Consider the following 57015-nt stretch of genomic DNA (forward strand, 5'->3'; position numbering starts at 1 on the left):
GTCCGCTACGCTCTGGACCGTTCACGCTATGACGCCAAACCCGAACAGCTCAAGCCATTGCCGGTCACTGGCCAGTGGAGCGCCTTGCCAGAGCTCAAGACCCGCAGCTACACCTTGCGCCAGCTCTACGACGGTTATGTCTACGTGTTCGACGAAACGGCGGGCACCCTGCATGAGTACAGCGTCTCGGCATCCGATGCCTGCCTGACGCGCATCGTCTGGACGGAGGCTCATCTGGGCCAGGATGTTCGCAGCGGCGAAGGCGAGGGCAGACCTTACCTGCTTTACCCGCGCAAGAACCGCCTGCACCTGGCCTTTTCCCCTGTGCAATGGACCTGGCGAATCTGCGAACACATGCGCGCTCATGCTGATAACCGGGCCTTGTGGATGAAGCCCCTGGACCTGGCAAACTTCAGATCCAACCTGAACGGCCCCGGCACTTTACCGCTGTTTCAGCTCGCCACGGCTGTGGCCGACATCGACGAGGATTACGTGGTCGAGGACCAGCGCTTCGCCGACTCGTCCATACCGACTTCCGAGCCAGTGCCTCAGCCCGAACAGCCCGCAGAGCCGAGCTTTAGCCCGCTTGGTGCCGATGTGTATTGGCGGGGCAGCGTCCCGGACCAATACAGCTCGCTGCTGATTGCGCTGGACGATCCTTTGGCCGTGCTCAACGACCTGGGCCTGCAACTGGCGGGTGATCAGGCCGCGCTTCGGGTCTGGCAACAGGAACATGAGCACAAACTGCAAATTGCCCAGACCGTCACCCAACTGTGCGGCGCCAGGGCTGAAACACAACAATTGCCCGTGGCTGTACGCGACGATAGCGCCGGCACTCAGAAGTACCTGAGCGATCTCGAAGCCTATTTCGAGCAGCTTGACCAGGAAGAAATGCTGCTCATGCACGGCAATGCGCAGGGCAACTCCCCGGCCACGCTGCACATCCTCCAGAGCGCAGAAATGCGTCGGAGCCTGCAGGCCCGCTACGGTCAGACTCCCTCTGCTGAGGACATAAAAGACTGGCAAGCCCGCGAGAAATGGCGTCGTGAAGTCGACCTCAAGGGCGCCCGCGACCATCTGCGCCAACACCTGCCCACCAGCGAAACCCTGCTGCAACAGGTACGCGACACCCAGGCCGACCTGCAGACCTGGGCCGAATATCTGGGCAACGATCCATTCAGGTTGTTTGTCGATACCTGCAACCCGAGCAATCTGCTGTACCTGCAAACGGTCATGACCCATCTGCTGATCATCTATGGGCAGGATCAACAGGCCAGCGTCTGGCTGGCCGAGCAGGAAGCCAGGGCCAGCAGCCTGTTCGGCACCCTGCGCTACGGCTTTTCCCCGGCCCTCAAGGATGCTCTGGAACAGCAAGCCAACGCCCTGTTCAGTGGCATTGGCGACTTCACCAACCTCGCCACCCGTGCCGGTGAACTCAACGCCGCGCTCAACCATCAGGGTTTTGCCGACAGCGCCTGGATGAAAAACCTCAAACAGCCGGTGCGCGACACCTTCAAGGCCCTGCGTGAACTGGCCGCAGGCGCTGGCAAGGCCGTGGCGGAAAACATGCTGCTGGCCTGGGTGCCGGTCGACAGCCGTCTGGCGTTGGGCAAGCAACAGAATATTCCGGCCTTGATCCGCAGCCTGTTGATCGGCCAGATCCTGACCAATATGCCGGAACAGGTGCGCATCGACCAACAACTCGCCTCCCGACTCAAACAGTGGAAACGCGAATGGCGCCTGCTCTCCAGTCAGATCGCCGACACTCGCCACAGTTGGTTGTACCCGCTCGATCCCCGCAGCCGCCGCAGCACCGCACGCCACCTGCAGAAGCAAATGGACGCGCTACGCCTGCACGAACTGAAAATCCCCGGCCTACTGGACTTCCAGAACAACCAGTACGCCCAGTTGCTGCAGGATGAAATTCGCGCCTTTTTCAACTCGGGCCTGGATGTCGCGAAGGACTGGCACACCCGCGCCAAGGCCTGGAGCGAACGCCTCGGCGGCTTGGGCGCTGGCAATCACCTGGGGCGTGATCCTGATCAACTTCCTCAACACCGCCATGCTCTATCAGGACCTGACCCGCGATGGCGAATTCAGCGGCAAGGATATCGTCAAGGTCGGTTACAGCCTGGGTTATAGCGCCAACTTGCTGATGGCGGTGTTTGTCGAAGCGCCTTGGGCGGTGATTCGGGAGGCGAAGCCGGTGCTGATAGGTGGATATGAAGTCGGAATTCTGGATCGGTCTGCCGCTTATTGGAAAGCTCAGGGGAATACGGTCTGGGGAGAGGCGCTTCGCGGTTTCAGGGTCACGATGGTGGCCTTGGGGGCCTTTGCGGTGGTGGCTGCGGTATTGGAGATAATAGATATCGCAGGCGATATAAAAAATGCGAAGACCTTGGAAGAAAAAATTGCGCTATATGTCAAGGGCGCTGCAGTTATTGCAATGCTTGGTGGAGGATCGGTTCAATTGGCTGCGGGCTTGAGGCTGACCAAGAAACTTGTATTTTTTGCAAGTAGTCCATGGTTTGCCGTCGCTCTTCTAATCGCTGGCGTTGTTTATTTAATCGCCAGCCTTGTCTTGAATTACTTCAAACAGGACAGCGTGGGGTGGTGGTTGAGAAAGTGCTGCTGGTCGCGCTCATTTGAGCATCGCCATGCTGACAACCCGGAGGGCGAAGCCGAGGAAAAACGTTCTCTACTGGCTATTCAACTAAGTCCACAAATTTTTATCAAAAGTACGATGGATTACAGGCAGCAATATACAGTGAAGGGTGGCCATGCAAAGGTTGCTGTACGAAACGGTGCCTGGATACAGCTTCGCTTGCCTGAAGCCGTGCGCGGGAAATTGGTTGCGCTTAATGTTATCAGCAGTAAACGACCGTTAGGTGTTCTGCCAACAGTGCAGGCAGAAGCCCCTCTAGTGGACATCTTTGAATGCCGCGGTCAGTTCACCCCTCTCAAGGAATTAGGCAGACTCGGCAGTGAACGACCGCCCTATACGCGATCAAATCTGCATTTCCCGATTTTTCCTCCCGGCGAAGATGTCGTTTGGCAAACCTGGGTTCCGCTCGAAGACGATGTCGACTATATCGAATTGCAAATCTGGTATCCGGCGGGAATGAACGCAGCCGAGCAAGACGATCAGCATTATCTTTATCAGATAGAGCCTGACAAACAAGGGAACATTACAGTTGATGGCACCTTGTTCACTTATCTTGAAGTCTCGAAAAAAAGCCGCGCCAATGCACTGATTCTTGTCGTTCCGGAGTAAGAAATTCCATGACTCTTATCAATACCTGTGTGGCCAGCCAGGACGCACTTTCCAGCAGTGACTCATCCGTAATGCTGTGGAGTATCAAAACATTCGATTGTTCTCCCAAAGAGTTGCTAATACTTCACATTCTATCGATATCTGTAAACCTTCTACCTTTCCTTTTCTGCACATGGTTGCTATGGGATGATTTGCCTGAGTTGATGGGTTTACTTATAAGTTTTGGTTGCGCTGCTGTGATTTATTCAACTTATTTGATCGTGTTTCTCGCCAGGCAGAAGACGGTATTCAATTATCATATCAAACGACTGTCAGGCTATCTGGAGTATTATGATTACTACCCGAACTTTGCAGGCCCGCTCTTCAAGGGTATTGCCATTTTCGCCATGCTGCTATTTCTCGGCGTTGCCTTGTTTTCCGGCTCCTTGCTATTTCTGATCGGTCCAGCGGCCATTGCTCTTGGGGCAGCACGCTTTTTGCTGAATTGGGAAAATAAAATTCACAATGAACAAAGCTTGCCTTGGAGCGAGCACAATTTTGTAACGATTGATCGCAAGCGCTCAATCATCGTTATCCATTGCACTGACATAACAACAGGATTTGTCGCCCACCTTCCCAGCAAGGAGCTATTCGAGCAGTACCTGCAATTCCTGCATTCCGTCCTGCCGTCCACTGCCGAGTTCATGGAGAAATCCTGGGAGTGGTAAAAGCTCGGTGCGGGAAGCAGCGAGCTTTTTAAGTCTTGCCGGACAAGCCTTACATGGCGCGTTCGTTCGCTTCGCGCTGTTCACAGGTCATGAAGCCTTTGTGGTTGACGCGGCCGTCGCCATTGAAGCTGACGTGATAGACCTGCTTGTGGCCATCCTTGCTCATCACGTAGTTATTGCAGGTTCCGGGATTGACCTTGCGGTCGATCGTCGAGGACGGTTCGCCGCCGATGGTCAGTACTTGCTGCCGGGTCATGCCGTCTTCGACTTGCTTGACCAGCGGCTCATTGCGATAGGTCACGTAGTCCATCGGATTCTGCACAGTAGTCGTGCCACAACCCGCCAATGTTCCCAATACACAAGCTGCCGCGAGAATTTTCTTGTACATCGCTGTATCTCCGCATGACAAGGCCGTTCATGGCCCGATATCGCTTGGAGCAGAGAAGGTGCGCGAGAGTTCGATAATAGATGGCGATGAGGCATCTGCTGTGTTTGTCATATTTTCCTGTCTTGCTGCCAAACACCGCTAAGGTTAGCTATTGGCTCAAGTCCGCCTCAGGAGAATGCATATGGCGCAAGAACAAGCTACGCGGTATCCGCTGCTGCTGGTCCCGGGCCTGTTGGGATTTGTGCGTCTGCTGGTCTATCCCTACTGGTTCGGCATCATCAAGGCGCTGGAGCGGGGAGGGGCGACGGTGATTCCGGTGATGGTTTCCGGGGTCAATTCCACCGAGATACGTGGCGAGCAATTGCTCAAGGTCATCGAGAAAACCATTCGCGAAACCGGGGTGAGCAAGGTCAACCTGATCGGCCATAGCCAGGGCGCGCTGACCGTGCGTTATGTTGCCGCCAAGCGGCCGGATCTGGTGGCTTCGGTGACCTCGGTAGCCGGTCCCAATCAGGGTTCCGAACTGGCGGATTACCTGGAGCGTACTTTTCCGGTGGGCACTCCTGGCGGGCGTGTCGTCAATGCGGTGATCGGTTTGCTGTCGTGGACGATCACCGTGTTCGAGACCGGCTACCGCGGGCCGAAGCTGCCGATGAATATCTCGGCCTCTCACCAGTCGCTGACCACCACCGGGGTTGCGCTGTTCAACAGACAGTATCCGCAGGGATTGCCGCAAATCTGGGGCGGCCAGGGCGAAGAACTGGTCGATGGCGTGCGCTATTACTCATGGTCCGGGATCCTGAAACCGGGCATCACCAATCGAGGCCGCAACCTGATCGACGGCACCAACGTGACCTGCCGTATCTTTGCCCGCACCTTCGTCAAGGAAAAAGGCCAGTGCGACGGTATGGTCGGACGTTTCAGTTCGCACCTGGGGACGGTGATCGGCGATGACTTCCCGCTCGATCACTTCGATATCGTCAACCAGACCTTTGGCCTGGTAGGCAAGGGTGCCAATCCCGTCAGATTGTTTCTGGAGCACGCTGCACGCCTTAAAGCCGCCGGCCTTTAGGCGCTCTTCCGCAGCGGGGTTTTCCAGCGCTCTGCGAGGATGACTCCGCCCAGGGTCAATGCGCCGCCCAGCAGGTGATAGAGCGCCAGGCGCTCGTTGAGGAAAGCGGCGGCGATCAGCGCAGTAGCAATCGGCATCAGGTTGAAGAACAGCGTCGTGCGGCTGGGCCCCAGGCGCATGATGGAGGTCATCCACAGCCATGGGGCCAGCATCGAGGTCGGAATCGCCGCATACAGGACCAGAGGAATGTTGCTCATGTTCAGGCCGGTCCCAGGCGAAACAATAAACAGCGGAAACAGCACAATGATCGCCACCAGAATCTGCATATACAGCAACTGCAAGGGCGGCAGGCGCAACTGCCATTTCTTCAGCAAGGTGCTGTAGACGGCGTAGGCCGCAGCGGCGACCAGAATCATTGCATCCCCGCGATTGACGCCCTGCTCCACAAGCCCGCCCAGATTACCGGCCGACACCACCACGACCACGCCGGAAAAAGACAGCAAGGCCCCAAGCAATGCGCCAAAGGTCAGACGGTTACCCAGGCAGGCAATCGACAGCCCCAGCGCCATCATCGGCACAAGGGACTGAATGATCCCCATGTTGGTGGCGGTGGTCATGCCGGCTGCGAAATACGCCAGGCTCTGGTACACCGCCATGCCCAGCACACCCAGGATGACGATCTTGCCCAGTACCGGCCTTATAAGTGCACGGTTCTTCCATACCGGGCCGAGCATGAACGGCGTGAACAGCAGGCCGGCCAGCAACCAGCGATAAAAGCCGATCTCGGCAGGGAAGATCACTTCCGAGGCGGCCTTGGTAATGACGGTATTGGCTGCCCAGATCAGGATGGTCAGCAGGGGAAATGCGTATTGCATGGGGTAACCGATAGAAAACCTGAGTGGATTATCCGCCCGAACAGCTCCCATGGCTCGACATATATCGCAACATTCTTGACTACACTGCTTTCAGGCTGGGCTGTTCGGCACGGTCGTTCTGGAGAGTTGATTGATGAAGATGCTCGGTATTTCTTTGTTGCTCGCTGGTCTTATGGTCTGCGCTCAGGGTTTTGCCGCCACCGCGCAGCAGAACAAGATGACCTCCTGCAATGCTGACGCCAGTGCCAAATCCCTCAAGGGCGATGAACGCAAGGCATTCATGAGTACTTGTCTCAAGGCTGCACCTGCTCCGGCGCAAACCCAGCAGGAAAAAATGAAAACCTGCAACGCGACAGCCACCACCCAGGCCCTAAAGGGCGATGCTCGCAAGAGCTTCATGAGCGATTGTCTCAAGAAGAAATAATTTTTCGCTGATGCCTGCCCCAGGCTGAGTTCCGGTCCGAGTGCGGGAAACAAAGCCTTCGGGCCCATTTTTCGACGCGGTTGCGGGGGCGACGGGCGCGCTATTGCTGTTGCGACCTTCGGATCACTGGTTCTCGGCACTGAACGCTGGCAGACTGCCGTCTTCCTTGGGCCGCCCGTTGAGGCTTTATGTCAACGTTTTCTGTGCGTCAGGTGCTATTGGCCAGCTGGATTCTGGTCTTTGGCGGCTTGCTGCTGATCTTGCCTTTCAAGCTTCTGCCAAGCCTTTTGGCTGGTCTGCTGGTCTACGAACTGGTCAACATGCTGACTCCCAGGCTGCAACGCCTGATTTCCGGGGAGCGTGCCCGCTGGCTTGCCGTCGCCTTGCTGGGGACCATCATTGTCAGCCTGCTGACGCTGGTTTTTGCCGGCGCCATCAGCTTTGTCCTGCACGAGGCGGAAAATCCCGGCGCGTCGCTGGACAAGTTCATGATCCTGGTGGACCGCGCCCGCGGCCAGTTGCCGCCGTTCATCGATGCCTACCTGCCCGCCAGTGCGGCCGAGTTCCAGGTATCGCTCGGGCAATGGCTGCAAAAGCATATCGGTGAATTGCAGATGATCGGCAAGGGCGCGGCGCACATGTTCGTGACCATGCTGATCGGCATGGTGCTCGGCGCGATCATCGCCTTGCAGCGCATCTCCGACGTGCATACCCGCAAGCCGCTGGCCGCGGCGCTGTTCAATCGCTTGAGCCTGCTGAGCCGTGCGTTTCGCAATATCGTCTTTGCCCAGATCAAGATATCCCTGCTCAACACCGCCTTTACCTCGGTGTTCCTGGCGATTGTCCTGCCGCTGTGGGGCATTCACCTGCCGCTGACCAAGACCCTGATCATCATGACCTTCCTGCTCGGCCTGCTGCCGGTGGTCGGTAACCTGATGTCCAACACGCTGATTTTCATCGTCGGCATGTCGGTGTCTATCTGGGTGGCCTTTGCGGCGCTGACCTACCTGATCGTGATCCACAAGGTCGAATACTTCCTCAACGCGCGGATCGTCGGCGGGCAGATCAATGCCAAGTCCTGGGAACTGCTGCTGGCCATGCTGCTCTTTGAGGCAGCCTTCGGCCTGCCGGGAGTGGTGGCAGGGCCGATCTACTATGCGTATCTCAAGAGCGAGTTGCAGAAGGAAGGATTGGTGTAGGGGGCGCTGCAAGCTACAAGCTTCAAGTTAAAGCGCTGTCTGCTTTTTCTTGCCGCTTGTAGCTTATTGGCCTGCCGCTGCTATCCATATCTCTTTTTGGCTTCGATCGCCAGGCCGCTGCCGATGCTGCCGAAGATATTGCCTTCCACATGGCGGGCATTGGGCAGCATGGCCGAGACACTGTTGCGCAACGCCGGAATGCCGCTTGAACCACCGGTGAAGAACACCGTATTCACCTGCTCGACACCCACGTCTGCATCGCTCAGCAACTTGCTCACGCTGTCACGAACCCGCTCAAGTTGGGCGTCGATGGCTGCCTCGAACATGGCCCGGCTCAGGTCCACGCTCAGGCCGCTTTCGATGCGGTCCATCGGTACGTGGCGGTTTTGCGCGTGGGTCAGCTGAATCTTGGTTTCTTCCACTTCCATGGCCAGCCAGTGCCCGGCGCGCTGCTCGATCAGCTTGAACAGGCGGTCGATACCACCGGTGTCCTCGATGTCGTAGCGCATGCTGCCCAGCGCCAGCTGGGATTTCTGCGAGTACACGGCGTTGATGGTGTGCCAGGTCGCGAGGTTCATGTGGTGGCTGGTCGGCATGTAGGCACCGCTTTTCATGCGGCTGCCATAACCGAACAGCGGCATCACGCCCTGCAGGCTCAACTGCTTGTCGAAGTCGGTACCGCCGATATGTACGCCGCCGGTGGCCAGGATGTCGTCGTGACGGTCGTCATGGCTGCGACGCTCCGGTGACAGGCGCACCAGCGAGAAGTCCGACGTACCACCGCCGATATCGACGATCAGCACCAACTCTTCATTGCTGATGCCGGACTCATAGTCGAAGGCGGCGGCAATCGGCTCGTACTGGAACGAAACGTCCTTGAAGCCGATCTTGCGGGCGACATCGGCCAGGGTGTCTTCGGCTTCCTGGTCGGCTTGCGCATCGTCATCGACAAAATGCACCGGACGCCCCAGTACCACTTGCTCGAACTCACGGCCAGCGGTGCGTTCTGCGCGCTTTTTCAGCTCGCCGATGAACAGCCCCAGCAAATCCTTGAAAGGCATGGCGGTGCCGAGCACGCTGGTATCGTGCTTGATCAGCTTGGAACCCAGCAGGCTCTTGAGCGAGCGCATCAGGCGACCTTCGTAGCCTTCCAGGTATTCGTGCAGCGCCAGGCGGCCATACACCGGGCGGCGTTCTTCCATGTTGAAGAACACCACTGACGGCAGAGTGATCTTGTCGTCCTCCAGCGCAATCAACGATTCCACGCCAGGTCTTTGCCAGCCGACAGTGGAATTGGACGTGCCGAAATCGATGCCGCAGGCACGGGCCGGGGATTGGTCATTCATGTCTTTTACGTTCCAGTCAAAAAACGGCCGCGCAGTGTATGTCAGTGCATCGTGATTGCGTAGTGCCGTCAGGCGAATGGAGTCACGGCGTCTTCCATGACATGATCCGCCGCCTTGTGGCTGGGGCACGCAATTCAGTCAGCCTGCATTCTCGTTTGTAATAAGGAAGTTCAATGTCAGTGTTCAAGGGATCCTTGCCGTTCTACCTTGCCGTCGGCTTGCTACAGGCCATGGCGATGGTGCTCGCCCTGGAGTTTGAAAAGATTTCTGTGGCGGTGGGGGTTCTGGTGTTCGGGGGCCATCTGCAACTTCTGGGGAGCCATTTCAGGCAGCGTGGAGCCTGGATTCTGGCTGGATTGCTGGCTCTGGTCCTGACGCTGGTCACTGAGTGGGTGTTGCACGAGCCGTCCAGGTGGTGGCGGGAAGACTGGACGCTTGGCGCGCTCATCGTGGGTTATACCTGCTCGGCTTTCATCCTGAGCTGGCCATCCGGCAGCAGATTGCATCTGCCCTACCGGGAGCTGTTCCGGCACGCCTGGAACAACGCCCTCATTCTATTGCTGGCCCTGTTACTGACCGGGCTGTTCTGGTCACTGTTGCAGCTATGCGTCAGCCTGTTTGAGATGATTGGCATCACCGCGTTCAAGGAAGTCATCAAGACTCGTAACTTCAATATCATCAGCCTGTCCCTGGTTTGTTCGCTGGGCATCCGCATGGGCTGCGAGAACGACAAGGTCATCGGCATGCTGCGTGGCATTCTGCTGAACCTGTGTCGCTTTCTGGCGCCATTGTCGGCGTTGATCGTGGTGCTGTTCACCCTGGCCTTGCCGTTTACCGGGCTGGAGTCGATCTGGAAGACGGGCCATGCCACGACGATCCTGCTCGGGCTTGTGGCCGCGAATATCTTTTTGATCAATGGCGTTTTCCAGGACGGTAACCAGCCGCGCCCCTATCCGCAGTGGCTGATGTGGGGGATCAATGCCAGTCTGCTGGCGTTACCGGTATTGGTGGTCCTTGCAGGTTATTCGACCTGGCTGCGTATCGAGCAGTACGGGTTGTCTCCGTCGCGCATTGTCGGCCTGCTGTCGGTGGTCGCGGCTGCTCTGTACAGTCTGGCCGCGGTGTGGGCGGTCTTGAGGTCCGGGTCTGTCTGGCTTGGCAACTGGCGGGTAACCAATCCATGGCTGGCCCTGTTGGTGTGTCTGGTGGTGGTGTTGATTTACACCCCATGGCTGAATCCGCAAAAGTTCAGTGCCCGTGATCAGGTACAACGCCTGAAGGACGGTCGTACTTCACCGGACAGTTTCGACACCTATAACCTGCGCAATCGGCTAGGTAAGCCGGGGCGCCAGGAGTTCGAGCGTCTCCTGGCTGATATGGATAGCCTTCAGCAATTTGAACCGGAGGTTCGTGCAAGGCTCAAGACCCGGATGTACGACACTTATAATGGGGCTTTTCGCTATATCCCCAAGCAGCCTGTGCCTGAGCACAACTTCATCTGGATCGGGTTACCGGTAGATGGCCATGAACAGTTTTCCAACCCCGAGCTTGGGAGCCTCAATTGCAATCGGTACCGGTGCGGCATGTGGGCTGTGGATCTGGATGGCGATGGACAGAACGAGGTGATTCAGTTTTCTTCCGAGCCTAGCCAGATGTATTTCTTCAGGTTTGATTCCGACGGCGTCTGGAAAGAGGCCGGAAGAATGGATGGCCCGTCCCATAGTGCCAAAAAATGGGCTGATCTGGTGCGAGAAGGCAAAACCAGGGTCGTCGAGCCGACTTATCGAAGCCTGGAAATTGGTGGGCAGTTGTATACCCCAACAGAAACCGATCGCAAATCAAGGCATCAATAGACGGTGCACTGTCATCTATTACGAGCGTTTGCGGATACACTCTGCGACTTGAGCTCTCCAGGCGTCATCCCGTGACAGGAACGGCAGGTACGTCAGGTGTAGCTGGACATATTGGGGATGGGTGATCGTTAGATGGATTTCAAAGATTATTACAAGATTCTCGGCGTTGAGCCGACGGTCGATGACAAGGCGCTCAAGGCGGCCTATCGCAAGCTTGCGCGCAAGTATCATCCGGACGTCAGCAAGGAGTCGGGGGCGGAAGACAAGTTCAAGGAAGCGTCCGAGGCTTATGACGTCCTGAGCAGCCCGGAAAAGCGCGCCGAGTATGACGAGTTGCGCAAGTACGGACGCCAGGGTCGACCTTTCCAGCCGCCACCCGGCTGGCAGAGCCGTGCCGGTGCTGGCGGTGGCGGTGGCGGCTTTGGTGGCGATACCACGGACTTCTCCGAATTCTTCAGTTCGATCTTCGGTGGTCGGGCTCAGCAACAGGGTGGCCGTTCTCGTACCCAGGGCCGCAAAGGGCAGGACGTGGAAATGGAGCTGGCGATCTTTCTTGAAGAAACCCTGTCTGGTGAATCCAAGCAGGTCAGCTTCAAGGTGCCGCAGCACAGCCCCAATGGCCAGCGCATGGGCGACATTACCAAGACCCTGAACGTGAAGATTCCTGCCGGGGTCGTGGATGGCGAGCGTATCCGTCTCAAGGGCCAGGGCGCTCCGGGAATTGCCGGTGGCGAGAATGGCGATCTGTACCTGATCATCCGCCTGGCACCGCATCCACTGTACGAAGTGGAAAACCATGACCTGATCATTACCGTGCCGCTGGCCCCGTGGGAAGCTGCGCTGGGTGCCAAGGTCGCGGTGCCGACCCTGACCGGCAGGATCAACCTGACCATTCGTCCGGAAAGCCAGACCGGTCAGCGTCTGCGTATCAAGGGTAATGGCCTGCTGGACAAGAAAGGCGAGCGTGGCGACCTGTACGCCCAGCTCAAGATCGTCATGCCCAGAACGATCGATGATGCCACCCGTGCACTCTGGCAAAAGCTGGCCGACAAGGCTGCCTTTGATCCCCGGAGTCAGTGGAACAACTGATCAGTCCGCCCGGACACCCCGCGGCAACACCACGGTAAACGTCGTTCCATCGCCGATGTTCGATGTCACCGTGATGCTGCCGCCGTGGGCATTGACCACTTCCTTGACGATGAACAGCCCCAGTCCGAGGCTGGTCGACGGGCTTTGTGTTCCGGCTTCGGGATTCACGCTACGCACCAACGGATCGAAAATCGTGCCGATCGCCTCTTCGGCGATCGGTTCGCCGTCGTTGTGGACGATCAGTTCCACATTGTCGGAATTGCCAATGACCCTGACGATGACCTCGTTGCTGGAGGTGCCATGCTGCAAGGCATTGCCGATCAGGTTCTGCAGCAGTTGACCGATCCTGGCGCTGTCCCACTCGCCCTGGGTATGGCCTGTCACTTCCAGTATCGGCGTGCTGGCCGGTTGTCCGGCGCAGGCTTCTTCGATGGCCTCGCGGCAGGCGGCGGCCAGGTCCATGGGCTTGCGCTCCACCGGCAGGCTGGCGCCCAGGCGGCTGCGCACGAACTCCAGCAGATCGCCAACCATGGCGCCCATGTGCCGGGTGCTGCTCTTGATCTGCGCAATATAGGCGAGGGTCTTTTCGTTCAGCTCGGTTTTGCGCATCAGCATGTCCGTAGACATGCTGACGGCCTGCAGCGGTGCGCGCAGGTCGTGGCCGAGAATGGCCAGAAACATGTCTCGCGAGCGGGTGACCTGCTCGACATAGGCCGCCGTGGATTCGGCCAGCGCTTCATCGATGACTTCGTTGAAGCGAATCATGTCCTCGAAAGAAACCTGTGCGGGCGTTGTCAGGCTTTCGCTCCACAGCCGGGTGACGCTGGCGCGCAAATGACGAAACTCTGAGGTCATCTGCACCAGGTCGAAGCCCACGGTATGTCGAAGCTCGCCATGGCAGGCGGCCGCTTCATCCAGATTCAATGCTGTGCCCGGTGCTCTGGCGGCCTGTTCGCGCTTGGCCTGGGCCGCATCCATGTCCCGGGCTGCGGCCAGCAGAATCGACTTGGCATGATCGCGCAGCTCGACCCGGCTCATGCTGTCTGCCGCTGGAGTCAGAGTCTTGGCGAACTCCTCCCATTCATCGACGATGCGATCCACATGAGCCACGATGAATTCGGATAGGCGCATTGCCGGTTACCTTGCTTCGGAGGTTGTAATAGAGGACGCCGGGCATCTTACCGCCTTTGTCTTGCCCGACAAAATGTCGTTTGACGAAGTGCTGGCACTGTCATTTCTGTCAGTAGATGCAGGTCGGTGCCGGGAGTATGTTTGAGAAGGAACTCAAGACAGGAGAACCATCATGCTGAAATCAGAACTTTTGGCGTTCGCCGAAGAGAGTATCAATGCTGCGGCTCAGGCCATCATCGATAAAAAGAGTCTCGGGCTGGATGATATAGCGCAAGGGAAGTTGAGTGCTTTTCTCGCGTTGCGTCGCGTATTGCAGACAAAGGGCACATTGCAGGATCAGGGGATGTTTGATGCCATCAATGACGTATTGCAATTCCTTGAGATACTGAAGTCGAACGATACGTTTCTGGGCCGTGCCGAGTAGTTTTGCCTGGCCGATAAATGCTGTATTGCGACATCCCACTCCCGACGAGCAAATACGAGGAGTTGAACCATGAGTGTCATGAATGTAAATGATGACAGTTTTCAGGATCAGGTGTTTACCACGGACATGCTGGTATTGGCCGAGTTCAGTGGCGCAGGCAGTGACAGCGCACAGACCGGCCGGATGATTGACGATCTGGCCGAGGAGTTCGAGGATCAGGTCCTGATGCTTCGAGTGGATACAGACAGCAGTGAGGCAACTGCCGAGAACTTTGCAGTAGACAGCGTACCCACGGTGATCTTTTTCAGGAGCGGTTCCGAAGTGTCGAGAATGACCGGCTTGTGTGACGTGGACGACTACAGACAGGAAGTCGAAAAGCTTCTGCGCGACTGAAGCCTGAAGGGCCTTCCGCGAGGAAGGCCCTTGCCGGTCAGAACAGGAAGTAGCGCTGCGCCATCGGCAATACATCTGCCGGCTCACACCACAGCAACACCCCGTCGGCCTTGACCTGATAGGTCTGCGGATCGACATCGATGTCGGGCAGGTAGTCGTTGTGAATCAGGTCTTTCTTCTGCACGCTGCGACAGCCCTTGACCACGCCTATCTGTTTTTTCAGCCCCAGTTCCTGCGGAACGCCGGCCTCGAATGCTGCCTGGCTGATAAAGGTCAGGCTGGTGGCATGTAATGAGCTGCCGTAACTGGCGAACATCGGACGATAGTGCACCGGCTGCGGGGTTGGAATCGAGGCGTTGGCGTCGCCCATCAGGCTGGCGGCAATGGCACCGCCCTTGAGGATCAGCGTAGGTTTCACGCCAAAGAACGCCGGGCGCCACAGCACCAGATCCGCCCATTTACCGACTTCGATGGAGCCCACTTCATGGCTGATGCCATGGGTGATTGCCGGGTTGATGGTGTACTTGGCGATATAGCGCTTGGCGCGGAAATTGTCGTTGCCGGGGCCGTCTCCAGGCAGCGGGCCACGCTGCTTCTTCATCTTGTCGGCGGTCTGCCAGGTGCGCATGATCACTTCACCGACCCGGCCCATGGCCTGGCTGTCGGAGCTGAGCATCGAGAACGCGCCCAGGTCGTGCAGGATATCTTCCGCAGCAATGGTTTCCCGGCGAATGCGGCTTTCGGCGAAGGCCACGTCTTCGGCGATGCTGGGGTCCAGGTGATGGCAGACCATCAACATGTCCAGGTGCTCGTCGATTGTATTGCGGGTAAACGGCCGGGTCGGGTTGGTGGAGCTGGGCAGGACGTTGGGCGAGCCGCAGGCCTTGATGATGTCCGGCGCATGACCGCCACCGGCACCTTCGGTGTGATAGGTGTGAATGGTGCGGTTCTTGAACGCGGCCAGTGTGGTTTCGACGAAACCCGACTCGTTGAGGGTGTCGGTGTGAATCGCGACCTGCACGTCGTATTCATCGGCGACGCTCAGGCAGTTGTCGATGGCGGCGGGTGTGGTGCCCCAGTCTTCATGCAGCTTGAGGCCGATGGCACCGGCCTTGACCTGTTCGATCAGCGGGCCGGGCAGGCTGACATTGCCCTTGCCGGTCAGGCCGATGTTCATCGGGAACGAGTCGGCAGCCTGAAGCATGCGCGCCATGTGCCACGGGCCCGGCGTGACAGTGGTTGCGTTGGTGCCGGTGGCCGGGCCGGTGCCGCCGCCGATCATGGTGGTCACGCCACTCATCAGCGCCTCTTCGATCTGCTGCGGGCAGATGAAGTGAATGTGCGTGTCGACACCGCCTGCGGTGAGGATCATGCCTTCGCCGGCAATGACTTCGGTGGCCGCACCGACGGCGATGGTCACGTCCGGCTGGATGTCCGGATTGCCGGCCTTGCCGATGGCCGCAATGCGCCCGTTCTTGAGGCCGACGTCAGCCTTGACGATGCCCCAGTGATCAATGATCAGGGCGTTGGTGATCAGCGTGTCGACCACCTCGGCGGCCAGCAACTGGCCCTGGCCCATGCCGTCACGGATGACCTTGCCACCGCCGAACTTCACTTCTTCGCCGTAAGTGGTGAAGTCCTTCTCGACTTCGACCCACAGCTCGGTATCGGCCAGGCGCACCTTGTCACCCACCGTGGGGCCGAACATGTCGGCATAGGCTTGTCGGCTTATTTTCATCTGTCGGATCTCGGGTTGTGAGCTGCAAGTTTCAGGTTGCAAGCTGCAAGTAAAAGCGGTTCATAAGCGCTGCGGCAGCGCCGGCCTTTTCGCCAACTTGTTGGCGAAGGCGTCATTTCAATCCAGTTCACCCATGATGCGCCCCGCAAACCCATAAACCCGCCTCAACCCGGCCAGGTCCACCAACTCTACTTCCCGTGCCTGCCCGGGCTCGAAGCGTACGGCGGTGCCGGCCGGGATGTTCAGGCGCATGCCGCGGCTGGCGGCGCGGTCGAAGGTCAGGGCGTCGTTGGTCTCGAAGAAGTGAAAGTGCGAGCCGACCTGAATCGGCCGGTCGCCGCTGTTGGCGACGGTCAGGCTGAGAGTCCGGCGCCCGGCATTGAGTTCGATCTCGCCGGGCTGAATCTGGTATTGGCCAGGGATCATGTTGGTTGCCCCAAGGTTTTGAAGTAAATGGCGGTCGGCCTGTAGCGACCGTCCGGGGTGGCGCAGTAGTTCGGCAGTTCGCCGACGCGGGTGTAGTCGAGCGCGCGGTAGAAGGCTTCCGCCGACGAGCCGGCTTCGGTGTCCAGATGCAGCAGGCCGCGCTTGTGCTGGATGGCGGCGTGCTCGACGGCTTCCATCAACTGAGTGCCCAGGCCACGACCGCGAGCCTGGGTCAGCACCATGAGCTTTTGCACTTCGGCGCGATTGAGGCCGTTGGGCTTCTGACACAGCGTCAGTTGTACGCTGGCCAGAACCTGTTCGTCTTCGACCACCACCCAGAGCAACAGGCTGCCATTGGCAATATCCACCCTCAGGCTGTCGCTCCAGGCGAAGGCCTGCGCGGTATCCAGGTCAGCCATGAATCCTACCGAAGCACCGTTGTGTACGGTGTCGAGCAACAGCTCGGCCAGGCCTTGACGGTAATGCGCAAAGCTTTCAGCGGTTACACGACGCAACTGTGCAGGATTCATGAGCATGCCCTAGTGAGAGTGTGGCGCTTGAGAAACCGGAGCGAGGGCGCCCGGCGACAGGTCCAGTTGCATGAACGTCAGGTCCAGCCAGTGGCCGAACTTGGTGCCGACCTGCGGCATCTGCCCGGTGGTCTTGAAGCCCAGGCGTTCATGCAGTGCGATGGAGGCCGCGTTACGACTCTCGATGGCCGCGACCATGATGTGCTTGTCGCAGAGGCGGGCGCGCTCGATCAGCGCGGCCATCAGTCTTGGCCCCAGCCCCTTGCCGCGCTGATCGGCACGCACATACACCGAATGCTCGACCGTATGGCGAAAGCCCTCGAACGGGCGCCAGTCGCCGAATGACGAGTAGCCCAGTACCTCTTCGTTACTGTCGACGGCGACCAGGATCGGATAAGCCTGTGTCTGGCGCGCCTCGAACCAGGCCTGACGATTGGCCAGGTCCACGGGCTGCTCGTTCCAGATCGCCGTGGTGTTGAGCACCGCGTCGTTATAGATGGCAAGAATGCCGGGCAGATCGGCGGGTAGCGCATCGCGAATCAGGTCGTTCATAAGTCTTTGGCTCAGGCAATCGGTTGATGCACGGTGACCAGTTTGGTGCCGTCCGGGAAGGTGGCTTCCACCTGAATCTCCGGAATCATTTCCGGAATGCCTTCCATGACCTGATCGCGGCTCAGCAGGGTGGTGCCGTAATGCATCAGTTCGGCAACGGTCTGCCCGTCACGTGCGCCTTCCAGCAGTGCGGCGGAGATATAGGCCATGGCTTCCGGATAGTTGAGCTTCACTCCGCGAGCCAGTCGGCGCTCGGCAACCAGGCCGGCAGTGAAAATCAGCAGTTTGTCTTTTTCGCGTGGAGTCAGATCCATTGTTTGTTCCGTTTTTTAATGTATGGGTCGCAGCTATTCGCGAATGAATTCGCACCTCCGGGCAGGAGCGAATTCATTCGCGAACAACGCCCCTCAAAAATCATGTATTCCAGATCCTGGGTGTCACCGCCTCGCGGCCCAGCAACGCCGGGCGCAGCCGTTTCCATAATTCAATCAGCCAGGCCCGTGCATGCAGGGCTTCATCCGCCAGGCAGCGTGCAACCAGCAGGCCCGGTAACTGGCTCAGGTCGCCGCGGACCGGGTTGGGCAGTGCAATCGAGCGACACGCTTCAAGCAGTTCGCTGTCGATTTCGCCGGTGATCAGCAGGGTGGCGAACACCGTCTTGCCGTCCAGGCCGATGGACGAATCCAGCAGGCCGTCGCCGCCGACAATGCGCTGCCGCTCATGCCAGAGCAACCGGCCGTCGCGGCGGATATCCAGATGCGACTGAAAATGCCCCTGGTCGAAACGCTCGCCACTGGCCGGCCGCCCCAGCGCCACCACATCCCAATAGCAAAGCCGGGCATCGCCCTGCAGCTCGATACGGGTCACCAGCTCGGCCTGCGCCTGACTGAACACGATGGTTTCCTGAGGCAGCCATTCCAGTGTCGCACCGGGCTCGACGCGCAGTTCCAGTTGCTGAAAGGCCGGGCTCGCGGCGCGATACCATTTGGCTGCGCCGGGGCTGGTCAACTGCGCCCAGGCCTGGGCGCCGACCGTGGCCGAGATATCCAGCCGGTCGCCACCGGCGATGCCGCCGGGCGGGTGAACAATGATGTGCTGGCAGACTTGCGGGCCTTCGGCATACAGGTGTTTCTGTACCCGCAATGGACCTTTATGCCGCCGCTGGACCGGCCGCGTAGTGTCCTCGAAACGGCCATAGCCCAGCTCCAGCTCGGCGTGCCAGTTGGGCGTGAACAGGGCGGGGTGGGCAGGCAGATTCATGATGTCTTCATTGGCTTGTCGAGTACTGCACCTTAACGGATTGAGGCATCAAATGGTGACCAGACCGCGAACGCCTTCGGCTTCCATATTCTCGCCCCGGCCTTGCTGGACGATTTCACCGCGCGACATCACCAGATACTGGTCGGCCAGCTCTGCGGCGAAATCGTAGAACTGCTCCACCAGCAGAATAGCCATGTCGCCACGCTCGGCCAGCTTCTTGATGACCGCGCCGATTTCCTTGATGACCGAGGGCTGGATGCCTTCGGTGGGCTCGTCGAGAATCAGCAGACGCGGGCGACTGGCCAGTGCCCGACCGATTGCCAGCTGTTGCTGCTGGCCGCCAGACAGATCGCCGCCGCGTCGATGCTTCATCTGCAGCAGCACCGGGAACAGTTCGTAGATAAAGGCCGGCACTTCCTTGGCTTCCGAGCCGGGAAAGCGCGAAAGTCCCATCAACAGGTTTTCCTCGACCGTCAGCCGCCCGAAGATTTCCCGGCCCTGAGGTACATAGGCAATCCCGGCATGCACACGCTGGTGCGGCTTGAAGCCGGTGATGGCTTTGCCTTCCCATTGCACCTGGCCTTCCCTGGACGGCAGCAGTCCCATCAGCACCTTGAGCAGCGTGGTCTTGCCCACGCCGTTACGCCCCAGCAGACAGGTGACTTCACCGACTTTCACATCGAAGGACAGACCGCGCAGGATGTGACTGCCGCCGTAGTATTGATGGAGTTTTTCGACTTGGAGCATGGCTATGATTTCTCATCTATTGCGGCTGCCCACCCCGTAGGAGCGGATTCATCCGCGAATACTGTGTGACGTGAGACGACGTTTTCGCGGATGAATCCGCTCCTACGGGCTCAACGGCCTAGGTAAACCTCGATCACGCGCTCGTCAGCCTGTACATCCGCCAGTGAGCCTTCCGCCAGAACGCTGCCCTGGTGCAGAACGGTCACGTGGTCGGCAATCGAGCCGACGAAGCCCATGTCGTGTTCCACCACCATCAGCGAATGCTTGCCCGCCAGGCTCTTGAACAGTTCGGCGGTGAATTCGGTTTCGGCGTCGGTCATGCCCGCAACCGGCTCGTCGAGCAGCAGCAATTGCGGGTCCTGGACCAGCAGCATGCCGATCTCCAGAAACTGTTTCTGGCCGTGTGACAGCAAACCTGCGGGGCGCTGCATCGAGCCGGTCAGGCGAATGGTTTCCAGCACTTCGTTGATCCGGTCCTGCTGCTCGCCGCTGAGACGGGCGCGCAGGCTGGCCCACACCGACTTGTCGGTTTTCTGCGCCAGTTCCAGGTTCTCGAACACGCTCAGGGCTTCAAACACCGTCGGCTTCTGGAACTTGCGACCGATCCCGGCCTGGGCGATCTGCACTTCGCTCATCTGCGTCAGGTCCAGGGTTTCACCGAACCAGGCCTTGCCGTGGCTGGGCCTTGTCTTGCCGGTGATCACGTCCATCAGGGTGGTCTTGCCCGCACCGTTGGGGCCGATAATGCAGCGCAGTTCGCCCACGCCGATGTACAGGTTCAAGTCGTTGAGAGCCTTGAAGCCGTCGAAGCTGACGCTGATGTCTTCCAGGGTCAGGATCGTGCCGTGTCGGGTATTGAGCCCGCTGCCTGCCCGCTGGCCAAGGCCGATGGCGTCACGGCTGGTGCCGGCATCGGAGTTGGGGTCGAGGATCGGTTCGAGCATGAACGCGGGTGTCGGTGTGGTGTTCATGACTCGTTCCTTTTCTTCAGCAGGCCGATCACGCCCTTGGGCAGATACAGCGTCACGATGATGAACAGGGCGCCAAGAAAGAACAGCCAGTATTCAGGGAACGCCACGGTGAACCAGCTCTTCATGCCGTTGACCAGACCTGCGCCGAGCAGCGGGCCGATCAGCGTACCGCGTCCACCCAGCGCTACCCAGACGGCAGCCTCGATGGAGTTGGTCGGGGACATTTCACTGGGGTTGATGATGCCGACCTGCGGCACATACAGCGCACCGGCCAGACCGCAGAGCACGGCACTCAGGACCCAGACGAACAGCTTGAAGCCGCGTGGGTCGTAGCCACAGAACATCAGGCGGTTTTCGGCATCGCGCAGTGCGGTCAGCACCCGTCCGAACTTGCTCTGTGCCAGACGCCAGCCGATGTACAGGCTGGCGACCAGCAGCAGCACGGTCAGCAGGAACAGCGTGGCCCGGGTGCCTTGCGAACTGATGCTGAAGCCCAGAATGCTGCGGAAGTTGGTAAAGCCGTTGTTGCCGCCAAAACCGGTTTCGTTGCGGAAGAACAGCAGCATCCCGGCGAAGGTCAGGGCCTGGGTCATGATCGAGAAATACACGCCCTTGATCCGCGAGCGGAAGGCGAAGAACCCGAACACCAGAGCCAGCAAGCCCGGCGCCAGAACCACCAGGCACATGGCCCAGAGGAAGTTGTCGGTGCCTGCCCAGTACCAGGGCAGTTCGGTCCACGACAGGAACGTCATGAACGCCGGCAAACCATCGCCCGCCGCTTCACGCATCAGGTACATGCCCATGGCGTAGCCGCCGAGGGCGAAGAACAGTCCATGGCCCAACGACAACAGGCCGGCGTAGCCCCAGACCAGATCCAGCGCCAGTGCGACGATGGCGTAGCAAAGGATCTTGCCCACCAGCGTCAGGGTATAGGCCGAAACCTGCAGGCTGTTATCGGCGGGCAGCAACGACAACAGTGGCATGGCGAGCAGTATCGCCAATACCAGAATGCCCACGGTCAGCGTGCCTTTTGGCCCGACTTTCTGTGCGGCGGTCACTATCAATGGCTGACTCATCAGTCGATCACCCGTCCTTTCAGTGCGAAGAGGCCTTGCGGACGTTTCTGGATAAACAGAATGATCAGCGCCAGGATCAGGATCTTGCCCAATACGGCACCGATTTGCGGTTCAAGGATCTTGTTGGCGATGCCCAGCCCGAAGGCCGCCATCACGCTGCCTGCCAGTTGCCCGACACCGCCGAGCACCACCACCAGGAACGAATCGATGATGTAGCTCTGGCCCAGGTCCGGGCCGACGTTGCCGATCTGACTCAAGGCCACGCCACCCAGCCCGGCAATGCCCGAGCCGAGCCCGAAGGCCATCATGTCGATACGCCCGGTGGGCACGCCGCAGCAGGCGGCCATGTTGCGGTTCTGGGTCACGGCACGCACGTTCAGGCCCAGGCGGGTCTTGTTCAGCAGCAGCCAGGTCAGCACCACCACGAACAGCGCGAAGGCGATGATCACGATGCGGTTATACGGCAGCACCAGGTTGGGCAGCACCTGAAAGCCGCCCGACAGCCATTCGGGGTTGGCGACTTCGACGTTCTGCGCGCCGAAGAGCAGGCGCACGGCCTGGATCAGCATCAGGCTGATGCCCCAGGTGGCGAGCAGGGTTTCCAGCGGCCGGCCATACAAATGGCGAATCACGGTGCGTTCCAGGGCCATGCCGATCAGTGCCGTGACGAAAAACGCCACCGGCAAGGCAATCAGCGGGTAGTACTCGATGGCGCCCGGCGCATAGCGCTGGAACATCAGTTGCACCACATAGGTGGAATAGGCACCCAGCATCAGCATTTCGCCGTGGGCCATATTGATCACGCCCAGCAGGCCGAAGGTGATCGCCAGGCCAAGCGCGGCCAACAGCAGGATTGAGCCCAGCGACATGCCGCTGAAGGCCTGACCCAGCACTTCGCCGATCATCAGCTTGCGTTTGACCTGCGCCAGACTGGTTTCGGCGGCAATGCGCACCGTGGCATCGGTTTCGACGCCGGGCGCCAGCAGAGACTCAAGTCGGGTGCGGGCCAGCGGGTCGCCGGTTTCACCCAGCAGGCGCACGGCAGCCAGACGCACAGAAGGGCTGGTGTCGACCAGTTGCAGATTGGCCAGCGCCAGACTCAGTGCGTCATGCACGCTGGAGTCGGTTTCGGCAGCGACCCGCTGGGTCAACAGTTCAAGTTGCTCGGGACGGGCACTTTTTTGCAGTTGCCGGGCGGCGGCCAGACGCAATCCTGCATCGGCTGCCAGTAATTGGTGACTGGCCAGTGCAGTCTCGACCAGGCCACGCAGTCGGTTGTTCAGGCGCAGTTTGCGCGGTTCATCCGGGGTTGGTGCATCGGCAGCGGCAGGTGCCTGGGCATCCATCGCCACATACTTTTCATTGTTTTCGAGGTAGGCGCGTTTGCTGCTGTCGGCTGCAACACGTCCATCGCGCAACGCTTCGAGCAGTTCGACCCGCTCCGGCACAGGCCTGGCCGCCCAGTTTTCAAGCAGGTCGGCCTGTTGCGAGGAACTGGCAGAAACGAAATCGCCGGCATCACTGGCGTGCGCTGCCCATGGCAGCAGCAACGCAAAGGTGAGGATGAGGCGGTACAAGGTATTGGGCATATCGGTAGCCTGAGGTCGGCGGTGAGGCAGTTTTCGCGAATAAATTCGCTCCTACACCGTTCGTAGGAGCGAATTCATTCGCGAAAGGTATTGGCTCGGTCTTAGTTGCTCTTCACGGCATGGTCCGGCTTCTTGTCGTTACCCGGAATGTAGGGGCTCCACGGTTGGGCACGGATCGGCTCCTTGGTCTGCCAGACCACGTTGAACTGACCGTTATCCTCGACTTCGCCGATCATCACCGGCTTGTGCAGGTGGTGGTTGGTCTTGTCCATGGTCAGGGTAAAGCCCGAAGGTGCGGCGAAGGTCTGGCCTGCCATGGCTTCACGAACCTTGTCGACATCGGTGGACTTGGCTTTTTCGACGGCCTGCGCCCACATGTGGATGCCGACGTAGGTGGCTTCCATCGGGTCATTGGTCACGGCCTTGTCGGCGCCCGGCAGGTTCTTCCTGGTGGCGTAGGCTTTCCAGTCAGCCACGAACTTCTTGTTGACCGGGTTTTCCACGGACTGGAAGTAGTTCCAGGCAGCCAGGTGACCGACCAGTGGCTTGGTGTCGATGCCGCGCAGTTCTTCTTCGCCGACCGAGAAGGCAACTACCGGCACGTCGGTGGCCTTGAGGCCCTGGTTGGACAGTTCCTTGTAGAACGGCACGTTGGAGTCGCCGTTCACGGTGGAAATCACTGCAGTCTTGCCGCCCGCCGAGAACTTCTTGATGTTGGCGACGATGGTCTGGTAATCGGCGTGACCGAACGGGGTGTAGACCTCTTCGATATCGCTGTCCTTCACGCCTTTGGAGTGCAGGAACGCGCGCAGAATCTTGTTGGTGGTACGTGGGTAAACGTAATCGGTGCCCAGCAGGAAGAAACGTTTGGCTGCGCCACCATCTTCGCTCATCAGGTACTCGACCGCAGGAATCGCCTGCTGGTTAGGCGCTGCGCCGGTGTAGAACACGTTGGGCGACATTTCTTCGCCTTCGTACTGCACGGGATAGAACAGCAGGCCATTGAGTTCTTCAAAGACCGGCAATACCGATTTGCGCGATACCGACGTCCAGCAGCCGAACACCACGGCGACCTTGTCCTGAGTCAGCAACTGGCGACCCTTTTCCGCGAACAGCGGCCAGTTGGAGGCCGGATCCACCACCACCGGCTCCAGCATCTTACCGTTCACGCCGCCCTTGGCATTGATTTCGTCGATGGTCATCAACGCCATGTCTTTCAGCGAGGTTTCGGAAATGGCCATGGTGCCGGAAAGCGAGTGCAGAATACCGACCTTGATCGTTTCGGCTGCCTGAACGGTCCAGGTCATACCCATTGCGGCGATTGATGCGGTCAGGGTGAAAGCTTTGATCAGGCTGCGACGCTTCATTGGACGGCTCCGTTCGGTTGGCTTTGTTTTGGGGGCGAAAAGAATTGCCTGGGTGCTGCTAAGCAAAGGCTGTGCCCAGCCGGACAAAAGAGGCGCAGACGGGCTCTGCAAGAAGGGCGTCCCGGGTTCGCGCACTGAAGTGGCGCTGATCGTGGTGCGTCGCTGAATTTTTGTTCGTTGTTGGTGCGTGGCAAGTATTGCGGCAATAAAAAAGCCGCTATCAGCGGCTTTTTTGGGGGATTTGACGAGGCCTGAACCGGTCGGGTGAGGAATTCATCACAAAACCGCCCGCCGGTTTCAGGCTTCGTAGCTGCAATTTAAGCTGCCGCCGAAGATTTAGCAAAGCGTGAAAAAACTATTCGATCGAATGCCCATACCACCAGCAGCGAAACGCCCACCAGCGGAAACGCTACAGCAAGCCCGAACATGATCACGATCGCGGTTTTCCAGCGGGGTAAATCATGACGCAGCGGCGGCGTGCCCAGGCCGCCCCTGGGACGACGCTTCCACCAGATCACCAGCCCGCTTACCGAGCCGAGCAGGATCATCAGGCAGGCGACGAAGATCAGCAACTGGTTGATCCAGCCGAAAAACTTGCCTTCATGCAGCATCACGCTCATTTCGGTGGCCCGGGAAACCAGGCTGTAATCCTTCCAGCCCACATCGGCCAGCACCTTGCCGCTGTATTGATCGATGTGCAGGGTGGCGTCATTGCGTGGATCGTCGGCGAACACCGCGACCGTGAACACGCCTTCGGCGGTTTTCGGTGCAGTGATGCTGTAGCCGGGCTCGACGCCCCGTTCGCTGGCGATATCGACCACTTGCTGCAGGGTGACCTTGGGCGCTGCCGGACCTGAAGACATGCCGTGATGCTGCATGTGCTCGGCGTGTTCGCCGGTGGATTGCGGCATTGGCGTGTTTTCCAGCGCCCAGGGCACCGTCTGCACGCTGGCGGTGTTGAGTTCGCCAGCCAGTTGCGTGGACTTGGGCACATTGGTCCACATCTCGGCCGGGAAAGTGTTCCACAGGGCGGCGTATTGCTTGCCCCACATGCCTGTCCAGGTCATGCCGCTGAGAAGCATGAACAGCAGAATCAACGAGCCCCAGAAACCGGTGACCGCATGCAGGTCGCGCCACAAGACCCGTCCGCGGCTGCTCAGGCGTGGCCAGAGCACACCGCTGGCGCTGGTCCCGCGTGGCCACCACAGATACAGGCCGGACACCACAAGCATGATGCCCCAGCCTGCCGCCAGCTCGATCAGCCGGTCGCCGACGGTGCCTATCATCAGTTCGCCATGCAGGGCGCGGGCGATGGCTTGCAGGTTGTCCTTGGCATCCTGGGTGCCGAGAATCTCGCCGCGATAAGGGTCGATGAAGACGTTCAACTCGCGGCCCTGCTCGCGCACCACAAACTGGGCGCTGCCCTCGGCATTGACCGGCGGGAAGTATTTACTGATCGCGGCCTGTGGATAACTGCTCAGCACCCGCTGTTGCAGTTCGTCGGCGCTGATCCGGTGATGGGTCGGGGTAACGCTCAGCAGGTCGCTGTACATCAGGTTGTCCAGCTGTGGCTTGAACAGGTAAATGATCCCGGTCAGCGACAGCAGAATCATGAACGGTGCCACGAACAGCCCGGCATAGAAGTGCCAGCGCCAGGCCAGGTTATAGAAGGATACTTTACGCTGTGACATGGAAAGCGCTCACGGTGAAAGTGTTAACTGAATCACGGGACATCATCCGAAACGCATCTGGACCTTGGCCCACAAGGTGCGGCCCGGTCTTTCAATGCGCTCGGATCGTTGCGCAGCCTTAGTGGCTGCGATCGTTATGGCGTCAGGACAGGACTGAAGATGGCGGTGCCCGACTTCGGGCATGCAGAAAGGCGCTCTGCCGGGCATGACTCTGCCGGGTGATGGCGGTAAAGAAATCGGAGGGCTTTGGAGGCGTTGCCGCTACCAGATTCAACACTTGGGACAAGGCGGGGCAACTGAACAGCAGCGTGCAATAGCCGCATTTGGCCCACAGCGCATGATCGTCCATCTCCGTATCGACTGGCTGGACATGTTCGCTGCCGTGATGGGCATGGGACATCGCCATGTCCATCGGGGCCGACGCCGACATGGACATACCGGCGTGATGCTCCATCGGCATCGACTGGGAAATCAGTGGACCGATAAAGATCATCAACATGGCGAACAGACTCAGCCACGTGCCCCGGACTTTGCGAGGTGTGGATGAGCCGTTGCGATCAGGGCGCATGGCGCTCACGTCAGGCAGTCACTCAATGTTTGTGTTCAGGCTCCTGCTTCTGGATCACGACCTGGACCTCGATATCGCCCGCCTTCTCGAAGTGCAGCGTCATCGGGAAGCGCTGACCTGAGGCGAGCATAGACCGGTCTTTGATATCCAGCAGCATGACGTGATAGGCCATGGGTGCAAAACTGACCCTGGCACCGGCCGGAACATCGACCGACGGCACCTGGCGCATCTTCATCAGGCCATCTGCCTGCACATGTTCATGCAATTGCGCCTGCCCTGCGATGGGCGTTTTGACGCTGAGCAGGCGGTCGGCGTTGCTGCCCTTGTTCTCGATGGTGAAATACGCCGCCACGGTGGGCGCATTCGGCGGCAACTCCATGGACCAGGGGTGACCGATCAGTAACTGACCGCCGGTGTATTCATGGGCATTGGCAAAGCATGCAGGCAGCAACAAGGCTGCCAGCATGAAGAATTTCTTGAACATGGGTGTTTCTCCGGTCAATTCATTCAAGTGCGACAAGACACGTGCGAAGTGAATATCAGGCTAGCGGAGAAGCTCGCGGATTGGCGCTTGGCCATTGCTGGCGGGGCGAGGGGCGAATCAGAAAGATCGCGGCCGGAAAGTAATCCGTTCCCGCCTGGAGCAGCGGACCATGGCTGAAGCCTGAGGAGATGACGACCACTACAGAGCCTGAGCAGAATGGGCAATGTTGCATGCTGGCGTGATCGTTATTGCCGGGCATGCTGTTGCTGCCATCACTCAGGGAAATCGCCACCAGGCGTGTTCCGCTGCTGCTACAGAAACTGCCCCACAGCAACTGCTCACCCGGAGCACGTGGAGCGCTCGGCGACAGAGGCATGGCCAGCAGACTGAACAGCACTGCAAAGCAGGCTATCCAGACCGATGTTGTCCGGTGTCGGGACATTACGGTTTCCGTGTTATTGAACAATCCACTCGATCCCGCCATTTAGCCTGAATGGGGGCGATAAGTAAAAAGGCAGAAGCGTGGCCAGGTGTCGCGGCCAAGGCCAACCAATAAACAAGCCATCGCCAGGAGCGAATTCATTCACGAACAGATTTTCGCGAATGAATTGGCTCCAACCTGGTTTGTGGGTGTCTATCAGGGGTTCATCAGGTCGGTCAGTTTCCGGGTGGCGTAGTAGTCTGCGGCGATGATTTCATCGGTGCGTCTCGGGATGTCCCTGTCGATGGCATAACTGAACAGGCCGCCTTTACGCCCGCCGTCACTTGGCTGCCAATTGGCATAGTCATAAGCCCGGCCGCTGTTCCGGTCTTCGCTGATGTCGTTCCATTGCGGGCCGCGTTCTTCATAAAAGGAAAAGCCCGGAACAAATTTTCTCGCCGGCAGGAAATCCTTGAAGCTGTTGTAGACAGGGTCCATCTGGCCAAGACTTCTGCCATAGGCCTGCAAGAACAGGTAGTTGATCATCGGGCCTGTTTCTCTGAACAGAGGATCGGCACCGGTTCGGTTAGTGTCGATGATCAGCAGTTTTTCCGTGCCGGACAACGGGCCAAGATGTTTGGAGAACAATGCGCAGACATTTACCGTCTTGCGGTGTTCGGCCTCAGTGAGTGTGCGTTCAAAGTCTATATCGAACCCGTCAAGCTGGAAGGGGTTTATATAAGTATCCATTATCATGTCGACATACTTCTGATGACCGGCCGGGGTATCCGGATAGTTGATGTTGTCGAGCAGACCCTGGATTCCCTGAGTGATGACCACCTTAGTGCCGTTGCGATGAAGGTGCGGTACGTAGATGTCCTTCAGGGCTTGCCAGTAGGGGTTGTCAGGGGGCGTTTCAACAGGAAAGACCAGGGCAATATCGAGATTTTCAGGAAGTTCGTTCATCGCGGTCTTGTTAATGACAGGATCCGTCGCTTTATCGCGCCAGGTTCTAAAATACCCGGCCATGATGTTTTCGTTGTTCATGTGTAATTCCTTTTACGTTATGGAACTCCTGAAAACTTTAGTGCTGCTGCCTGGGTGCTGTGAGTTGCGATGGAGGTTTTCTGATGTAAGGCCGATCAAGCGATGAGCGGAAATCTCCGAATATATATCGGTAAGCGAATTCATTCGCGAACCGAACTCGCAAATGAATTCGCTTCGTGAACATTCAAGCTATGGCTTGCAGCACATCCTCGACGCTGCCCAGCACCCGATCTACCTCCGGCAACAGCGGGCGTTTCAGCACCAATACCGGCAACCCGAGTTCGCGGGCCACTTGCAGTTTGGGTTCGGTGGAGCTGCTGCCGCTGTTCTTGCTGATCAGGACGTCGATCCGGCGCCGCGCGAACAGGGCGCGTTCGTCTTCGAGGTGGAAAGGGCCGCGGGCGCCAATCACTTCGCATTGTTCGTTGCCGGGATAAGGATCCAGGGCGCGCAGGGTCCAGAACTGGTGTCCGGGGATTTCGTGCAGGTGCTGCAACGGCTCGCGGCCCAGAGTGAATAGCGGGCGCTTGAACGGCGCGAGGGCGATGCTCAATTCGGCCCAGTCCGCTACTTCACGCCAGTCATCTTCCGGCCCGGCCTGCCACGCCGGACGGCGCAGGGCCCAGCAGGGAATGCCGGCCATTTGTGCCGCGCGGGCGGCGTTATGGCTGATTTGCGCGGCATAGGGATGAGTGGCATCCAGCAGCAGGTCGACACCCTGTTCGCGGATGAACTGCGCCATGCCCTCGGCGCCACCGTAGCCCCCCACCTTGAGCTGACAGTTCAGGTCGGTCGGCACGCGGCCCACACCGGCCAGACTGTAGATATGTTGCGGCCCCAGCGTCCGGGCAATCGCCAGCGCTTCGGTTACACCGCCCAGCAGCAATATGCGTTTCATGCGCTTACTCCAGCCTGTCCGACAATTGCGCCCTGACGATCGATGGCGAACACTTCTACTTCTACCTGAGCAGGCACCACGCTTCGGGCAAAATCCAGTGCATGCTGGCAGACGGAATCGCCCAGCGGTACGCCCGCCGCTGCGCTCATGGCCAACGCCTGCTGGCTGGTATTGGCCCCGCGAATCGCGTCCTGCAACTCCAGGTCGGCTCCCGCCGCGGCAGCCCATTGCGCCAGTTGCGGCAGGTTGATGCTGGAATGGCGACTGTGCAGGTCCATGTGGCCGGCAGCCAGTTTGCTGATCTTGCCGAAGCCGCCACAAATGCTCAGTTTGGCCACCGGCACCTTGCGCAGGTGTTTGAGCACAGCTCCCACGAAGTCGCCCATTTCGATCAGGGCGATTTCCGGCAGGTTGTAGACCCGGCGCATGGTGTCCTCGCTGGCGTTGCCGGTGCAGGCGGCGATATGCAGATAGCCATTGGTTTTGGCGACATCGATGCCCTGATGGATGGAAGCGATGTAAGCCGCGCAGGAGAATGGCCGGACAATGCCGCTGGTGCCCAGAATCGACAGCCCGCCGAGAATGCCCAGGCGCGGATTCATGGTTTTCAGGGCCAGGGCTTCACCGCCTTCGACGCCCACCGTGACCTCGAAACCCCCAACGTAGCCGACTTCCTGCGCCAGTCCCAGCAGATGCTCGGTCATCATCCGGCGTGGCACCGGGTTGATCGCCGGTTCACCGACATTCAGCACCAGACCCGGACGGGTCACGGTGCCGACGCCCTTGCCGGCGACAAAGCGCACGCCCGGCTCGGCGATCAGCCGCACGCGGGCAAAGACCAGCGCGCCATGGGTCACGTCGGGATCGTCCCCGGCGTCCTTGATTGTCGCGGCTTCCGCGCCATCCTCCACAAGCCGACAGAACTCCAGGCGCATCTGCACCTGTTTGCCCTTGGGCAGCACGATCTGCACCGCATCGTTGAACTGGCCGCCGAGCAGCAGGCGAGCCGCCGCAAGGCTGGTGGCCGTGGCGCAACTGCCGGTGGTCAGGCCGCTGCGCAGAGGCGCTGGCTGTTCGGCGGTTTCATCACGCATCAGGGTTTGACCACATCCAGCAAGGTGATGGGCAATGCCTGGCGCCAGGTATCGAATTCGCCCAGCGGCTTGGCGTGGGCGACATGAATGCGGGTCAGTTCGCCGCCATGCTGTTCGCGCCAAGCCATGAGCGTGACCTCGCTTTGCAGGGTGACGGCATTGGCCACCAGTCGACCACCGGAGCGCAGTTGCTTCCAGCAGGCTTCCAGCACGCCGGGGCGCGTCACGCCGCCACCGATGAAAATCGCATCCGGGGTTTCCAGGCCATGCAGCGCTTCGGGGGCACTGCCGCGCACCAGTTGCAGGCCGGGCACGCCCAGCGCATCGCGGTTGAATTCGATCAGGTGCTGGCGACCTTCATCGGCTTCGATGGCCAGGGTGCGGCAGGTGGGATGCGCGCGCATCCATTCGATGCCGATGGAGCCGCAGCCTGCGCCGACATCCCAGAGCAGTTCGCCGGGCACCGGAGCCAGCCGCGCCAGAGTAATGGCCCGCACATCGCGCTTGGTGAGCTGGCCGTCATGCTCGAAAGCATCGTCCGGCAGCCCGGCGAGGTTACTCAGGCGCGGTGCATTGGCGTCTGCGCGGCAGTCGATGGCCAGCAGATTCAGCGCGGCAATTTCCGGATTGGCCCATTCGCTGGCCAGCCCGTCGATCCGCCGCTCGGCTTCGCCACCCAAATGCTCAAGCACGGTCATGATGCTGGGACCGAAACCCCGCTCGCGCAGCAGCCCGGCAATCGCTGCCGGGCTGCTGCCATCGTTGCTCAGCACCAATAACCGCATGCCATGCTGAAACTGGGCGTTCAATGCGGCCAGAGGACGGGCGACCACCGACAGTGTGACGACATCCTGCAAGGGCCAACCCAGGCGGGCGGCGGCGAGGGAATAGGAAGAGGGCGCGGAAACCACGCGCATCTCGTCAATGGCAACCACCCGCGCCAGACTGGCGCCGACCCCGAACAGCATCGGATCGCCGCTGGCCAGCACACAGACTTCGGCGCCGCGCTGCTCAAGCACCGGATTCAGGGAAAACGGGCTGGGCCAGGCCCGGCGTTCGGCAGCAATGCAGCGCGGCAGCAAGGCGAGCTGGCGCGGGCTGCCGAACACCTGATCGGCATGCAGCAGCGCATGCCGGGCATTCTTGCCCAGGCCTTTATAGCCGTCTTCCCCGATTCCCACGACGGTCAGCCACGGTGACATGTACATCCCTCGATCCGAACTTCCGACAGAGCGTCTTTTCATGCTGGCGGACAAAGCAGGCATAATACCGCGCCCGATAGGCACATGTGCCTATTGAAGCTGCAACCGGGTTCCAGAAAGTCCAGATCGGGTGATTCATTGAACGAGCCGAAGTACGCTCGCAAGTCCTCCATAACCATTCGCCCCTCGGCCTGTCCGGGGTTGTTGCGTATCGTCCCGGCGCTGGACGGCGGAATCTGCCGGATCAAGCTGGCCGGTGGCGTGATCAGCAGTGCCCGGGCGTTGGCGGTGGCGCAGGCTGCAAGTACTTATGCACAGGGCGTGATCGAGGCGACCAATCGTTCCAACCTGCAGATTCGCGGCATTGGTGCCGATCATGACGGGCTGATCCAGTCGTTGATGGCTGCCGGCCTTGGTCCGGCCAATCCCGACAGCGACGATGTGCGCAACCTGATGCTCAGCCCCAGTGCCGGGCTGGATCCGCAGATGCTGTTCGATACCCGGCCGCTGGCGGCGCAGATTCTGGCGTCTCTGGAGACGCATTCGCGCTTTCATGAGCTGTCGCCCAAGTTTGCCCTGTCGCTGGATGGCGGCGAAGCGCTGGTCATGCTGGAACACCCGCATGATCTGTGGCTTTCGGCGCTGACCGTGGACGACGAGGTACTGCTGGCCTTCGGGCTGGCGGGTTGCCCGGCCCATGACCGGCCGCTGGCCGCAGTACCGCTGGCGCACGGGCATGAGCTGGTGGTCACGGTTCTGGAACTGTTTCTTGACCTGGCGCGCCCGGAACATACCCGCATGCGCCATCTGCTGGCAGAAGTGTCGGCTGGAGAAATCCTGGCTCATCTGTCTGCGCGGCTAAGTGTTTCGCTGCGCACTGATCAGAAAATAACCGATTGGCAACGCCCGACCAACGCTGACAGTCTGCATATCGGCATTTATCCACAGGTGCAGCCAGGGCTGGTATCGGTGGGTGGTGTGGTGCCGCTTGGGCGGCTGGATGCCACGATGCTGCAAAGCGTCGCCCGCCTGGCCAGTGATCAGGGCGACGGCAGCCTGCGCCTGACGCCATGGCAAAGCCTGTTGCTGCCCAATGTGCCCGTCGAGCAGGCCGCGGCGGTGCTGGCGGCCTTGCAGGCTGCGGGGCTGATCTGTTCGAGCGCGCAGCCGCTGGCGCGTCTGGTTGCCTGTACCGGTTCGGCAGGTTGCGGCAAAGGGCTTGCCGATACCAAGGCCGATGCCTTGCTGCTGGCTGAGCAATTACCACGCAGCGAAGCCGCACATTTGACTGGCTGCGCACGTTCCTGCGCAGCGGCGCATGTTGCGCCGGTGACCTTGCTGGCGGTTTCGCCCGGTCATTACGACCTCTATTTTCGCGATGCAGCACACCCCGGTTTTGGTGTGCTGCGTGCGCGTGACCTCACTATTGAAGCCGTCGGCGAGCAGTTGGCCGCCGACCACGGAGCCGTTTTGCATGATTGATTACATCCGCGATGGTCAGGAGATTTATCGCAACTCCTTCTCGATCATTCGCGCCGAGGCGCGTCTGGACACGATCCCGGCCGATCTGGAAAAGCTCGCGGTGCGTGTGATTCACGCCTGCGGCATGGTCGAGGTCATCGAAGACCTGCGTTTCTCGCCGGGTGCCGGAACTGCCGGGCGCACTGCCCTGGCGGCGGGTGCGCCGATCCTCTGCGATGCGCGCATGGTGTCCGAAGGCATCACTCGTTCGCGGCTGCCGGCCAACAATCAGATCATCTGCACCCTGCACGACGAGGGCGTACCGGAAATGGCCCGTGAACTGGGCAATACCCGTTCTGCCGTGGCGCTGGAGCACTGGCGCCCGCATCTTGAGGGCAGCGTGGTGGTGATCGGCAATGCGCCGACGGCACTGTTCTATCTGCTGGAAATGCTCGATGCCGGCGCGCCGAAACCGGCGTTGATCCTCGGCTTCCCGGTGGGCTTCGTCGGCGCTGCCGAATCCAAGGCCATGCTCGCCGCTGACAGCCGTGGCGTGCCTTTCGTGATCATGCAAGGCCGGCGTGGCGGCAGCGCCATGGCAGTGGCTGCGCTCAACGCGCTGGCGACGGAGATCGAATGATGCAGGCTCGTGGTCGATTGATTGGCCTGGGCGTCGGCCCCGGCGATCCGGAACTGATTACCGTCAAGGCGCTGCGCCTGCTGCGCGAATCGCCGGTGGTGGCCTATTTCGTAGCCAAGGGCAAGAAAGGCAATGCCTTCGGCATCATCGAAGGTCACTTGCAGGAAGCCCAGACGCTGATGCCGCTGGTGTATCCGGTGACCACCGAGGCGTTGCCTGCACCGCTGTCCTACGAGCAGGTCATCAGTGACTTCTATGATGAGGCGAGCCTCGACGTTGCGGCCCATCTGGATGCCGGGCGCGACGTGGCGGTGATCTGCGAGGGCGACCCGTTCTTCTATGGTTCCTACATGTATCTTCATGATCGCCTGGCCGAGCGCTATGAAGCCCAGGTAATTCCGGGCGTTTGCTCGATGCTCGGCGGCGCGTCGGTACTGGGCGTACCACTGGTGTATCGCAATCAGAGCCTGTCGGTGCTGTCCGGCGTGCTGTCCCACGAAGAACTCAAGCGCAAGCTGGCCGATGCAGATGCGGCGGTCATCATGAAGCTGGGGCGCAACTTCCCCAAGGTTCGCGATGTGCTGGCCGAGCTGGGTATGGCCGAGCGGGCGCTGTATGTCGAGCGCGCAACCATGAGCAACCAGAAGATCGTGCCGCTGGATCAGGTCGATCCCATGTCGTCGCCTTACTTCTCGCTGATCATCGTTCCAGGTGAAAGGTGGCAAGGCTGATGGCTCAGAACATTCCGGCCATCGTTATCCTCGGTAACGGCAGCCTTGCGACGGCACGACGCATTCAGCAGCTTTATCCCGACGCGCTGATTCATGGCCTGGCCGAGCGGGTGCAGGGCGCCGACCAGACTTACAGCGAGTTTGGCGCGACCCTGCGCCAGCTTTATCAACAGAACACGCCGATCATTGCCCTGTGCGCCGCCGGTATCGTGATTCGCACACTGGCGCCGCTGTTGCTGGAGAAAGGTGCCGAGCCTGCGGTACTGGCGGTTGCCGAGGATGGCAGTGCGGTCGTGCCGTTGCTCGGCGGGCTGGGCGGGGTCAATGTCATGGCGCGGGAAATCGCTGCCGGTCTTGGCGTTGCTCCGGCTATCACGACCAGTGGCGAGTTGCGTTTCGGCACCTGCCTGCTCAATCCGCCGAGTGGCTATGCCCTGGGCGATCTGGAACTGGGCAAACGCTTTGTTTCCGATTTGCTGTCCGGCGAGTCGGTGCGCATCGAAGGCGCAGCGCCATGGCTGGCTCAGGCGCAGTTGCCCGAGGACCCGCAGGCCGAGTTGGCGATCCATGTGAGCTGTGCCGAGCGCGAGCCTGCCGCGAACGAACTGCTGATTTATCCGCGCAGCGTGCTGGTTGCGCTCGGCGAAACCGGCCCGGAACTGGCTGATCGCGTGCGTGCAGCCTTGCACGAAGCCAGAGTCGCGCTGCAATCGCTGGCCTGCCTCTTGGCCGGGGATGTGCAGATGGCCGATCCGCATGTGCATCGAGCCGCCGCCGAACTGGGTGTGCCGGTACGTTTTGTCACAAGCGCTTCGGCCAGCGAGATGGCCCGCAATGCCGTGCCGCAATTATTACCGCCGATCAGCGTCGGTGAGGGCATGGCCATCGCCGTTGCCCGGCAGCCTTTGGATGTACAGCAGATCGGTCGCGGGCGTGGACGACTGGCGGTGATCGGTCTCGGGCCGGGCGCTGCCGAGTTGATGGTGCCTGCGGTCAAGGCCGAGCTGGCGCGCGCCAACGATGTACTGGGTTACGAAACCTACGTGCGCATGGCCGGGCCGTTCCGGGCCGATCAGGTGCTGCATTGCACTGACAACCGCGAAGAAATGCTGCGCGCCCGCCATGCCTTCGAGCTGGCGGTGCAGGGCCGTGCGGTGGTGGTGGTATCGTCCGGTGATCCGGGTGTGTTTGCCATGGCGGCAGCAGTACTGGAAGCGTTGCATGAATCCAGCGATCCCGAGTGGCATGCCGTCGAGCTGGAAATCCTGCCGGGTGTTTCTGCATCCCTGGCAACTGCTGCCCAGGCCGGAGCGCCGTTGGGGCACGACTTCTGCGTCATGTCGCTGTCGGACAACCTCAAGCCCTGGGAGGTGATTGAAAAGCGCCTGGACCTGGCGGCTCAGGCCGACCTGGCGCTGGCCTTCTACAATCCCATCTCGCGTTCGCGCCCCTGGCAACTGGGCAAGGCGCTGGATATCGTGCGCCGCCATCGAACGCCTGAAACCCCGGTCACCCTGGGGCGTGACATCGGTCGACCGGGGCAGACCCTGCGCATCATTACCCTGGATGAGCTGACGCCCGAACAGGTGGATATGCGCACCATGGTGCTGATCGGGTCTTCGACGACCTGTACCTTTGCCCGCCCCAACGGTGAGCAATGGGTGTATACGCCGCGCTGGTATCCGGTCAAACTGGGTAGTTGAGCCTTCGCATCCGCTCCGAGATCAAACAATGCTGTTTGTGCAGGAGCGGATTTATCCGCGAAGACAGTCTTTCCGGCAATACAGATGTTGTGAGTGTACAGGCCTCTTTCCGGATAAATCCGGTCCTGCAGGGTTGACGTGTATTTGTACGTGAAGAAAAAGTAAGAAGTATCTTTGGCTCGTGCGGGTACTTGTTTACTTCTTTTGTAATTTACACCTGTCCGTCAATTTCCCTATTGTCGGTCCAGCACGGTTTGGCTAGTTTGATTTCTCGTTTCTATAAGGAAGTAGACAATGAAGAATCAGGATTTTAATGCCTTGCTGGTCGGGAATACTATAGTTTCCTTTTCTCCGGGTGTTTCCGCACAAAGTCGCGAGGATATCGCCGACCTGTTGATGTATGCCGATTTCTTTGCCAGCCAGAGCTACAGGCCTGGCGAGTTCTGGACCAGCTGGCTCAACTATTACCGCAGCTCTCTCGTCAGTTCCGGTTGCAAATTGACAAGTCAGATCGTCAAGGAGCCGATGTTCATTACCAGTGCCGAACAGCTGGACAGCATCAGTTTCGAGATTGCCGGCTCGGTGCATGTCGAGAATCTGGTAGAGCTCGCCCGTCGTTCATTCAAGGCTGTCCGGCTCAACCAATATGCCCGGTATTTCTTTCAGTACGGGGCGGGCACGGGCACGGTTGGCAATTTTCAGGTTGTCCCTTGCGAAGAGGTCGGGGGACAAATACACATTCTGCTGTGCGGTGTGCATGCCCGTTCGACAGCCACTTCGGACAGTCGCGGCGGCGACTCGTGGATCAATCGCGAGATGATCGTGCGTCTGGGCGGAGGGGTCTATGCATTCAACAGCCAGGTTTTCGCTTCGCACAGGGAGCGTATCCGTACCAGATTGAAGGCCGTCGGCAACTTCAATATCCGTCAGATAAACATCTGAAGAATTTACTTACAGCGTGGTCTGTAGGAAAAATCTATTGATGATCGAGGTTTTTGGATGGTTTCAGTGTCATTCAGACTCTTGAATGATTGAAGGTGATTAAGCAGTTTGAAGCATAACGTCTCATTTTTGCCTTTGCCTTTCTTGTGTTTGTGAAATATGCGGTATGTATTTATTTTTTATCTATCGGCTTTGGGAGTTCCTACATTTTGCAATGTGCGATCTCCAAGCGGTATGGAGAAACTCGAAAACATGCGGTAGCTTTGAATTGTCCACCAAGGATTAACCCCAAATAAAAAGGAGTTTGAAAATGTTTGATGAGGTAGAAAAAAGCAAAGTTGAAATCGCCAACTGTGATCTGGGTAACTGTGCCCATCAGGAACATACTGATAAAAAGAGCAAGTCTCTGATGCAGATGGACATTGATGAGAAAAACCCTGGCGCACTGGTTGCCGGAGATACGATTGTCTCCATCGTTGCCGGCATGTCCAAAGAGAACAAACAGATTCTCAAGGACAGTGTCCTGCTCGCTTCGCTGGCTGCCAGCAAGAAGTATCAGGACAGCAATGAAAATGCGGTGCAGTGGTACGAGACCTTTATCAAGGTAATGGGCTACTGCGGCTGGTTTTCTCAAGCCAAGGGGCTTACCGACTATCGCAGCAGCCATACACGTTTCACCATGGAGCAGGAGGCGCTGAAGATTCTGGAGTCGGCCATCGTTGCCATGGCTGTGCCTGGACCGACTGCTGTGCTGCTGCTCAAGGTTGCCAAGGACACCATCAAGGCCTTGCAGTCCAGCGACAAGCCACTGCGCCTGTTCGAGAACCAGAGCAAAACCCATAAAAGTGCCAAGTTCGCTATCGCCTCGGCAGCCGAGTCGACTGACGGTGAAGTGGTCATGGCGATGGGCGCAGTGAATTTTGTCACCACTCAGGACATCACCAATGTGCTGTTCTGGGAGTGGAACAATGCTTCTGTGCGTATCAAGCGTGCCGAAAACAATCTGGTCCTCAACGCTCAGCATTACGAGCGGGTAAGGGAGGCCGTCGAGGCGAAGCTGGCGGAAAATGCCCGGGATGCACTGGCCGAGTTCGATATTTGACCGAACACCGGGTCGCAGTTTCGCCTGTGGATTTTTTGACGAGTGCAGTGAGTGAGCCATATGTGCAAAGGAATGCAGCAGAGTTATATCAATGCGGGCAGCCTGTTCTTTTTTTCCGGTGAAGTATCGCCTTCATTCAAGAGGGATGTGCTGGATTGCAGCCTGTATTGCCAATTGGCCGCTTCGGCCAGGCATGGAAAATTCGTCGAGCCGGTCGAGTGGCGCCAGACCTATCTCAATGCGTTGACCCGGTTGCGCTGCAATATCGTATACCGCGAGGTGCAGGATGCGCCTCTGATAGACAAAGGCTCGCTCTGGGACTACGTCAGGGAGAAGCTGGCCATGCGTGTGCCCCTGGCGCTCATCGAACGCGCAGAGTCCACGCTGAAGCAATGTGTGGATGGCACTGGAGATTCAGCCGCCAGAACTCTCTTGATGGAGCAGACAACTCACTGTCCGCCGGTCGATCTGCCTGCCGGCCCTGACAATAAGGGCAAGCAGGAATGTGCGATAACCCTGCAACTCGGCTTTATCGATGTGGAGCCGGTTATCAGCCTGATCGTTATTTCGTTCAAAAGCATCCCGCCTGCAGGTGAAATGCCGCTTTCGCAGCTATTCGCCCAATGGGACAGGGTGAAAGATCTTGATATCGCAATCGTTTCGGCCGAGCTGGATGAACATGCCTTCGGGTATTTCAGAAAGGATCTGGTCAGCAAGCTTGGGACCCGACGCGACCAATTGATTGTCGATCTTGGGGATATGCCACAAACGTGTGCACGTAACTGATATGTCCTCAGGACATGTAACGGTACACGTCGTGGCAACAAGCAGAGTTGCAAGTGTTGTAAATGTAAACGTTGTAGCTGAATTCACGAATGGCCAAGAGCGCCATAATCAATAATAAAAATGCAAGGAATGCAGTAATGGAAAATATAGAAAATCAGGTAATACCTACCGTTGAAGAATGCGATGCCTATTTCAACAGTCTGCCGCCCGTCGACCCTGAGCGTTGCAAGCCTCGGCCTATGTTGCTTTCGGGACTCAACGATGAAAAGAAGGAAGACGATATTGGCAAGGTTGGCAAGGACTCGCCTTCGATCATTGCCTTTGCCGATGGCGTGAGCGAAAAGAATCGTGAAGCCGTCATGCTCGGTATCGAGTTTGCCGAGGCGGTGGCCAGCAGCAAGGCCGATATCGATACCGACCCTATCGAATGGCTGAAAAAATATACCGAAGCGATGTTTTATGCAGGCTGGCAGACCACGGGCGGTCATGAGTATGGTTCCTACTCGACCAACGACAAATCGCTGACCATGGAAGCGGTGGTTCTGGAGTTGCTTGCTTCTGTAGCGGGCCCCAATGCTGCGACAGTCATAGCGCTCATGGGCGAACTGCTCGGCAAGTTGGGCAAGAATGATTCACTCATGAAGCTTTTTGAAGGCAACAGCAAGAAAGGCACGCTTGCAAGATTCAGGGTCATGCCGTGTGTTGAATCGAGTTCCGGAATTCCAGTGACTTACCTGCTATCCATGCACTGTGAATATTCAAGCTCCTCGGGCGGTGTATTGTTTTGGAAGTGGTCGGTTTCCAACCTGAATATCAGGCGACTGGCCAAAGGCGTCTCGTTCAGCAGTTACAGCTATGAACGTAACAAGCAGCGAATTCTTGATTACCTCAACGGTAAGGCAGATGACTTCTTCGAGGGATTGAAGAAGTAACACTCGGGAGGGCTGCCCCAGGGCAGCCCTCTGTCTTTATCCTGATTCAGGTAAATGTGATGGATTGCATGAAAAAGGCCACTCTGGTGGCCGGCAACCTTGTGTGCGGCTTTAGCCAGCCAGCTCCTGCCACGTTTGAAGATTTGCTCGACTGCCTGCTTTTTGCCCAACTGGTTGCCGATGAACAAGCCAGTCGGTTTGCTGCCCCTGAGCGATGGTTTGCCGAGCATGACAAGGCGCTGCGAATGCTCAAGTGGCATGGCTCGGACTTTCGACGCGACACGTTCCCTCCCATGGCAACCTCGACCTACAGCATTGCTGAGTTGGTGAAGCAGGCTCTTCTGGATCGTATCCCCAGTGCACAGGCCGATAACGTCACCAGCGTGATGGCCTGTATGGCTGGTCTGCCGGAAACCGGCAAGGAGCAACTTCTGTTTCGCAAATCGGTACTGGCGCTGTCGCCTGACGGCGTGAATGAGCCATCCGTGCCGGCCCCTGTTCACACGATTGCGCTTCAGCTCACTGTGCTTGCGGTGCAAAAGGCCGATCCTGCTTCGCTGTTCCTGACCTTCAAGACTACAGATGAGTTGTCGCACGACATTTTTCATCAGCCGTTTGCAGGTGCGAGCATGATGGGACCTGTCGAAATGCGCTTTCAACAGCATCAATGGAGCCCGGCGCAATACCTTGTACTGCGCTCCAGGGTGCGGGATTTTCTGGCGGGCAAGGAGAGCGGCCTGAAGCTTCCGGTCTGTTGTGATGCCTGATCAAGTCAGGGCACCAGATAGCCTCTGATACCGGTAAAAATGATCTGCGCTGCCAGGGCACACACGAACAACCCCATCAGGCGGCTGACAATCTGCAGGCCCTGGTCACCGAGGATTCGTTCGATCCGGTTGGACAGGTACAGAACGACTCCGACACTGAAACTGGCCAGGGCTATGCCGAGTATGGCGGTCAGCTTGTCATCCCAGTGAGGCTGGCTGACGCCCATGACCAGCAGCGCACCGATGGTGCCCGGGCCTACCGTGATCGGTATGGTCAACGGGACAATCGTGACATCCTGCTGGATGTTATCGGTCTGGATCGCCGATTTACCTTGCGCCATGCCCAGTGCTGAAATGAACAGGACGCTGCCTGCGCCAATCCTGAAGGCATCCACCGTGATGCCGAAGACATCGAAGATCACCCGCCCGAACAGATAGAGCAGCACGCTGGAAACCAGAGTCGCGAGGGCGACTTTCCAGGCCAGGCGCCGTTGCTCCTTGCGCGAATGGCCGCGGGTCAGAGTGATGAAGCAGGAAAGCACGAAGAACGGGCTATACAGCACCAGCATCTTCAGATAAACGCTGAACAGCACATGGAGCATGGTGTTGGCTCACGGCAGCAAATTGGAGGGGCAGGCAAGTCTATCAGGCAAGGCGTACGTGTTCCTGATCGTCAGTTCTGCTGGTAGAGGCTGCCGTTCGAGGTCAGGCTGCGTGTTTCCTCGCGCTTTGCCACCCAGTATTCGATCAATTCCCGCAATTGCGACAGTTCGATTGGCTTGGCCATATGTCCGTCCATGCCTGCCTGGCGGGCACGATCCTTGTGTTCGGTGAGGATGTGCGCGGTCAGGGCTACTACCGGGGTCCGCACACGCTGGTTGCCCACTTCCCAGGCGCGCAGTTGTTCGGTCGCCGAGAAGCCATCGAGGATCGGCATTTCGCAATCCATCAGGACCAGATCATAGCGCTGGGCTTTCATGGCGCGCAGGGCTTCTTCGCCGTTGCTGGCGGTATCGGGGTTCAGGTTGAGCTTGCCGAGCATGCCGCGAATGACCTTGGTCGAAATGCTGTTGTCTTCGGCCACCAGGATGCGGAAATCGCCCGGCACGCTGACCGGAGAGTTCAAGGCTGGCTGTGCTGCCAACGGGACGACGCCCTTGTTCAACTGGGTCAGTTCGTCCGCCAGGGTAGTCTTGAGCGTGTAACCGGCTACCGGTTTGGCCAGGATGCGCTTGATGCCGGCATTGCGGGCGATGATCTTGCTTGGCGCATTGCTGATGCCGGTGAGCATGATCAGCAGAATGTCGTGGTTGAGGCTCGGGTCTTCCTTGATCTTGGCGGCCAGTTGCATGCCGCTCATGCCGGGCATGTTCTGGTCGAGCAGCACCACATCGAAATAGTCACGCAGATGCGCCTTGGTACGCAGCAGCGCCAGTGCTTCCTTGCCGGACGGCACGGCACTGACGTTCAGGCCCCATGCGCTGCATTGCTGCACCAGCACCTTGCGGCACGTATCGTTGTCATCGACGACCAGCACGCGGGCATCCTTGAGCGGGCCGTCCAGATCGGTGGTCGGCTGCTCCAGCAGCTTGGAGTCCAGTGGCAGGCTCAGCCAGAGCGTGGTGCCCTGGCTGGTGCCGTTCTGGATACCGAACTCGCCATCCATCAGCGCCGTCAGCCGGCGTGCGATGACCAGTCCCAGGTGGCCGCCCAGCTTGTTGCTGGTCAGGAAGTGCTTGCTGTGCAGTTCGGTGTGCATCAAGGCGTCGCGCTCTTCGGCAGACAACGGTGTGCCGCTGTCCTGTACCGAGATGCGTACGCGATGTTTTCCAGGCCTGGATTCCAGCGCCACGGCCAGCAGGATTTCGCCTTCCTCGGTTTTCTTGAGGGCGTTTTCCATCAGGCTCATGAGCGTCTGGCGCAGGCGTGTCGGGTCGCCACTGATGACGCGCGGAACCTGTGGCTGGATCAGGCTGATCAGCTCGACATTCTGCTGTTCGGCCTTGGCACGGAAGATATTCAGGCAGTCTTCGACCAGCGCGCTGATATCGAATTGCACATCGTCGAGTTCGATCTGCCCCGATTCGAGCTTGGTGATGTCGAGAATCTCGTTGATCAGGGTCAGCAGCTCGTTGCCTGCGCTGTGGATGGTCTCCACATAGTCGCGTTGCTTGACCGACAGTGGCGTGTCCAGCAGCAGTTCGGTCATGCCCAGCACCCCGTTCATGGGCGTGCGGATTTCGTGACTGATCTTGGCCAGGAATTCGGCCTTGGCATTGATTTCCGCAGTGCTGGCTGCCTGATCGCGGCTGAGGCTGAACTTGTCCTCGGTAATGCTGCGCGAGCGTTCGTTCAGGGCAATGCCCATCAGCAGGCCACAGATACAGAACACACCCAGCAAGGCGAGAATCAGCCACTGCGGCGGGATCAGGCTCAGCCATAGCAGGCCGGGCACGATCACCAGATAGCCGAGGTTGAAGAGGATCATCGAAATCACGAACAGGCGGGCAGGGCGGTAGCCCTTCTGCCAGTGCCAGACCGATACCGTCAGGATGCTCAGCGTGGTCAGGGAAACCAGCAGGAATGTCATGACGTTGATGGGCAGGTCATCGAATACCAGCACCAGCAGTGCGCCGATGCCCATCAGCACGGCATCGATCTGCATCAGTCGGTCGAGCGCCTTGACACCCCGGTGTACGAAGAAGAAATAGGTATAGAACAGCCCGGCAATGGCGGCGAACAACAAGGCCAGGTGAGCGCCCGGTGTCTGCGCGATATGCCAGGTCCTGGCCAGATCGAGCAGGTTGAGCAGCAACAGCGCACTCAGGGCGAGCAGGGTTTCACAGGCCGCCAGCCACAGGTTGCTGCGCGACTTGGTATGCCAGTAGCGCGTCAGGTTCTGGGTAACCAGCATGATCAGCGCGCCGAAAAGCAGGCCGAACAGAAAAGGTTCTCGCTCATCCGCTGCGCTGGCGATCGCCGGTTGCAGGGTGATGCTGGGGCGCAGCTTCTGGGTCGAGACGAGTCGCAGGTACAAGTCCAGAGGAACATCGCTTTGCGAAACGGGTAGCAGGAAATCATTGGAGGGCAGGCGTTGATCCTGCATGGGCACATCGTTGCCGGTGCGCAGATGATCGACGAGCTTGTCGCCTTCCATGATGTACAGGTCGCCGCTGGCCAGATCCGGCGCGAAGATGCGTATCAGTTGTTCGTGTCGGGTGGGCGGCAGCCGGTAGTGAAGCCACAGGGCGCTCGTGCGTTCGGCAGCCGTGACCCGCTCCAGATCGATGGGGCTGAACTGGTTCTGATAGCGGGCCGAGCGGATATCTTCCAGTTGCAGGCTCGCCTGTTCGTCGAGCAGGGTCGACCATCCTGCGCCATGCTCGGCATTGGCCGAGAGCATGAAGAGCAAGGACAGTAATCCTGCTGTTGAAACCATGGCAATCCTGAGCCAGCGCACGGTGAGATCCCTTCCTGAGTGAATGCCTGATAACTCTGCGCAGCGCCGGAGCAACCGACCAGCCCCTTGGCCAGGGGCTGGTTCGATAGGCTTATTCCTGGCTTTCGCCACGCTCGCGGGCAATGGCGCGATAGCCAATGTCCTTGCGGTAGAAACAACCTTCCCAATCAATCTTCACGGCCAGGGCGTAGGCGTTTTCCTGCGCATTACCAACGCTGTCGCCGAGTGCGGTTGCACACAATACGCGACCACCGCTGGTAACGACACGCTCATCTTTCAGGGCAGTGCCGGCATGGAATACCTTGCCCGGCAGTTGCGCGGCAGCGTCCAGGCCTTCAATCGCGGCACCCTTGGCGTAATCGCCAGGGTAGCCACCGGCAGCCAGAACGATACCCAGGCTCGGACGAGGGTCCCACTGTGCTTCGACCTTGTCCAGTGCCTGTGCCAGCGCGGCCTCGATCAGCAGCACCAGGCTCGATTGCAGGCGCAGCATCACAGGCTGGGTTTCCGGGTCGCCAAAACGGCAGTTGAACTCGATGACTTTCGGGTTGCCTGCCTTGTCGATCATCAGACCAGCATAGAGGAAACCGGTATAGACGTTGCCTTCTTCGGCCATGCCGCGAACAGTCGGCCAGATGACCAGGTCCATGACGCGCTGGTGAACTTCGGCGGTGACCACCGGAGCCGGGGAGTAGGCACCCATGCCGCCAGTGTTCGGGCCACTGTCGCCGTCGCCGACACGTTTGTGGTCCTGGCTGGTAGCCATCGGCAGGACATTCTTGCCGTCGACCATCACGATGAAGCTGGCTTCTTCGCCATCGAGGAACTCCTCGATCACGACTCGCGAACCGGCTTCGCCAAACGCATTGCCCGCCAGCATGTCGCGCACGGCTTCTTCGGCTTCTGCCAGAGTCATGGCGACGATCACGCCTTTACCCGCTGCCAGGCCGTCGGCCTTGATGACGATAGGCGCGCCTTTTTCACGCAGGTAAGCCAGGGCTGGCTCAATCTCGGTGAAGTTCTGGTAATCGGCGGTCGGAATCTTGTGGCGAGCCAGGAAGTCCTTGGTGAACGCCTTGGAGCCTTCGAGCTGAGCAGCACCGGCAGTCGGGCCGAAGCAGTCCAGGCCACGGCTGCGGAACAGGTCCACGACGCCTGCAACCAGCGGCACTTCAGGGCCGACGATGGTCAGCGAAACGTTCTTTTCAGCGAAGTCTGCCAGTTGCTCAAGGGCCAGCACGTCGATGGCGACGTTCTCGCACTTGGCTTCAATGGCGGTACCGGCATTGCCCGGCGCCACGAAAACCTTCTCTACACGTGGGTCCTGAGCGACTTTCCATGCCAGAGCGTGTTCACGTCCACCGCTACCGATGATTAATACGTTCATTTCAAAAACCTCGATGACGCCGAATTCTGTGAGTAGCGCATGACGGCCATGTTTTGCGGATCATGCATTACGAGGCCGCACTGGCGCAGACGCCTGCGCCAGTGCGGCCGTTTTTATATATCAATGACGGAAATGGCGCATGCCGGTGAATACCATGGCAATCCCGGCTTCATCCGCCGCTGCAATCACTTCGCTGTCGCGCATCGAGCCACCCGGCTGGATCACCGCAGTGATACCGGCCTTGGCAGCATTGTCGATGCCGTCGCGGAACGGGAAGAATGCATCGGAAGCCATGACCGCGCCCTGAACCTGCAAACCAGCGTGCTCGGCCTTGATGGCGGCGATACGTGCGGAGTTCACACGGCTCATCTGGCCTGCGCCGACACCGATGGTCTGGCGATTCTTGGCGTAGACGATGGCGTTGGACTTGACGTACTTGGCGACTTTCCAGGCGAAGATCAGGTCGTGTACTTCGTGCTCGGTCGGAGCGCGCTGGGTCACGATCTTGAGGTCGGCCGAGGTGATCATGCCGATATCGCGGCTCTGTACCAGCAGACCGCCGTTGACGCGCTTGTAATCCCAGGCAGCGCCGCGTTCTGCGGCCCACTGGCCGGTGGTCAGCAGGCGGACATTGGTCTTGGTGGCGACGATGGCCTGAGCCTCGGCGCTGACGCTTGGCGCAATGATGACTTCGACGAACTGACGCTCGACGATGGCCCTGGCGGTTTCTGCGTCCAGCTCACGGTTGAAGGCAATGATGCCGCCGAAAGCCGATTCGGTATCGGTGGCGTAGGCCAGTTCGTAGGCCTGGCGAATGCCGCCTTCCTCGTCCGGGCATACCGAAACGCCGCACGGGTTGGCGTGCTTGACGATCACACAGGCCGGCTTGACGAAGCTCTTGACGCATTCCAGCGCGGCATCGGTATCGGCCACGTTGTTGAACGACAGTTCCTTGCCCTGCAACTGGGTAGCCGTCGCGATGCCGATTTCGGCAGGCTTGGCTTCAACGTAAAACGCCGCGCTCTGGTGCGGGTTCTCGCCGTAGCGCATTTCCTGAGCCTTGACGAACTGGGTATTGAAGGTGCGCGGGAACTGGCTGCGGCCTTCGGTGCTGAGGGTTTCTGCGCTCTGGTCGACGCTGCCCAGGTAGTTGGCGATCATGCCGTCGTAGGCGGCAGTGTGCTCGAATGCCTTGAGCATCAGGTCGAAACGCTGTGCGTAGGTCAGGCCGCCGGCCTTGAGGTTTTCCAGCACCTGCGCGTAATCGCTGGCGTTGACCACGATGGCGACGTCTTTATGGTTCTTGGCTGCGGAGCGAACCATGGTCGGACCGCCGATATCGATGTTCTCGATGGCGGTCGGCAGGTCGCAGCCCGGCTTGGAAACCGTGGCCTCGAACGGGTAGAGGTTGACCGCGACCAGATCGATCGGCTTGATACCGTGTTCGTTCATGATTGCATCGTCGATGCCGCGACGACCCAGGATGCCGCCGTGGATTTTCGGGTGCAGCGTCTTGACCCGACCATCCATCATTTCTGCGAAACCGGTGTAATCGGCCACTTCCACGGCTGCGACACCATTGTCCTGCAGCAGCTTGAAAGTACCGCCAGTAGAAAGAATCTCTACGCCCAGCGCTTCAAGCTCGCGTGCGAATTCGAGGATTCCTGTCTTGTCGGAAACGCTGATCAAAGCGCGGCGGATCGGCAGGCGGGTAGTCTGGTCGGTCATTTCAATTTCCATCAAAAGCAAAGGAAGTCAGCAAAAAAGGCGACCGCTTTCAGGTAGGTCGCCTTTTCTGTATTGAATGCTTAAAGCAGGTCGTACTGCTTGAGTTTCTTGCGCAGCGTGCCGCGATTGAGCCCCAGCAGTTCGGAAGCCTTCGTCTGGTTGCCCTTGACGTAGTTCATCACGCTTTCGAGAAGCGGAGCCTCGACTTCCGATAACACCAGGTTGTACACGTCAGTGACGGAGGCGCCTTCGAGGTGGGCGAAATAATTGTGCAGCGCTTTCTCGACACTACCGCGCAGGGTCTGGCCCTCTTCGCTCGGCGTGTTGAGGTGCTGTTTCAAATTGACGTTGTCGCTCACGGGTGTTGTTCCACTCACTAAAGTCTCGGTCATCATCGTCATGCGGCCACCTCTTCTTTTTTCTCGTTATCCGGGCCCTTGCAGCCTTGGCTCAAGAACTCCCGGACGTTGGCGCACTGTGCTTCCGTATCTTCCAAACGATTGAAGTGGGCGCGAAACTCCCTGGCGCCCGGCAAGGTTGCGAGATACCAACCGACATGTTTGCGTGCAATACGCACTCCCATCACGTCTCCATAGAAGGCGTGCAGGGCTGCCAGATGTTCAAGCAGAATACGTTCCACTTCACCCAACTGCAGCGCCGGCAGTTTCTCGCCGGTACGCAGGTAGTGATCTATCTCACGAAAAATCCACGGACGCCCCTGGGCGGCCCTGCCAATCAGTAAACCGTCCGCTCCGGTGGCCTGCAGCACATACCGGGCCTTTTCGGGTGAATCGATGTCGCCATTGGCGAATACCGGAATCGACATCGCCTGCTTGATTTCAGCAATGGTGTCGTACTCGGCTTCGCCGGTGTAAAGGTCTGCGCGGGTCCGGCCATGCACCGCCAGCGCCTGAATTCCTGCCTGTTCGGCGATTCTGGCGACCGTCAGGCCGTTCCGGTTCTCGCGGTCCCAGCCGGTGCGGATCTTCAGGGTCACCGGTACATCGACTGCAGCCACTACCGCCTGCAGAATCTCACTCACCAGCTTTTCATCTTTCAGAAGCGCCGAGCCTGCAGCCTTGTTGCAGACCTTCTTGGCCGGGCAGCCCATGTTGATATCGATGATCTGGGCACCGAGTTCGACATTGGCTCGCGCGGCCTGCGCGAGCATCTGCGGATCGCCGCCGGCGATCTGTACCGAGCGGGGCTCGGGATCACCTTCATGGATCATGCGCAGACGCGATTTGCGACTGTTCCACAGGCTCATGTCACTGGTGACCATTTCCGATACCACCAGGCCTGCGCCGAGTTCTCTGCACAGTTGACGGAAAGGCTGGTCGGTGACACCCGCCATCGGGGCGAGAATCAAGCCATTCTGTAGCGTATATGGACCGATGCGTACCGCCGACATAGCTTTACCTATCGTGGGGCCGAATCATCCGCAGGCCGTGTAAAAAACCGTTCCACACGGTCTGCTACAGCCCCGTCTCCAGTTGCCCTGGCAACCGTCAGACTGAACCGAGAGTTTGAAAAAGGGTTGGCATGATACCCGCTCTCGATGACTGGATAAAGGCTGAATTGGATAAAATCTGAACAGTTATTTTCTTATCGCTAACGGTTCGCTTCTGGAGCGAACGGTCATGAAAAGGGCGTCATTTATGCTATGTGGCCTGCGCCGACGCGCCTTCAGGCGCCAGTAGTGTCGGCGGGAGAGGTGAGGCCGGGGCTCATTCCGGTGAGCGGAAGTTCAGGCTGTAATTCACGGCTTTGGCGCCAGGATCGAGGATATCCAGTGCAATATGGATCGGTGTCTGGGGTGGCATCTCTTCCTTGCCGGCCATTTCGCCGCTCAGGTATTCGCCGGGCTTGAACCGACGACTGGCAATGAGCTGACCGCTGGTATCGGCAAATCGCAGCTCCAGCAGCGGAAAGGGCTGGGAGAAGGATGCGCGGTTATAGATGATTGCGTCCACTACCAGTGCGCCCTGGAACTCGGGGTGACTGCGCACCACCAGATTGCTGCTCTTGAGCAGGTTGATGTCGACTTTCGACGGCACCTTGCAGCCAATCTGCGGGCATATCTGCTGGAACCAGGGGCGATACTGATCCTGGCGGGCCAGATGGTCGAAGTGATACCAGATGTACTGGCTCGCCAGACCGGCCAATGCCAGCATGATCAAAAAGCCCCAGGCCAGACGACGCCCCCAGCGCGGCTTCGGGCGTTGCCAGTCCAGTTGCAGCGGGTCATCGGTAAGGTCCAGAAGGGCCTGGTCGCGCATGGCCGGTTCGTTTCGCGGGCGTTTGCCGCGCGAATCGATCACTGGCTCGGGGTCATCGCTGTGATCTTCGTCGTCATCATCGCGTGCCGACCAGCGCTCGCTGCTTTCGGTGGCGGGAGCCTTGCGTGCAGTCAGGGCTGGCTGCTCATCGTCCAGATCGACATTGTCCAGCGACAATGACGGCTCGGTCCGCTCACGGCCGGAAGGCTGCTCGGCTTCAGGCTCGGGTTCGTGTTCCGGTTCGGCTGGCGGCTCGTTGGCGGTGACCACTTCGGCCTGTATTTCCGGCAGATGGCTGACGTCATCGTTGCGCAGGCTGCCGACCCAGGTGCTCTCTTCGGTTTCGGTGTTGTCACGCTTGGCGGTCAGGGCCGCGTCGTTGGGCCGGGTGTTGGGCTTGCCGAACGTGTCGGGCAGCTGGATTTCCCGCTGCTCAAGCCGGGCCAGCTCTTCGTCGAGGTCCAGGTTATCCAGGTCGAATTCGCTGACTTTCCAGGGATCGTCATCTTCCGCGACGGCTTTCTGTAGCTCGGGCTCCGGTCTGTCGAGGAGCGCCGGAGGCGTTTGCTCGATAACCTCGGCGGCGATGACTTCCTCGGCAGGCGCTTGCGTGACCTCGGGTTCGTCGACCGGGCGCTGCTCCAGCAGTTGTCTGGCGGCATTGAAGACCTGCAGACAGGCTCCGCAGCGCACCACGCCGCGGGCCACGCTCAACTGGGCGTGGCTGACTCTGAAACTGGTTTGGCAGTGCGGGCACTGGGTGACGAAGCTGTCGGTCATGCTGCGGTCCGGTTGAGGCGGCGGTTAACGGCGACGACCTGTGATGCGTACCCAGCCATCACGGTTGGCGATTGGGTCCAGATCGAATGTAGCAGCATAGGCTGCAGCTACTTCCGGGCCCTGTTCTGCAAGGATTCCGGACAGCGCCAGGCGACCACCGGTCTTGACCAGTGTTGCCAGTTGCGGTGCCAGCGATACCAGCGGGCCGGCCAGGATATTGGCGACCAGCACATCGGCGGGTTGTTGCGGCAGCTCTTCGGGCAGATACAGCGGGAAACGCTCAGCGGCAATGTTGTTGCGTCCGGCGTTGTCACGCGAGGCTTCGAGGGCCTGGACGTCGATATCGGTGCCGACCGCCTGCTCGGCGCCCAGTAACAGGGCGGCGATTGCCAGGATGCCCGAACCACAGCCGAAATCCAGCACGTTGCAGCCTTTCAGGTCCTGGCCGTCCAGCCACTCCAGGCACAGGGCCGTGGTGGGGTGCGTGCCGGTGCCGAATGCCAGGCCCGGATCGAGCAGCAGGTTGACGGCGTCCGGCTCGGGTGCGGCATGCCAGCTTGGAACGATCCACAGGCGCTGGCCGAAACGCATCGGCTGGAAGTTATCCATCCAGCTGCGCTCCCAGTCCTGATCTTCGATGACTTCGGCGGTGTGCTCGGGCAGCTCGGCGTCGGTCAGCAGGCGCAGATGCGCCAGGGCCAGATCGGCATCGGTATCGGCCTCGAACAGGGCCAGCAGGTGGGTGTGCGCCCACAGTGGCGTGGTATTGAGCTCTGGCTCGAAAATCGGCTGGTCTTCGGCATCCATGAAGGTCACGGATACGGCGCCGACTTCAAGCAGCGCGTCCTCGTAGGTTTCGGCTTGTTCTGGGCTGATGGCGAGGCGGACTTGCAGCCAAGGCATGGCGGATTACCTTCGAGTCAAAATTTGTGTACGGCGTTGCCGCGAGAAGCGGGCAAGTTTACTTCTATGCGGCGCAAACAACAAAGCCGCATCGCTGCGGCTTTGTTGATCTGAAACACGCTGACTTATTGATTGGCCAGTTTGTGTTCCAGATAGTGGATGTTGACTCCGCCTTCGCAGAAGCCTTCATCACGGGTCAGATCACGGTGCAGCGGGATATTGGTCTTGATCCCGTCGACCACGATTTCATCCAGGGCATTGCGCATGCGTGCCATGGCTTCGTCGCGGGTTGCGCCCCAGGTGATCAGCTTGCCGATCAGCGAGTCGTAGTTCGACGGAACCTTGTAGCCGCTGTACAGATGCGAGTCGACCCGCACGCCGTTACCGCCCGGGGCGTGGAAGTGCTTGACCAGACCTGGGCTCGGAATGAAGGTTTTCGGATCTTCAGCGTTGATCCGGCATTCCAGCGCATGCCCGTTGATGACTACGTCATCCTGGGTGTACGACAGTTTGTTGCCGGCGGCGATGCTCAGCATCTCCTTGACGATGTCGATACCGGTGACCATTTCCGAAACCGGGTGCTCTACCTGAACACGAGTGTTCATTTCGATGAAGTAGAAGCGGCCGTTCTCGTACAGGAACTCGAAAGTGCCAGCGCCACGGTAGCCGATGTCGATACAGGCCTGAACGCAGCTTTTCAGTACGTCAGCGCGTGCATCTTCGTCGATGAACGGTGCCGGAGCTTCTTCCAGAACTTTCTGGTGACGACGTTGCAGCGAGCAATCGCGGTCGCCCAGGTGGATCGCATTGCCCTGGCCGTCGGAAATGACCTGGACTTCCACGTGACGTGGGTTGGTCAGGTACTTTTCCAGGTAAACCATCGGGTTGCTGAACCAGGCAGCCGCTTCGGCGCGGGTCTGGCTGGCAGCTGCGATCAGTTCTTCCTCGCGGTGAACCACACGCATGCCGCGACCACCACCGCCACCGGCGGCCTTGATGATCACCGGGTAGCCGACTTCACGACCGATGCGCAGTGCGGTTTCTTCGTCTTCCGGCAGCGGGCCGTCGGAACCTGGAACCGTAGGCACATTGGCGCGCTTCATGGCGTCCTTGGCGGAAACCTTGTCACCCATCAGGCGAATGGTTTCGGCTTTGGGGCCGATGAAGGCAAAACCCGATTTTTCTACCTGTTCGGCGAAATCCGCGTTTTCGGCAAGAAAGCCATAGCCAGGGTGAATCGCCGTGGCGCCGGTCAGTTCGGCAGCCGAGATGATTGCCGGGATATTCAGGTAGGACAGGTTGGCTGGCGCCGGACCGATGCAGACGGTTTCGTCTGCCAGGCCAAGGTGCATCAACTCGCGGTCTGCCGTGGAATGTACAGCGACGGTCTTGATGCCCTGTTCCTTACAGGCGCGCAGGATGCGCAAGGCAATTTCGCCGCGGTTGGCGATCAGAACTTTTTCCAACATCGCAGGCTCTCCCCGGTTCAAACGATAGTGAACAGCGGCTGGTCAAATTCAACCGGCTGACCGTTTTCTACCAGGATGGATTCGATGACGCCGCTGGCTTCTGCCTGGATGTGGTTCATCATTTTCATCGCTTCGACGATGCAGATGGTGTCGCCTTTCTTGACGGTCTGGCCGACTTCCACGAATGCAGGCGAGGTAGGCGCCGGGGTGCGGTAGAAAGTACCGACCATTGGCGACTTGACCACGTGGCCGTTCAGCTTCGGAGCCGAAGGCGCTTCGGCAGCAGCGGTAACCGGTGCAGCGGCAGGTGCTGCAACCGGAGCGGCTACAGGAGCAGGTGCGTAGTACGGTTGTGCCGGAGTCTTGCTGTGACGGCTGATCCGTACGGATTCTTCGCCTTCACGGATCTCCAACTCGTCGATACCGGATTCTTCCAGCAGTTCGATCAGTTTCTTGACTTTGCGAATATCCATTAATCATCAACTCCCAAGGGGTCTGTCAGGGCATTTCGGCGGCCGGTTCAAGCCGTGCGGTCCAGCGTCAGGCTGGTCCGTTCATGACTTGGAGCTAACGGCCAATTGTTCCAGGGCGGCCTCCAGGGCCAGTCGGTAACCGCTGGCGCCAAGGCCGCAGATCACTCCTACAGCAACATCTGAAAAGTAGGAGTGATGGCGGAAAGGTTCGCGTTTGTGCACGTTCGATAAATGCACTTCGATGAATGGGATGCTCACTCCCAGCAGCGCGTCACGTATTGCCACACTTGTATGTGTAAAAGCGCCCGGATTGATCAGGATGAAATCCACGCCTTCATCGCGTGCGGCATGGATCCGGTCGATCAATTCGTACTCGGCGTTGCTTTGCAGGTACATCAGATGGTGACCGGCATCGCGAGCCCGCCGTTCCAGGTCCTGGTTGATCTGCGCCAGGGTGACTGCGCCATATATCCCCGGCTCCCGGGTGCCGAGCAGATTCAGGTTGGGGCCGTGCAGGACCAGGAAAGTCGCCATTATTGATTCCTTTTTGTGTTTGCGAGCGTTCACGCCCGGCGACTATGCCGCAAGGGGGATGTACTGTCCAGTTAACTACAGTAGCCGACACAATGAGCGATGTTTGCGTAAAGTTTATGACTCAGCAGCTAATTTTGGTCATTTGCTCTATTTATGCGCTCGATGAAGCCCGGAACGTCGATTTCACCAACGATCCGGACCTTTTCCAGTTCTTCGCCGCTTTTACTGAAAAATAACAAGGCGGGTGGTCCGAACAGCTTGTAGCGATCAAGCAGGGCGCGTTGCTCTGCATTGCTGTCGGTCATGTCGAAACGGATCAGGCTGTAGCCCGCCAGTTTCTCGACGACGCCCGGATCGGGCAGGACTTCATGTTCGATTACCTTGCAACTGATGCACCAGTCGGCATACCAGTCGAGCAGCAAGGGTTTGCCGGCATTTCTGGCTTCGCTCAAGGCCCGGTCCAGTTCGGCAGACGTACGGATGGTCTGCCATTGGGAAGTTGCCGCTACTGCCGCGCCGCTGTTCAAGGTTGCCTGTGGACGGCCCAGCGGGCGAGTCGGGTCGGTCTGGCCGTTCAATGCGCCGTACCAACATGCCAGAGCGTAGACCAACAACAGCAGGCCGAGCAGTTGTGCGAGTTTTTGCCGGGCGGTTTTTTCCGTGAACTCCAGGGTTCCGAGGAACAAGGCGACTCCGGCACACAGAATGCCGACCAGCAACAGGGTGATTTCCCCTGGCAATACGCGGCTGAGCAAGCCAATCGCCAGGCCCAGCAGCAACACGCCAATCGCGTTTTTCACGCTAACCAGCCATGGACCGCTTTTCGGCAGCCATGCTGCGCCACCGGTGGCGACCAGCAACAGCGGCGCGCCCATGCCCAGGCCCAAAGCGAACAGTTTCAGGCCGCCGCCGAGTGCATCTCCGCTGGCGCTTATATAAAGCAACGCACCGGCCAGCGGAGCCGAGACGCAAGGGGATACCAGCAGGCTGGAAACCACACCCAGCACCGCAGCGCCCCACAGCGAGCCGCCTTCGGTCTTGCCTGCGATGCGATCCAGCCGGTTGCTGATGGCCTGCGGCAGGCGCAGTTCTATAACTCCGAACATCGCCACGGCAAACAGGACGAAGAACAGCGAGAATGGCACCAGCACCCAGGCCGATTGCAGGCGTGCCTGCAGGTTCAGGCCTGCGCCGAACATGCCCATCAAGGCGCCGAGTATGGCGAAGCAGATCGCCATCGGCAGTACGTAGGCCAGTGACAGGCTCAGACCGCGCAGGCCGCCAACCTGACCGCGCAATACCACGCCGGACAGGATCGGCAGCATCGGCAGTACGCACGGAGTGAACGTCAGGCCGATACCGGCGAGGAAAAACAGCGCCAGTTCCTTCCAGTCCCAGGCCTGCTGGCCTGCTGCCGAAGCCGTGCCGACGGACTTGGCGGGCATATCGCCAATGATCAGTTGTTCGGTTTCCGGCGGGTAGCACAAGCCCTTGTCGGCGCAGCCCTGATAGCTCACGTTGAGAATAAACGGCCGCTCTTCGCCGGGCTTGCGCGGCAGGTCGATATCGAGAATGCCGTGATAGACCTCGACGTCGCCAAAATACTCATCGTGCTTCTTTTCACCGGCCGGCAGTTGCGCGGCGCCCAGGCCGATGTCAGCGGGTTCGGTACGGAACTGGAAACGATGGCGATACAGGTAATAACCGTCGGTGGCGACGAAGCGCAGCTTGATCGATTGCGCGGTGGTTTCGATCAGGCTCAATTTGAATGCCTGGCGCACAGGCAGGAATTCCTTGCTGTTATCCAGTGTCGAGCCGCCCAGGGTCGGCGCGGGGCGACTGTCCAGCAGGCTGGTCGCGGAAGCAGGCAGGGCCAGGATCAACAGCATCAGGCATAAAAAGCGGCGCATGGCAGGCTCGATTCTCGAAAGTCAGCGCATGATAGCGGAGTGTTTCACGGCATGCAGGGATCAGGTTTGTAAGGACGAGTTTCGTGATCGCCCTGATCGGCTAAGCCTGGGGCTCGGGCAACATCACGTGATAAGGCGCTTCGACCACTGCCGAGTGCACCTGATTGCGCCCGGCATGCTTGGCGCGATACAGCGCATTGTCGGCCTGGGAAGCCAGGGTCAGGCTGTCGTCATTCACCCCCAGTGCGACCAGGCCGGCACTGAAGGTACAGAACAGGTCCGTGGGCTGGGCGGGATAATGAATTTCCGCAAAGCGATAACGAATCTCTTCGAGTACCTGATGGGCGCTGTGAATGTCGGTGTCTGGCATCACGATGGCGAATTCTTCGCCGCCGTAACGGCCAATGAAGTCGGTTTTACGCAGGCGCTGCTTGAGAAACAGCGCCAGGCTCTTGATGACGCGGTCGCCCATGGGGTGGCCGTGGCTGTCGTTGACCTTCTTGAAATGGTCGATATCGAGCATGGCAAAACACAGCGGCTTGTTCTCGCGGCGGGCGCGAAAGCTGCAATCTTCCAGCAACTGGAGAATATGCGTGTGGTTGTACAGGCCGGTCAGGCTGTCACGAACCATCCGCGCCTTCAGGCTGCGCGCCCGGGCCGCACGGTTGCGCACAGTGGTGATCAGATGGCGAGGCTTGATCGGCTTGGTCAGGAAGTCATCGCCGCCTTCGCTCATGGCGTCGAGCTGCTTGTCCTGGTCATCTTCGGCGGACAGGTAAATGATCGGCACGCTGACATAGCGGTCATTGTGGCGAATGACCTTGGCCAGTTCGGTGCCGGTGCAGCCTGGCATGTACATGTCGAGAATGATCAGGTCAGGCTGGAATTCCGCCAGTTCGGCCATGGCCTGGATCGGGTCGAGCAGTGTGCGGGTGACGATCCCGGCAGCATTGAGCAGGCGTTCGGTGTGGGTGGCCTGGGCGCGGGAGTCGTCGATGACCAGCACCTTGTAAGGTTCGTACTGGGCAACGCAGGTCAGGACTTCGATTTTCTCCAGCAGGCTCGATGCCTCAAGCGTGCCGGTCAGGAATTCTTCGCCGCCGGCGCGCACTGCCGCCAGCCGTGTCGGGGTATCGGTTTCATGATGACTGAAGAACAGCAACGGCAGTTTCTGTTCCAGTCCTTCCTGTAC

Annotated in this window: 55 protein-coding genes (1 of these 55 only partly in view); 19 read left to right on the forward strand and 36 right to left on the reverse strand. The window is 59.3% G+C overall.

Going from position 1 to position 57015, the window contains the following annotated elements:
• The 3 genes from ALQ04_RS27100 to ALQ04_RS01710 all read left to right on the forward strand — a co-directional run.
• Positions 1–2142 (forward strand): toxin VasX (locus ALQ04_RS27100; protein ID WP_409077230.1); only part of this gene is annotated, 2142 nt, incomplete at its 5' end.
• Positions 2033–3274, forward strand: a complete 1242-nt coding sequence (locus tag ALQ04_RS01705) for a hypothetical protein (RefSeq protein WP_259644873.1) — start codon at positions 2033–2035, stop codon at positions 3272–3274. The genes ALQ04_RS27100 and ALQ04_RS01705, both read left to right, overlap by 110 nt.
• A gap of 8 nt (positions 3275–3282) precedes the next feature.
• Positions 3283–3981: a permease gene (locus ALQ04_RS01710; RefSeq protein ID WP_122314058.1), complete on the forward strand. Its 699-nt coding sequence runs from the start codon at positions 3283–3285 to the stop codon at positions 3979–3981.
• A 49-nt stretch (positions 3982–4030) separates the two neighbouring features.
• Here the strand turns inward: ALQ04_RS01710 and osmE are convergent, their stop codons facing one another.
• Positions 4031–4369 carry an osmotically-inducible lipoprotein OsmE gene (gene osmE / locus ALQ04_RS01715; RefSeq protein ID WP_122314060.1) on the reverse strand — a complete coding sequence of 113 codons (339 nt, stop codon included), beginning with the start codon at positions 4367–4369 and terminating at the stop codon, positions 4031–4033.
• 181 nt (positions 4370–4550) lie between these two features.
• On the opposite strand from osmE, the gene ALQ04_RS01720 reads away from it, so the two are divergent.
• Positions 4551–5441, forward strand: coding sequence for a triacylglycerol lipase (locus ALQ04_RS01720; RefSeq protein WP_122314061.1), 891 nt, complete (start codon positions 4551–4553; stop codon positions 5439–5441).
• Here ALQ04_RS01720 and ALQ04_RS01725 read toward each other — a convergent pair.
• Positions 5438–6316, reverse strand: coding sequence for a DMT family transporter (locus ALQ04_RS01725; protein WP_122314063.1), 879 nt, complete (start codon positions 6314–6316; stop codon positions 5438–5440). The two genes, ALQ04_RS01720 and ALQ04_RS01725, sit on opposite strands and share 4 nt — an antisense overlap.
• Before the next feature lie 133 nt (positions 6317–6449).
• On the opposite strand from ALQ04_RS01725, the gene ALQ04_RS01730 reads away from it, so the two are divergent.
• Both ALQ04_RS01730 and ALQ04_RS01735 read left to right on the forward strand, forming a co-directional pair.
• Positions 6450–6740 carry a PsiF family protein gene (locus tag ALQ04_RS01730; protein WP_122314064.1) on the forward strand — a complete coding sequence of 97 codons (291 nt, stop codon included), beginning with the start codon at positions 6450–6452 and terminating at the stop codon, positions 6738–6740.
• A 188-nt stretch (positions 6741–6928) separates the two neighbouring features.
• The gene (locus ALQ04_RS01735; protein WP_122314066.1) at positions 6929–7939 is read left to right on the forward strand and encodes an AI-2E family transporter; all 1011 of its coding nucleotides are present in this window, start codon (positions 6929–6931) and stop codon (positions 7937–7939) included.
• Positions 7940–8019: 80 nt separating this feature from the next.
• On the opposite strand, the gene ALQ04_RS01740 is transcribed toward ALQ04_RS01735, so the two are convergent.
• Positions 8020–9285, reverse strand: coding sequence for an Hsp70 family protein (locus ALQ04_RS01740; RefSeq protein ID WP_122314068.1), 1266 nt, complete (start codon positions 9283–9285; stop codon positions 8020–8022).
• A 173-nt stretch (positions 9286–9458) separates the two neighbouring features.
• Here ALQ04_RS01740 and ALQ04_RS01745 point away from each other — a divergent pair, with 173 nt between their 5' ends.
• On the forward strand, positions 9459–11138 hold the full coding sequence (locus ALQ04_RS01745; protein WP_122314070.1) for a DUF4153 domain-containing protein: 1680 nt from the start codon (positions 9459–9461) through the stop codon (positions 11136–11138).
• A gap of 132 nt (positions 11139–11270) precedes the next feature.
• Positions 11271–12227: a curved DNA-binding protein gene (gene cbpA / locus ALQ04_RS01750; RefSeq protein WP_122314072.1), complete on the forward strand. Its 957-nt coding sequence runs from the start codon at positions 11271–11273 to the stop codon at positions 12225–12227.
• Here the strand turns inward: cbpA and ALQ04_RS01755 are convergent, their stop codons facing one another.
• Complete coding sequence (locus tag ALQ04_RS01755) at positions 12228–13358, reverse strand: sensor histidine kinase KdpD (protein ID WP_122314074.1); 1131 nt, start codon at positions 13356–13358, stop codon at positions 12228–12230.
• Positions 13359–13530: 172 nt separating this feature from the next.
• On the opposite strand from ALQ04_RS01755, the gene ALQ04_RS01760 reads away from it, so the two are divergent.
• Together ALQ04_RS01760 and ALQ04_RS01765 are read left to right on the forward strand one after the other, a co-directional pair.
• The gene (locus ALQ04_RS01760) at positions 13531–13782 is read left to right on the forward strand and encodes a hypothetical protein (protein WP_122314076.1); all 252 of its coding nucleotides are present in this window, start codon (positions 13531–13533) and stop codon (positions 13780–13782) included.
• A 69-nt stretch (positions 13783–13851) separates the two neighbouring features.
• The gene (locus tag ALQ04_RS01765; protein ID WP_122314078.1) at positions 13852–14175 is read left to right on the forward strand and encodes a co-chaperone YbbN; all 324 of its coding nucleotides are present in this window, start codon (positions 13852–13854) and stop codon (positions 14173–14175) included.
• Between the two features lie 37 nt (positions 14176–14212).
• On the opposite strand, the gene ureC is transcribed toward ALQ04_RS01765, so the two are convergent.
• The 19 genes from ureC to cbiE all read right to left on the reverse strand — a co-directional run bounded on the left by ureC (position 14213) and on the right by cbiE (position 31836).
• Complete coding sequence (gene ureC / locus ALQ04_RS01770) at positions 14213–15913, reverse strand: urease subunit alpha (RefSeq protein WP_122314080.1); 1701 nt, start codon at positions 15911–15913, stop codon at positions 14213–14215.
• Positions 15914–16030: 117 nt separating this feature from the next.
• Complete coding sequence (locus tag ALQ04_RS01775; RefSeq protein WP_122314082.1) at positions 16031–16339, reverse strand: urease subunit beta; 309 nt, start codon at positions 16337–16339, stop codon at positions 16031–16033.
• A complete protein-coding gene (locus tag ALQ04_RS01780) occupies positions 16336–16869 on the reverse strand; it encodes a GNAT family N-acetyltransferase (protein WP_122314083.1) in 534 nt (177 codons plus the stop codon). Before ALQ04_RS01780 ends, ALQ04_RS01775 begins: the two co-directional genes overlap by 4 nt.
• Before the next feature lie 9 nt (positions 16870–16878).
• Complete coding sequence (locus ALQ04_RS01785) at positions 16879–17421, reverse strand: GNAT family N-acetyltransferase (protein WP_122314085.1); 543 nt, start codon at positions 17419–17421, stop codon at positions 16879–16881.
• Positions 17422–17432: 11 nt separating this feature from the next.
• A complete protein-coding gene (gene ureA, locus ALQ04_RS01790; RefSeq protein WP_117165508.1) occupies positions 17433–17735 on the reverse strand; it encodes an urease subunit gamma in 303 nt (100 codons plus the stop codon).
• Between the two features lie 100 nt (positions 17736–17835).
• Positions 17836–18681 (reverse strand): urease accessory protein UreD, encoded by an 846-nt coding sequence (locus tag ALQ04_RS01795; protein ID WP_122314087.1) that lies wholly within the window; start codon positions 18679–18681, stop codon positions 17836–17838.
• Positions 18682–18729: 48 nt separating this feature from the next.
• Entirely contained in the window at positions 18730–19428 is a 699-nt protein-coding gene (gene urtE, locus ALQ04_RS01800) for an urea ABC transporter ATP-binding subunit UrtE (RefSeq protein WP_122314088.1), read from the reverse strand.
• 110 nt (positions 19429–19538) lie between these two features.
• Positions 19539–20399 carry an urea ABC transporter ATP-binding protein UrtD gene (gene urtD / locus ALQ04_RS01805; protein WP_122314090.1) on the reverse strand — a complete coding sequence of 287 codons (861 nt, stop codon included), beginning with the start codon at positions 20397–20399 and terminating at the stop codon, positions 19539–19541.
• Positions 20396–21475: an urea ABC transporter permease subunit UrtC gene (gene urtC / locus ALQ04_RS01810; RefSeq protein WP_122314092.1), complete on the reverse strand. Its 1080-nt coding sequence runs from the start codon at positions 21473–21475 to the stop codon at positions 20396–20398. The genes urtD and urtC overlap by 4 nt, the downstream gene beginning before the upstream one ends.
• A complete protein-coding gene (gene urtB, locus ALQ04_RS01815) occupies positions 21475–23064 on the reverse strand; it encodes an urea ABC transporter permease subunit UrtB (protein WP_122314093.1) in 1590 nt (529 codons plus the stop codon). Before urtB ends, urtC begins: the two co-directional genes overlap by 1 nt.
• A 101-nt stretch (positions 23065–23165) precedes the next feature.
• Complete coding sequence (urtA, locus tag ALQ04_RS01820) at positions 23166–24431, reverse strand: urea ABC transporter substrate-binding protein (protein WP_122314095.1); 1266 nt, start codon at positions 24429–24431, stop codon at positions 23166–23168.
• A 317-nt stretch (positions 24432–24748) separates the two neighbouring features.
• Positions 24749–26122 carry a PepSY domain-containing protein gene (locus tag ALQ04_RS01825; RefSeq protein WP_122314097.1) on the reverse strand — a complete coding sequence of 458 codons (1374 nt, stop codon included), beginning with the start codon at positions 26120–26122 and terminating at the stop codon, positions 24749–24751.
• A gap of 142 nt (positions 26123–26264) precedes the next feature.
• Positions 26265–26690, reverse strand: a complete 426-nt coding sequence (locus ALQ04_RS01830) for a DUF2946 domain-containing protein (protein WP_122314172.1) — start codon at positions 26688–26690, stop codon at positions 26265–26267.
• Between the two features lie 22 nt (positions 26691–26712).
• Complete coding sequence (locus tag ALQ04_RS01835; protein WP_122314099.1) at positions 26713–27174, reverse strand: copper chaperone PCu(A)C; 462 nt, start codon at positions 27172–27174, stop codon at positions 26713–26715.
• A 55-nt stretch (positions 27175–27229) separates the two neighbouring features.
• Positions 27230–27616, reverse strand: coding sequence for a DUF2946 domain-containing protein (locus ALQ04_RS01840; RefSeq protein ID WP_122314100.1), 387 nt, complete (start codon positions 27614–27616; stop codon positions 27230–27232).
• 195 nt (positions 27617–27811) lie between these two features.
• Complete coding sequence (locus tag ALQ04_RS01845) at positions 27812–28642, reverse strand: endo-beta-N-acetylglucosaminidase (RefSeq protein ID WP_122314101.1); 831 nt, start codon at positions 28640–28642, stop codon at positions 27812–27814.
• Between the two features lie 184 nt (positions 28643–28826).
• Positions 28827–29540: a cobalt-precorrin-6A reductase gene (locus ALQ04_RS01850; protein ID WP_122314102.1), complete on the reverse strand. Its 714-nt coding sequence runs from the start codon at positions 29538–29540 to the stop codon at positions 28827–28829.
• Positions 29537–30634, reverse strand: a complete 1098-nt coding sequence (locus ALQ04_RS01855) for a cobalt-precorrin-5B (C(1))-methyltransferase (RefSeq protein WP_122314104.1) — start codon at positions 30632–30634, stop codon at positions 29537–29539. The genes ALQ04_RS01850 and ALQ04_RS01855 overlap by 4 nt, the downstream gene beginning before the upstream one ends.
• Positions 30634–31836 carry a precorrin-6y C5,15-methyltransferase (decarboxylating) subunit CbiE gene (gene cbiE / locus ALQ04_RS01860; protein ID WP_122314174.1) on the reverse strand — a complete coding sequence of 401 codons (1203 nt, stop codon included), beginning with the start codon at positions 31834–31836 and terminating at the stop codon, positions 30634–30636. Before cbiE ends, ALQ04_RS01855 begins: the two co-directional genes overlap by 1 nt.
• A 138-nt stretch (positions 31837–31974) precedes the next feature.
• On the opposite strand from cbiE, the gene cobG reads away from it, so the two are divergent.
• From cobG to ALQ04_RS01905, 9 genes are all read left to right on the forward strand, one after another.
• Complete coding sequence (cobG, locus tag ALQ04_RS01865; RefSeq protein WP_122314106.1) at positions 31975–33318, forward strand: precorrin-3B synthase; 1344 nt, start codon at positions 31975–31977, stop codon at positions 33316–33318.
• Positions 33311–33937, forward strand: coding sequence for a precorrin-8X methylmutase (locus ALQ04_RS01870; RefSeq protein ID WP_122314108.1), 627 nt, complete (start codon positions 33311–33313; stop codon positions 33935–33937). Before cobG ends, ALQ04_RS01870 begins: the two co-directional genes overlap by 8 nt.
• Complete coding sequence (locus tag ALQ04_RS01875) at positions 33934–34668, forward strand: precorrin-2 C(20)-methyltransferase (RefSeq protein ID WP_409077231.1); 735 nt, start codon at positions 33934–33936, stop codon at positions 34666–34668. The genes ALQ04_RS01870 and ALQ04_RS01875 overlap by 4 nt, the downstream gene beginning before the upstream one ends.
• Positions 34668–36371 (forward strand): precorrin-3B C(17)-methyltransferase, encoded by a 1704-nt coding sequence (cobJ, locus tag ALQ04_RS01880; protein ID WP_122314110.1) that lies wholly within the window; start codon positions 34668–34670, stop codon positions 36369–36371. Before ALQ04_RS01875 ends, cobJ begins: the two co-directional genes overlap by 1 nt.
• 294 nt (positions 36372–36665) lie before the next feature.
• Positions 36666–37313 carry a hypothetical protein gene (locus ALQ04_RS01885; RefSeq protein WP_122314112.1) on the forward strand — a complete coding sequence of 216 codons (648 nt, stop codon included), beginning with the start codon at positions 36666–36668 and terminating at the stop codon, positions 37311–37313.
• Between the two features lie 310 nt (positions 37314–37623).
• Positions 37624–38415: a hypothetical protein gene (locus ALQ04_RS01890; protein ID WP_122314114.1), complete on the forward strand. Its 792-nt coding sequence runs from the start codon at positions 37624–37626 to the stop codon at positions 38413–38415.
• Between the two features lie 147 nt (positions 38416–38562).
• On the forward strand, positions 38563–39201 hold the full coding sequence (locus tag ALQ04_RS01895; RefSeq protein ID WP_147466547.1) for a hypothetical protein: 639 nt from the start codon (positions 38563–38565) through the stop codon (positions 39199–39201).
• 89 nt (positions 39202–39290) lie between these two features.
• The gene (locus ALQ04_RS01900) at positions 39291–40133 is read left to right on the forward strand and encodes a hypothetical protein (RefSeq protein ID WP_147466548.1); all 843 of its coding nucleotides are present in this window, start codon (positions 39291–39293) and stop codon (positions 40131–40133) included.
• 68 nt (positions 40134–40201) lie between these two features.
• On the forward strand, positions 40202–40900 hold the full coding sequence (locus tag ALQ04_RS01905) for a hypothetical protein (protein ID WP_147466549.1): 699 nt from the start codon (positions 40202–40204) through the stop codon (positions 40898–40900).
• A 5-nt stretch (positions 40901–40905) separates the two neighbouring features.
• Here ALQ04_RS01905 and ALQ04_RS01910 read toward each other — a convergent pair whose 3' ends face one another.
• From ALQ04_RS01910 to ALQ04_RS01970, 13 genes are all read right to left on the reverse strand, one after another.
• Entirely contained in the window at positions 40906–41502 is a 597-nt protein-coding gene (locus ALQ04_RS01910; RefSeq protein ID WP_122314122.1) for a MarC family protein, read from the reverse strand.
• A 71-nt stretch (positions 41503–41573) separates the two neighbouring features.
• Positions 41574–44360, reverse strand: coding sequence for a hybrid sensor histidine kinase/response regulator (locus ALQ04_RS01915; protein WP_122314125.1), 2787 nt, complete (start codon positions 44358–44360; stop codon positions 41574–41576).
• A 91-nt stretch (positions 44361–44451) separates the two neighbouring features.
• A complete protein-coding gene (gene purD / locus ALQ04_RS01920; protein ID WP_122314127.1) occupies positions 44452–45747 on the reverse strand; it encodes a phosphoribosylamine--glycine ligase in 1296 nt (431 codons plus the stop codon).
• A 120-nt stretch (positions 45748–45867) separates the two neighbouring features.
• Positions 45868–47475 (reverse strand): bifunctional phosphoribosylaminoimidazolecarboxamide formyltransferase/IMP cyclohydrolase, encoded by a 1608-nt coding sequence (gene purH / locus ALQ04_RS01925; protein ID WP_122314129.1) that lies wholly within the window; start codon positions 47473–47475, stop codon positions 45868–45870.
• A gap of 80 nt (positions 47476–47555) precedes the next feature.
• The gene (gene fis, locus ALQ04_RS01930; protein ID WP_002555375.1) at positions 47556–47876 is read right to left on the reverse strand and encodes a DNA-binding transcriptional regulator Fis; all 321 of its coding nucleotides are present in this window, start codon (positions 47874–47876) and stop codon (positions 47556–47558) included.
• Positions 47873–48886, reverse strand: coding sequence for a tRNA dihydrouridine synthase DusB (gene dusB / locus ALQ04_RS01935; protein ID WP_122314130.1), 1014 nt, complete (start codon positions 48884–48886; stop codon positions 47873–47875). Before dusB ends, fis begins: the two co-directional genes overlap by 4 nt.
• Positions 48887–49202: 316 nt before the next feature.
• Positions 49203–50534, reverse strand: coding sequence for a DUF3426 domain-containing protein (locus ALQ04_RS01940; protein ID WP_122314132.1), 1332 nt, complete (start codon positions 50532–50534; stop codon positions 49203–49205).
• A gap of 24 nt (positions 50535–50558) precedes the next feature.
• Positions 50559–51437: a 50S ribosomal protein L11 methyltransferase gene (gene prmA / locus ALQ04_RS01945; protein ID WP_122314134.1), complete on the reverse strand. Its 879-nt coding sequence runs from the start codon at positions 51435–51437 to the stop codon at positions 50559–50561.
• Between the two features lie 125 nt (positions 51438–51562).
• On the reverse strand, positions 51563–52906 hold the full coding sequence (gene accC, locus ALQ04_RS01950) for an acetyl-CoA carboxylase biotin carboxylase subunit (RefSeq protein ID WP_122314136.1): 1344 nt from the start codon (positions 52904–52906) through the stop codon (positions 51563–51565).
• A 17-nt stretch (positions 52907–52923) separates the two neighbouring features.
• A complete protein-coding gene (accB, locus tag ALQ04_RS01955) occupies positions 52924–53379 on the reverse strand; it encodes an acetyl-CoA carboxylase biotin carboxyl carrier protein (RefSeq protein ID WP_122314138.1) in 456 nt (151 codons plus the stop codon).
• Positions 53380–53460: 81 nt separating this feature from the next.
• Positions 53461–53913 (reverse strand): type II 3-dehydroquinate dehydratase, encoded by a 453-nt coding sequence (gene aroQ, locus ALQ04_RS01960; RefSeq protein ID WP_122314140.1) that lies wholly within the window; start codon positions 53911–53913, stop codon positions 53461–53463.
• Positions 53914–54041: 128 nt separating this feature from the next.
• Positions 54042–55823: a protein-disulfide reductase DsbD gene (locus ALQ04_RS01965; protein WP_122314142.1), complete on the reverse strand. Its 1782-nt coding sequence runs from the start codon at positions 55821–55823 to the stop codon at positions 54042–54044.
• 100 nt (positions 55824–55923) lie between these two features.
• On the reverse strand, positions 55924–57015 hold the 3' portion of the coding sequence (locus tag ALQ04_RS01970; protein WP_122314144.1) for a PleD family two-component system response regulator. It continues 564 nt past the right edge of the window; the window shows 1092 of its 1656 coding nt (coding positions 565–1656); its start codon lies off the right edge, out of view — the gene reads right to left on this strand; it ends in the stop codon at positions 55924–55926.

Origin of the sequence: Pseudomonas cichorii, from assembly GCF_003700275.1 — a bacterium.
In the GTDB taxonomy this organism is placed as follows: domain Bacteria; phylum Pseudomonadota; class Gammaproteobacteria; order Pseudomonadales; family Pseudomonadaceae; genus Aquipseudomonas; species Aquipseudomonas cichorii_B.

Excerpts from the sequence above, each read along its gene's own strand:
- ALQ04_RS01710 (WP_122314058.1), top strand. The coding sequence starts at position 3,283 with ATGACTCTTATCAATACCTGTGTGGCCAGCCAGGACGCACTTTCCAGC.
- osmE (WP_122314060.1), bottom strand. The coding sequence starts at position 4,369 with ATGTACAAGAAAATTCTCGCGGCAGCTTGTGTATTGGGAACATTGGCG.
- ALQ04_RS01720 (WP_122314061.1), top strand. The coding sequence starts at position 4,551 with ATGGCGCAAGAACAAGCTACGCGGTATCCGCTGCTGCTGGTCCCGGGC.
- ALQ04_RS01725 (WP_122314063.1), bottom strand. The coding sequence starts at position 6,316 with ATGCAATACGCATTTCCCCTGCTGACCATCCTGATCTGGGCAGCCAAT.
- ALQ04_RS01730 (WP_122314064.1), top strand. The coding sequence starts at position 6,450 with ATGAAGATGCTCGGTATTTCTTTGTTGCTCGCTGGTCTTATGGTCTGC.
- ALQ04_RS01735 (WP_122314066.1), top strand. The coding sequence starts at position 6,929 with ATGTCAACGTTTTCTGTGCGTCAGGTGCTATTGGCCAGCTGGATTCTG.
- ALQ04_RS01740 (WP_122314068.1), bottom strand. The coding sequence starts at position 9,285 with ATGAATGACCAATCCCCGGCCCGTGCCTGCGGCATCGATTTCGGCACG.
- ALQ04_RS01745 (WP_122314070.1), top strand. The coding sequence starts at position 9,459 with ATGTCAGTGTTCAAGGGATCCTTGCCGTTCTACCTTGCCGTCGGCTTG.
- cbpA (WP_122314072.1), top strand. The coding sequence starts at position 11,271 with ATGGATTTCAAAGATTATTACAAGATTCTCGGCGTTGAGCCGACGGTC.
- ALQ04_RS01755 (WP_122314074.1), bottom strand. The coding sequence starts at position 13,358 with ATGCGCCTATCCGAATTCATCGTGGCTCATGTGGATCGCATCGTCGAT.
- ALQ04_RS01760 (WP_122314076.1), top strand. The coding sequence starts at position 13,531 with ATGCTGAAATCAGAACTTTTGGCGTTCGCCGAAGAGAGTATCAATGCT.
- ALQ04_RS01765 (WP_122314078.1), top strand. The coding sequence starts at position 13,852 with ATGAGTGTCATGAATGTAAATGATGACAGTTTTCAGGATCAGGTGTTT.
- ureC (WP_122314080.1), bottom strand. The coding sequence starts at position 15,913 with ATGAAAATAAGCCGACAAGCCTATGCCGACATGTTCGGCCCCACGGTG.
- ALQ04_RS01775 (WP_122314082.1), bottom strand. The coding sequence starts at position 16,339 with ATGATCCCTGGCCAATACCAGATTCAGCCCGGCGAGATCGAACTCAAT.
- ALQ04_RS01780 (WP_122314083.1), bottom strand. The coding sequence starts at position 16,869 with ATGAATCCTGCACAGTTGCGTCGTGTAACCGCTGAAAGCTTTGCGCAT.
- ALQ04_RS01785 (WP_122314085.1), bottom strand. The coding sequence starts at position 17,421 with ATGAACGACCTGATTCGCGATGCGCTACCCGCCGATCTGCCCGGCATT.
- ureA (WP_117165508.1), bottom strand. The coding sequence starts at position 17,735 with ATGGATCTGACTCCACGCGAAAAAGACAAACTGCTGATTTTCACTGCC.
- ALQ04_RS01795 (WP_122314087.1), bottom strand. The coding sequence starts at position 18,681 with ATGAATCTGCCTGCCCACCCCGCCCTGTTCACGCCCAACTGGCACGCC.
- urtE (WP_122314088.1), bottom strand. The coding sequence starts at position 19,428 with ATGCTCCAAGTCGAAAAACTCCATCAATACTACGGCGGCAGTCACATC.
- urtD (WP_122314090.1), bottom strand. The coding sequence starts at position 20,399 with ATGAACACCACACCGACACCCGCGTTCATGCTCGAACCGATCCTCGAC.
- urtC (WP_122314092.1), bottom strand. The coding sequence starts at position 21,475 with ATGAGTCAGCCATTGATAGTGACCGCCGCACAGAAAGTCGGGCCAAAA.
- urtB (WP_122314093.1), bottom strand. The coding sequence starts at position 23,064 with ATGCCCAATACCTTGTACCGCCTCATCCTCACCTTTGCGTTGCTGCTG.
- urtA (WP_122314095.1), bottom strand. The coding sequence starts at position 24,431 with ATGAAGCGTCGCAGCCTGATCAAAGCTTTCACCCTGACCGCATCAATC.
- ALQ04_RS01825 (WP_122314097.1), bottom strand. The coding sequence starts at position 26,122 with ATGTCACAGCGTAAAGTATCCTTCTATAACCTGGCCTGGCGCTGGCAC.
- ALQ04_RS01830 (WP_122314172.1), bottom strand. The coding sequence starts at position 26,690 with ATGCGCCCTGATCGCAACGGCTCATCCACACCTCGCAAAGTCCGGGGC.
- ALQ04_RS01835 (WP_122314099.1), bottom strand. The coding sequence starts at position 27,174 with ATGTTCAAGAAATTCTTCATGCTGGCAGCCTTGTTGCTGCCTGCATGC.
- ALQ04_RS01840 (WP_122314100.1), bottom strand. The coding sequence starts at position 27,616 with ATGTCCCGACACCGGACAACATCGGTCTGGATAGCCTGCTTTGCAGTG.
- ALQ04_RS01845 (WP_122314101.1), bottom strand. The coding sequence starts at position 28,642 with ATGAACAACGAAAACATCATGGCCGGGTATTTTAGAACCTGGCGCGAT.
- ALQ04_RS01850 (WP_122314102.1), bottom strand. The coding sequence starts at position 29,540 with ATGAAACGCATATTGCTGCTGGGCGGTGTAACCGAAGCGCTGGCGATT.
- ALQ04_RS01855 (WP_122314104.1), bottom strand. The coding sequence starts at position 30,634 with ATGCGTGATGAAACCGCCGAACAGCCAGCGCCTCTGCGCAGCGGCCTG.
- cbiE (WP_122314174.1), bottom strand. The coding sequence starts at position 31,836 with ATGTCACCGTGGCTGACCGTCGTGGGAATCGGGGAAGACGGCTATAAA.
- ALQ04_RS01870 (WP_122314108.1), top strand. The coding sequence starts at position 33,311 with ATGATTGATTACATCCGCGATGGTCAGGAGATTTATCGCAACTCCTTC.
- ALQ04_RS01875 (WP_409077231.1), top strand. The coding sequence starts at position 33,934 with ATGATGCAGGCTCGTGGTCGATTGATTGGCCTGGGCGTCGGCCCCGGC.
- cobJ (WP_122314110.1), top strand. The coding sequence starts at position 34,668 with ATGGCTCAGAACATTCCGGCCATCGTTATCCTCGGTAACGGCAGCCTT.
- ALQ04_RS01885 (WP_122314112.1), top strand. The coding sequence starts at position 36,666 with ATGAAGAATCAGGATTTTAATGCCTTGCTGGTCGGGAATACTATAGTT.
- ALQ04_RS01890 (WP_122314114.1), top strand. The coding sequence starts at position 37,624 with ATGTTTGATGAGGTAGAAAAAAGCAAAGTTGAAATCGCCAACTGTGAT.
- ALQ04_RS01900 (WP_147466548.1), top strand. The coding sequence starts at position 39,291 with ATGGCCAAGAGCGCCATAATCAATAATAAAAATGCAAGGAATGCAGTA.
- ALQ04_RS01905 (WP_147466549.1), top strand. The coding sequence starts at position 40,202 with ATGAAAAAGGCCACTCTGGTGGCCGGCAACCTTGTGTGCGGCTTTAGC.
- ALQ04_RS01910 (WP_122314122.1), bottom strand. The coding sequence starts at position 41,502 with ATGCTCCATGTGCTGTTCAGCGTTTATCTGAAGATGCTGGTGCTGTAT.
- purD (WP_122314127.1), bottom strand. The coding sequence starts at position 45,747 with ATGAACGTATTAATCATCGGTAGCGGTGGACGTGAACACGCTCTGGCA.
- purH (WP_122314129.1), bottom strand. The coding sequence starts at position 47,475 with ATGACCGACCAGACTACCCGCCTGCCGATCCGCCGCGCTTTGATCAGC.
- fis (WP_002555375.1), bottom strand. The coding sequence starts at position 47,876 with ATGACGATGATGACCGAGACTTTAGTGAGTGGAACAACACCCGTGAGC.
- dusB (WP_122314130.1), bottom strand. The coding sequence starts at position 48,886 with ATGTCGGCGGTACGCATCGGTCCATATACGCTACAGAATGGCTTGATT.
- ALQ04_RS01940 (WP_122314132.1), bottom strand. The coding sequence starts at position 50,534 with ATGACCGACAGCTTCGTCACCCAGTGCCCGCACTGCCAAACCAGTTTC.
- prmA (WP_122314134.1), bottom strand. The coding sequence starts at position 51,437 with ATGCCTTGGCTGCAAGTCCGCCTCGCCATCAGCCCAGAACAAGCCGAA.
- accC (WP_122314136.1), bottom strand. The coding sequence starts at position 52,906 with ATGTTGGAAAAAGTTCTGATCGCCAACCGCGGCGAAATTGCCTTGCGC.
- accB (WP_122314138.1), bottom strand. The coding sequence starts at position 53,379 with ATGGATATTCGCAAAGTCAAGAAACTGATCGAACTGCTGGAAGAATCC.
- aroQ (WP_122314140.1), bottom strand. The coding sequence starts at position 53,913 with ATGGCGACTTTCCTGGTCCTGCACGGCCCCAACCTGAATCTGCTCGGC.
- ALQ04_RS01965 (WP_122314142.1), bottom strand. The coding sequence starts at position 55,823 with ATGCGCCGCTTTTTATGCCTGATGCTGTTGATCCTGGCCCTGCCTGCT.